The organism is Streptomyces sp. NPDC039424 (genome assembly GCF_055639495.1).
Window position 1 is genome coordinate 323,054 of record NZ_JBVKAI010000002.1, and the last position, 56,724, is coordinate 379,777.

The following is a 56,724-nucleotide window of genomic DNA, read 5'->3' on the forward strand; positions in this document are numbered from 1 at the left end:
CGGCCGGTACCGCGCGTTCCCGGCCCCAGGCGCGGATCTCCTCGATCTGCTCGGGGTTGCTCACGCTCAGCGGCCGTACGTTGGCGAACGTGTCGAGCAGGAAGGAGTCCTTGAGGTGCTGCGCCCCGCCCCGGCACAGGGCCTCCTCCCCCACGCTGTGCAGGGCGGCCTCGATGTCGGAGCCGGCGAAGCCCTCGGAGAGGTCGACGAGGCGGTCGAGCTGGCCCGAGTCGAGGTCGGACTGAAGGTAGCGGTGGTAGTAGATGCGGATGATCTCCTTGCGGTCCTGGGCGTCGGGCAGGTCGACGAAGAAGAGTTCGTCGAAGCGGCCCTTGCGCAGGAGTTCGGGCGGCAGGCTGCGGATGTCATTGGCGGTGGCCACGACGAAGGCACGGGACTGCGACTCCTGGAGCCAGTAGAGGAACTGCCCGATGATGCGCTGCGGGACTCCGGACATGTCGTCGCGGCCCGCCAGGCCCTTCTCGATCTCGTCGATCCACAGGACGCAGGGGGCCACCCGGTCGGCCATGGCGAGCGCCTCGCGGAACCGGCCCTCGGACTCGCCGAGGTACTTGCCGTGGATGCTGGCCATGTCGAGCCGGTACAGGGGCAGTTGCCACTCGCTGGCGATGGCCTTGGCGGACAGGGACTTGCCGCAGCCGGGGACGCCGACCAGCAGGACGCCCCGGGGCGGGCGCAGGGCCGTGTGCCGGAGGTCCATGGAGATCATCTCCTTCTTGCGCTGCAGCCAGGTCCGCAGTCCGCTCAGGCCGCCGATCGCGTAGTCGCCCTGCTTGAGCTGGACCCGCTCCAGGCCGGTGAGGTCGCTGAAGATGCGGTCCTTGGCCTGGGCGAGGCCGATGACGTCGTCGCGCAGGATGGAGCCCTTGGCGGCGATGGTCGCCATGAGATTGACGCACTCGGCCTCGGTGACGCCGCTGAGGAACTCGGCGGCGCGGCGGGCGTCCTCCTCGGTCCACTCGATGGGGATGTGGCCGTGGTGGTCGCCGAGGAAGCCGCTGAGGATGCCGTACATCTCCTCGGAGTCGGGCAGGTCCAGGCGCAGGCTCATGCCGAGCCGCTGCAGGCCGCTCCAGATGGGCGTGTCCGTGATCAGCACGATGCTGCCCATGTTGCTGTCGGCCAGGCGGGCCAGCTCGGCGAAGTGCCGGGTGACCGGGGTGTCGGACTCGAGTTCGTCGGGGTCGACGAAGACGACGGTGGCGTTGGCGCGGCTGCCGAACTGGCCGGCGGCGAAGTCCATGGCGCCGGTGAGCGAGCGGTCGTCCTGGACGGAGGCGTTGGTGCGCAGGTCGCGCAGGCCGGTGGCCCGGGTGTAGATCCAGAACGGCATGCTGCTGCGCCGCGACTGGGTGGCCGCCTCCCGCAGCAGCCGCAGGGCGCGCTGCTGCTCGATGGTGCGCATCGCGATGACCGGGACGCGGGCGGAGATGTAGCTGTCGAGGTGGCTCAGGCTCTCGGCGTAGTTCGACATTCGGGGTACGGGCCTTCTTCGAGGTCGGTTTCAGGCGGCGGGCGGGCGGGTGTCACCCGGGCAGGATCCGCCGCCTGGGCGGTGCCGCCGGGTCGTACGCCCAGCCGTCGTGGGCCCGCGTGGTGAGGGCTCCGGTCAGCGCGTTGTCCCGCAGGGTGCGGCGGCGGCGCTCGACGAGCCGGGGGTCGGTGCCGCGCCGGAGCTCGTTGTCCAGGTTCCGCTCCAGCTGGGCCTGGATCTGCGGGATCTGCCGGTCGACCAGGGCGGTGAGCTCGGTGCGCAGGGACTCCGGGAGGCCCGGGTGGGCGGCCAGGGCGCGGACGGTGTGCAGGCCGGTGCGGGCCTGGGCGAGTTCACGGCCGTACGAGAACTCGTCGCGGGCCCCCTCCAGCGCCCGCAGCAGAGCCTCGGCCCAGGCGACCAGGCGGGTGTCCAGGGCCGAGGTGAGGTGCCCGGTCAGGCGGGCCCAGGTGTCGGCGTCGTACTGCTCCTGCGCGAGCGCCGGCAGGGCGGCCGGGTCGGCGGGTTCGAGGGCGGCCCAGCGGCGCAGGAAGCCGACCCAGGCCTGGTAGGCGCCGCCGTCGCCCCACAGTCCGCTCACCCGGTGCTCCCGGGCCGTCGTACGAGGGTCTCGCCCGGCGGCAGCGGCTCCCAGTCGGGCAGCCCCCCCACCACCCGGCGGAGCCTGCTGGTGACCCGCTCCTGCCGCGGGCGGCCCTGAGCGGCCCACGGGGAGGCCTGAGCACGGCCCGCGTCACCGGACCCGGCCCAGGGGGACTCGGGGGCGCCGGGCCCGGGGGCGGGGTGGTGAACCGCGCCCTGGGCGGCCGGACTTGCCCCGGCCTGCCCGGAAGGGGCCGCGCTGGACCATGGGGACGGCAGGGGGCCCTGCCCCTGCTGGGGCGCCGCGGCCCACGGGGACTGGTCCGGGGGTCTGCGGGGCGGTGGTGGGGTGGGGGCGGGCTGGGGGGTGGGCGGGGTGCTCATCGGGCGGTGTCCCCTTCCTCGGACGGCTCGGGCTCGGTGGACTCCTTGCGCACGGTCCGGCCCTCGAACGGCGAGGGGCCCCCGCCCGCGGTCGGCAGTGTGGCGATCAGTTCGCGGACCTGGGCCTCTACCTGGTCGGCGGAGCGGAACTTCTCGTACCAGTCGGTCAGTTCGGCGGAGGCGGCGCGCAGGTGGTGCAGTGACTCGGTCTTGGCGCGGGCCAGGAGTTCGCGGGCCGCGTTCTGGTGGCGCTGGGCGGTCCGGGCGCCGCGCCGCAGGATCAGGCCCCAGACGAGGCCGACGACCGCGGCGGCGCCGAGGGCGAGGCCCGGCCACCGGCCGGCGAGGACCAGCAGGATGCCGGCGACGACCGCGGCCAGGGGCGCGGCCTTCTTCAGCCACGGGTAGGCGAGCGCGTCGATGAACGGGCCGGTGTAGTGGTCCCAGTGGTCGCCCAGTGACTTCTCCAGGGCGGCCAGCGGCTGGGTGAAGGAGCCGATCCAGGGCGGCAGGTGGAAGGTCTGCGCGCCGACCGTGTGCGCGGTGCCGAACTGGGCCTGGACGTCCTGCGGTACGGCGGCCCGGTAGTCGCGGGTGTGGGCGGCGTGCGCCTGCTGGAACCACTCGTGGCAGGCGGCCACCGCCAGCCGCTGGGTGGCCGGCGAGGTGCCGATGGCCTGCGGGTTGAGCGCGGCGGTGGTCTGCACGGTGAGGTAGTCGAGGGTCTCCTCGTACGAGGCCGCGTCCGCGTCGGCGGCCTTGCGGGCGGCGGTGAGGTCGCCTTCGTGGTCGACGACCGCCTGGTTGAAGGCGAGGTCGCGGCGGAGCGGCAGTTCGTCGTTGTCGTACTCGGAGACGAGGCGGTCGAGGATGTCGTCGACGGCGTCCTCGATGCGTTCGGAGGGCTGGAACTCGCGGTCCAGGATGGTCTGGTACTTGTCCAGCAGGGGCTGCTGGCCGCGGGCGGAGGAGAGCACGCCGTCGAGGGTGACCCACTGCGGGGAGACGGCGGCCAGGCGCGGGAACTCGGCCTGGCCGGAGGGGCCGCGCAGGGTCTCGATCTCGTCGCGCCAGCGGCGGACCTGCCGGGCCTGGGTGTCGGCGCTGTCCATCAGCTGGGCGCGCCACCCGGCGAGGGTGCGGTCCAGCAGGTCGCGGCCGACCAGCCCGAAGGCGCCCTGGGCGATGGCCTCCAGGATGACGGCGAACTCGCGGCCGAGGGCGGCCGGGTCCTGGGCGAGCAGGTAGTGCCGCAGCCAGCGCACCGCAGCCTCCGAGCGGCCCTGGCGGCGCAGGACGAGCGCGAAGAACAGCGAGGTGCGGTCGGGTGAGCGGCGGAAGGCCTCGTCGACGGCGCGGTCGCACAGCTCCCGGTCGTCGGCGGACCAGGAGGCGAGCGCGACCAGGGCGGGGGCGAGCCAGTAGCGGGGGGTCTGGAGCATCAGCTGGTCGCTGACGAGGCGGACGTTCTCCTCGGAGACCAGGCCGACGTCGAAGGCCTGGAGCATGCCGACCGCGGTGCGCCGGACCGTCTTGTGGTGGCCGAACTCGTGGTCGATCTTGTCCTCGATGGTCCCGATGCGGGTCTCGGCGCGCTGCACGTTCGCCGTGGCCCGGGCCTGCTGCACGAAGGCCAGGAACTCGTCGCGCAGTTCCTGGAGTTCGGTGCGGGTCTGCTGCTGGTTGGCCTCGACGGTGGAGACCTGGCCGGAGACCGAGCCGACCTGTTCGCTGAGTCTGATGACGACGTTGCTGACTTCCTGCACCTTGCGGTGCAGTGCGAGGTCGACCTCGGACATGCCGGAACTCCGTTCACCTGCAGAGGACTTGGGGACTGTGGGGGTTCAGGGCCGGACGACCGTGCCGTCTTCCAGGACGGGCAGGACCAGGCCGTCGCCGTACACCTCGACGTAGGCGTAGCCGCCGGAGCGGGCGAGCATCCGGGCCGCGGAGAACGGCTCGGGCATCTGCTCGGCCGGGGCGAAGTGCCGCACGATCACGTGGAAGAGGTTGAGCTGGTGGTCGACGTAGGGCGGGCCCAGGTGACAGCGGGCGACGAAGCCGAGCGGCACCGAGCCGTACGACGTCGTGTACTGCTCGCGCACCCACGCGGCGAGTGAGCGGCAGGCCTGTTCGTCGAGGCCCGCGTCGAGCCGGCCGACGGCGTCCAGGAGCTGCCGGGGGCGGGGCTGGTGGAGTTCGCGGCGCAGGGCTCCGGGTGCCGGGCCGGCGGGTGCCTGGGTGCCGGGCACGAGGGCCCGTCCGGTGTCCGGGCCGGGCCGGACGATGCGGCGCGGCCGTTCGATGTACCCCATGTGTCCCCCGAGAGTCATGGGTGGTGCCGGTGCTGACCGGTTGTGATTGCGCGGAAGGTGAAGAGTAGTGACGTCGCGTCAAGAGTGCGACTCCAAAGGTTCATTCCCCGTCGGGGAGGGCTGGCAGACTCTCGTCCGTGGGAAGGATCCGTGCGCTCCTGGTGGGTGTCGACGACTATCCGGCGTCCGTGGCGACACCCCTGGGGGGCTGCGCCAACGACGTCGAGGCGGCCCGTGGTCTGCTGGCCGACCTCGCGGGTGACCGCGCCGAGGTGCTGGTGCTGTCGGACGCCGAGGCGACCGTGGACGCCGTGACGGACGCGATCGCGGGGCATCTGGGTGCGGCGGGCGCCGGGGACACCGCGCTGCTGTGGTTCTCGGGGCACGGCACCGAGGAACTCGCCACCGGGGACGATCTGCTGATCGAGGCGACGGGACGCAACCAGGCGCTGGTGTGCGTGGACGGCCCGCTGCCCGACAAGCGGCTCGGCGCGCTGCTGGACCGGGTGGCGGCCGGCGGGGCGCAGGTCGCGGCGGTGCTGGACTGCTGCCACTCCGGGGGCGCCACCCGCGACACGGAGCTCACCGCGCGGTACGTGCCGCCCGCGCCGGGCTGGGACCTGGAAGCGGCGCACTTTGGGGGTCCGGCCCGGCATGTGCTGCTCGCCGCGAGCCGGCTGAACCAGCAGTCGTACGAGGGGTGGTTCGGCGGGCGGCGGCACGGCGCCTTCACGCACGCCCTGGTCGGCGCGGTGCGCGCGGCCGGTGCGGGCGCCACCTGCCGGGAGCTGCTGGCGGCTGCCGCCGCGCGGGTGCGGCGGGCGGGCAGCACGCAGCAGCCGGTGCTGTACCCGGACCTGCCGGGCGGCGCCGCGGACCGGCCGCTGCTCGGGGGCGCACGGACCCGGACGCCGAGTCCGCATCTGCTGCGGTACGGCGCCGAGGGCTGGGAGGTGGACTGCGGCAGCGTGCACGGGCTGCGGGACGTGGGCGAGGAGGTGCGCGGCACGGAGTTCACGGTGCTGGACGGGGAGGTGGGCGTGGGCGTCGTACGGGCGCTCGCTGTGGAAGCCGCCCGCACGCTCGTCGAGCCGGTGAGGTGGGAGCCGGTGTGCGGGCGGCTGTACCGGGCGGAACTGTCGGCGGTCGCGCTGCCGCCCGCGAGCGTGGCGGTGGACGGCTCCCCCGAGGCCGTACGGGAGGTGGCGCGGGCCCTCGCTCCGCTGCCGCTGCTGCGGCCGGTGGACGGACCGGAGGGCGCCCGTGATCTGCACTACCGGGTGCGGGTGCGGGACGGGGCGGCGCGGGTACTGCGGCGCGACGGTACGGAGTTCACGGCGCCGCTGCCCTACGGCGGCGGGGAGGCCGACGCACGGCGGGTCGCGGACTGCCTGACGCACCTCACCCGCTGGCACCAGTTGCGGGACCTCACCCCGCGGCCCTCGCCGCTCGACGGCATGGTCGAGCTGGAGATCACCCCGTGGGGCACGGACGAGCCGCTGCGCCCGGACGCGTCCGGCGACATCGTCTGCCCCTACGCCGACGGTCCTTCCGGCCCCCGGGCGCCGTGGGTGTCGATCCGGCTGCACAACCGCTCCCCCGACCGCACCCTGTGGTGCCTGCTGCTGGATCTGACCGACAGCTATGCCTGCCACTCCCTCCTGTTTCCCGGGCACTTCATCGGTCCGGGCCGTACGGGGTACGCCCTGGACGGCGAGCCCGTGCAGCTGTCGCTGCCCCGCACGCGTGACGTCGTGCCCGGGGCCGAGGGGCGCGACTGGCTGAAGCTGTTCGTGGCGGAGGGGGAGCTGAACACGCTGCCCTTCCAGCTTCCCGCCTGGGATCCGTGGAGCGGGCGCACCGGCAGCAGGGACCTCGGGCCGGCCGTCGGGGGCGGGGCGAGCCGCTGGACCTCGGTCACCGTGCCGTTGCGCACGCTGGTGCCGGGCGCGGTCACCTTCCCAGGTGGGTGAAGCCCGCCCAGGCGCTGAGGTCGTGCGGGTCGATGCGGCGGGCGCGGTCGGCGAGGGGGGCGGGGAGTTCGGCGGGCAGGTCGCGGTCGGGGTTGAGCATCCACAGCTGGGCCCGGCGCAGCGCCTTGGCCGGGGGTTCGCCGTGGTTGCGCAGGTAGTGGTGGGTGAGGAACATCAGCACCGAGGTCGCCTCGTCCGGGACCGGCCACAGTGACCCGAGGACCGAGTCGGCGCCGGCGACCAGGAAGGCGGTCGCCAGGCTGTAGGCCTCGTTGTGGCCGCGGCCCGAGACATGGCTGCGGCAGGCCGCGAGCAGCACCAGGCCCAGCCGTCCGCCGTCCGGGCCGACCGCGCCGGTGAGCTCCTCGGCCGCCAACTGGCCGCCGCTGAGGGCGAGGTAGGAGCTGCGGCGGGCGTTCTCGGCCACGGCGGCGTGGCAGGCGAGGTGCAGTACGCCGCCGCTGTCGTGGGACTCCTCGCCCAGCCAGTCCAGGATCTCGCGCGGGGTGCCGGGGCCGTCGGTAGGGCCGGTGGTGCGGCGGCCGAGGAAGCGGGCGTGCGGGTAGAAGACGCGCTGGACGGCGTCGGCCTCCTCGCCCGCGTAGTGCAGGTCGCCGGTGGGGTTGCCGACGATCAGGGCGGGGCCGGTGTGTCCGGCCGGGGGGCGGGCGGCGACCTGGCACAGGAGGCGGGCGGAGGCGGCGTAGGAGATCTCGGCGGCCTGGAGGGCGTACTGGCGGCCCCGGGGTCCGCCCGGCTGCCAGGCGGCGTGCCAGGGCACCAGGCCGAGGCTGCCCATGGGGACCAGCACCAGGCGCGGCAGGCGGCCCGGGGGCATCTCGAACGCCTCCAGCAGGGGGCGCATCGCCGCGTACCAGGCCCAGCCGCAGAGGCGGTCGAGCTGGTCGCGCAGCGGGGGCGGCGCGTCGGCGGGGGCGGCGCCGGGGACGGGGCCGAGGTCGCGGGAGCGGCGGCCCGCCGGGGCGTACTCCTTCAGGGGTGCCGTGTCCTGCGACAGGGTGGGCAGGGGGACGGCGTGCACGGTGCCCTTGGAGGTGACGACGACGGCGGTGCCGGGGGTGTCGTCGGTGGCGGGGACCAGGTAGACCAGGGCGTCCTTGGCGAGGGTGCGCAGGGCGTCGGCGATCTCTTCGGGGGCGGGCGGGTCCAGGAGCCGGGCCGCCTGGGGGGCGTCGGCGGTGGTGAGGGCGGCCAGGACGCGGCGGCGCAGGGAGCTGGGCACGGACAGGGGGGCGCGGACGGCTGTGAGCGGGTCGGTGGGCTGCTCGGTGGCGTCGGCGCCGGTGGCCCGCCATTCCTCCGCCAGGTCGGTGCGGCCGGCGGCGGTCAGCAGGCCGGGGACGCCGGTGGAGGTGAGCGCCGCGTGCAGGACCAGGCCCCGGCAGGCGTCGAGGGCCTGGAGCGCCTCCTCGGGGCGGTCGTCCTTCAGGCACCAGCCGGCCACCTCCAGCGCCGACCGGGTGGACTGGGCGGCGGCCTGGGCGGCGTGGGCGGTGCCGGACTGCAGCAGCGCGGCCCAGGCGTGGCCGCGCAGCGACTTCAGGCCCAGGGTGCGGGAGCCGGCGCGGTCGCGGCGGTGCAGGTCGTCGCGGGTGCGGTGGGCGCGGGCCAGGGCGAGGCCGATCTCGGCGTAGAGGCGGTGCTCGGGTCCGCCCGCCTCCGCGAAGACGTCCTCCAGGAGGGCGATGCCCCGGGCGAGCCGCTCCCGGCGGCGGACCCGGTCGAACTCCAGCTCGGACAGGCCGCAGTGGGCGACGCCGAGGCAGTGGCCGTAGCGCAGGCGGCTGTCGCTGCCCGGCTCGGACAGCTCGTGGGCCTCCTTGAGCAGGCCGATCGCCTCGGCGATGCCCGGCCCGTCCTGGGCGCTCGCCGCGCGGACGAAGCGGGTGATGCCGCCGTCGCCGAGCACCCAGGCCCGGTGGTCGCGGGGCAGCCGGCGGGCCTGGCGGCGCAGTTCGGTGGCGCCCGGGCGGCCGGGGAGCGGGGGCAGGGGTGGGGCGCCGAGGTGGCGGGCGATGTTGTCGCGGGCGGAGCGGGCGTTCTCCAGGGCGGTGAGGATCTCGATGCGGGAGGGGTCCTCCTCGCTCATCGCGGCGTGGCCCTCGGTGAGCGCGGAGATGTGCCGGTCGGCAGCGGGCAGGTCGCCGCGCTGGACGGCCGTGTGCGCGTCGAAGGCCGTCTGCTGGAGGTCCATCATGCGGCGCAGGTACGCGGGCACCGCGGGGTCGGTGCGCAGCCGGCGCCAGGTCTCGGCGCCCGCTTCCATGTCGTCGGCGCCGCCGCCGGTCTGGCCCCGCTGGGTCTGTGCCATGAACCGGGCCATGGCGAGTCCGTAGCCGTTGCCGGGAGCGCCGTCCGACTCGGCGCGGTCCAAGTGGGCCAGCGCCTCGTCCAGCCCGGCGCCGGAGCCGACGGTGGTCTCCTCGTACAGGCGGGCCATGCCGGCGATGGCGTGTGCCTGGCCGCGCCAGGCGGGGTCCCGTTCCGCGCGCTGCAGCACGGCCTCGGTCAGCTCGCGCCGGAGCTCGGCGGTGACGAAGGTGCCCTCCGGGTCGACCACGGTGAGGTTGGACAGCAGCATCGCGGCGAGCTGGGCCCGGCGCTCGCTGCCCGGCTCGGCGCCGCGCAGGAGGGCCAGCATCCGATCGAAGGTCTCTCGACGGCGGCGGGTTCCGGTCATGTCGCGTCCCATGCCGCGCAGGAACTCCTCCTCCCCGAAGTCGAGGAAGAGGCGGCCTTCGGAGAGGTCGTCGAGCATCGCCCGGACGGTCTCGGTGAGCCCGTCCATGTCCAGCCCCTCGGGGCACCCGTCGACCTCGGGCAGGACTCCGTGGTCGGCGAGGGTGAAGCGGGCCCAGCCGTCCAGCATGCGGGCCGTCTGCGCCAGGTCCGGGTCGGCCGGGGCGCCGGCCAGCAGCAGTCCGGCCGCTTCCAGTACGTCCCGGGCCCGGTCGGGGTCCTGGTCGCTGTGGTGGCGGGACTGCTGGAAGAGGGCGAGGGACAGCGCGGCGGGGGTGATGTCACCGTCGCGGGCCGGGTTCCATTCGGTCACCGCCCGCCGTACGAGGGCGATGCCCCGGTCCCGGCCGGTGTCGTCGTCGCGTTCGGCGGACCGCTCGTACAGCAGCCGCCCGAACGCGTCGAGGTACTGCGGCAGGAGCTGCTCCTCGGCGCCGGGCCGGTCGAGCAGGCGGCGCAGCTCGACCTCGGCCGCGAGTCCCTGGGCCGTGTCCTGCCAGGCGGACCAGATCAGCGTCCGGACGAACACGGTGTTCGCCTCCGCTTCGAACACCCAGTCCGGCTCCTCCCCGCCGGCCCGGCGGACCTCGGTGAGCGCGGTGTCGAAGGCGTCCCGGGCCGCCTCCAGCCCGTCCCGGTCGGACTTCGCCCGGCCGTGCAGCATGGTGGCCAGGCCCAGGCTGTAGCGGATGTGCGGCCGGTCGGCGGGCGGGGCGACGCCGAGGAGCACGCGGTAGTGGCGGGCCGCCTCGGTCGCCGCGTCCACGTCACCGTGCCGCACCGCCCGGTGCAGGTGCAGAAAGCCCAGCGCGGCCAGCAGCTCGGCCTCCTCCTCACCGCCCGGCTCCGCGTCCTCCAGCGCGTCCGCATGCCTGCGCAGGGCCTCGTCGAGCAACTCGACCGAGTCCGGGTCGGCGAGCAGCCGGGTCTTGGCGCAGAGGGCGAGGAGGTGGCGGCCCCAGATGAGTTCAGCGTCGTGGTCGTCGGCGGTCTCGGTGCCGGTCCCGCTGCCGCTCGCCGCGGCCGAGGCGGCGGCCCCGGCACCGCCCGGGGCCAGCCCGTCCACCCCCGCCCGCAGCGACTCCCAGCACTCGTCGAGAAGCCGCCTCCCGCCCTCCTCCTCGTACTGCACCGCCCGCACATGCCCGAACCGCACCCGCCACGCCGACCACATCGGTTCCGGGCCGGGGTTGCGGAAGGCGAGCTCGAAGGCCTCGGCGGCCAGGGCGAGATCCTCGCCCTGGCCGCCGTCGTCGCGCAGGAGGTACAGCCGGTGGCTCAGCTCGCCCGCGTAGCCGCACAGGGCGGGCGCGTCCGGGTCGTCGGAGGACAACCGGGCGAGCTCGGCGAGCACTTGGTCACGCTCGTCGGTCAACTCGTCGATGGGGTCACTGGACTGAGGCACCCGACCATCCTGCCCCCGTTGGCGGTCAGCCGAGTACGGCCAGCGCGTCGATCTCGACGAGGTGCCCGGCGGGCAGTCCGACGTACACGGTGGTACGGGCGGCGGGCGGCTGGGAGAGGCTCTGTGCCTCGAAGTACGCGTTGTAGATCTCGTTCATCTCGGCGAAGTGGCCGGTGTCCGTGAGGTAGACGCGGATCATCATCACGTCGTCCCACGAGGCACCGCCCTCGTCGAGGACGGCTTTGACGTTGTCCAGCGTCTGGAGGGTCTGCTCGCGCAGGCCGGGGCCGACGAGTGTGCGGGGCTCGCCCTCCTCCGCCGGACGGAAGGCGACCTGCCCGGCGACCTGGAGGATGTTCCCCTTGCGCACGCCGTGCGAGAACTTCGCCGGCGGCGCGGTGTGGGTCTTCGGGGTGAGCGCGGTCTTCTCGGTCATTCGGAGTCCCTGTCTGGGTCGGATACGGGGTCGGACGCGGGGTCGGAGACGGGTGTCCTGCCGGAGTACTCGGCGCTGATCGCGTCCGCCGTGCGGCGCACCAGCGGGAGCAGGGCGAGGAGTTCGTCGGCGGTGACGACGACGTTCGGCGCGGAGACGGACATCGCGGCGACCACCCGGCCGTCGGCGCCCCGCACGGGTGCGGCGACGCAGTTGATGGACTCCTCGTGGCCGCCGAGGTCGGTGGCCCAGCCCTGCTCGCGGGCCTTCTCCAACTCGCGGAGGAAGGCGGCGGGGCTGGGGGTGGAACGGGCCGTGTAGAGGGGGTAGTCGAGCTTCTCGGCGAGGGCGCGGCGCTCGGGTTCGGGCAGGTCGGCGAGGAGGAGTTTCGCCACGGCCGCGACGGTGATGGCCACGGGCTTGCCGATCCGGGAGTACATGCGCACCGGGTAGCGGCTGTCCACCTTGTCGATGTAGAGGACCTCGCCCTCCTCGTACACGGCGAGGTGGACGGTGTGTCCGCACTGTTCGTTCAGCCGGACCAGGTGGGGGTGGGCGATCTCGCGGACGTCGAGGTTCTCCATCGCCTCCTGGGCGAGGGCGAAGAGGCGGGCGCCGAGGCGGTAGCGCTGGTCGGACTGGCGGTAGACGAGGCCGTGCTCGTGGAGGGTGCGCAGCAGGCGCAGGGCGGTGGATTTGTGCACGCCGAGGCGGTCGGCGACCTGGCCGAGGTCGGCGGGGCCCTCGGCGAGCAGCGGCAGGATGCTCAGCGCGCGGTCGACGGTCTGGCTCATGGCGTACGTACCTCCTCGTAGGCCCGGTCGGCGGCGTGCGTCCAGCCGGGGCCGAGTCGAAGTCTCCCCCACGCCTGCTCGTCCAGGGCGGCCAGCCGGTCGGCGTGGTCCCTCCAGGAGGAGTGCGGCGCGGCCGCTTTATCGGGGGTGGTGGCCGGGCGGCGGGCGGGCGGGACGGCGAGGTCGCCGGGGACGGTGAGGGCGGCGGCGGCCATGAGGTGGCCGTGCCGGAGCCGGGCGCGGACGGGGAGTCCGCGCAGGGTGGCGGAGAGGAATCCGGCGGCGAAGGCGTCACCGGCGCCGGTCGTCGACACGACGTCGACGGCGAGGGCCGGGACGGAGGTGGCGCCGTGCGTGTGCAGGGCCGTCGCCCCGTGCGCGCCCCGCTTCACGACCAGCAGCCCGGGTTCGGGCAGGGCCTCGCGGATCGCCTCCGGTCCGCCGGTGACGCCCCACGCCTGCTCGGCCTCGTCCTCGCCCACGAACACGAGGTCCGCCTGCCGGGCCAGGGCGAGCAGCACCCGTGCCCCGGCGGCCTCGCGCCACAGCCCCGGACGGTGGTTGACGTCGAAGGAGAGCAGGGGGCGGCCGGGGCGGGCGCGGGTCAGCTCCCGCACCAGCTCCAGGCATTCCCCGGACAGGGCCGCCGTGATCCCGGACAGGTGCAGCACGCGGCCCGCGCGCACCGCGTCGGTGTCCACGGTGGTCACCGACATCGCGGAGGCGGCCGAACCGGCCCGGTAGTACGCCACCTCGTGGGCGTCGGTGCCCCGCTCGCCGGCGGTCCGGAAGTAGACGCCGGTCGGCCGGGCCGGGTCGCGGCGTACGGCCGTGACGTCGACGCCGTACGCCCCGATCGTCTCGACCAGGTGGTCGCCGAAGCCGTCGGCGCCGACCCGGCTGACCCAGCGCGTGGAGTGCCCGGCGGCGGCCAGCACACAGGCCACGTTGGACTCGGCGCCGCCGATCGCGCGGTCGAAGGACGGCACGTCGGCCAGGCGGCCGGGGCGGGTGGGCAGGAAGGTGACCATGGACTCGCCGAGCGCGACGACGTCCACGACGCCGGGGGCCTTGCGCGGTCCGGTGGTGGTCACGATCGTCGTAGCTCCTCGGTCCGGGCGGGGCGGCGGGCGTCGTTGACCCAGCGTTGGCCGAGATGTTAGACAGCGATGAGCGATATACGCAACGAACGTTGCACACAACGCAATACACCACTTCAGGAGGCCTTATGAGCACCGAGGCGCTCGCCCGTCTGGCCGAGGAACGCGTCGACCACCGCTTCAAGGGCCTCCCGCCGGACGCCGACGGCCTCACCGTCGGCGAGCTGGCCGCCCAGCGCCGCAACCTCTTCACCGACGGCTTCGCCACCCCGGTCCTCGCCCTGTCCGCCGAGCGCCTGGAGCACAACCTGCGGCTCATGGAGACGTACGCCGCCCGCCACGGCCTCGCCTTCGCCCCGCACGGCAAGACCTCCATGGCGCCCCGGCTCTTCCAGCGGCAGATCGAGCACGGCGCGTGGGGCATCACGCTCGCGATGCCCCACCAGGTCCGGGTGGCGCGGGCGTTCGGGATCCGGCGGGTGTTCCTCGCCAACGAGCTGGTCGACCCGGCGGCCCTGCACTGGATCGCCGCCGAGCTGGACGCCGACCCGTCCTTCCGGTTCGTCTGTTACGTCGACTCCGTGCGCGGGGTGGAGCTGATGGACGCGGCGCTGAAGGGGGCCGCCCGTCCGGTGGACGTGGTGGTCGAGCTGGCCGCCGGGGAGGGGGCCCGGACGGGGGTGCGCACGGAGGCGGAGTGCGCGGCGGTCGCGGACGCGGTGGCCGCCGTACCCACGCTGCGGCTGGTCGGGGTCGCCGGCTACGAGGGCGAGGTGCCGCGGGCGGATCCGGAGCGGGTGGACGCCTGGCTGCGGCGGCTGGTCGCGCTGGCCGCCGACTTCGACGAGGCGGGGCGGTTCGCCGGTGCCGGACGGGAGGAGATCGTGGTCAGCGCGGGCGGCAGCGCCTGGTTCGACGCGGTGGCCGAGGTCTTCGCCGGGATTCCCGAACTCTCCCTGCCGGTCCTGAAGCTGCTGCGCTCGGGCGCGTACATCTCGCACGACGACGGCCACTACCGCAAGCTCACGCCCTTCAACCGCGTCCCCGAGGAGGGCGCGCTGGAGCCGGCGTTCCGGCTGTGGACGCAGGTGGTGTCCCGCCCGTCCGCCGAGCAGGCCTTCGTGAACGCGGGCAAGCGGGACGCGGCCCACGACCTCGACCTGCCCTTCGCCCAGGTCATCCGACGGGACGGCGTCGAACGCCCCGCCACGGGCGTCTCGGTCACCGCCCTGTCCGACCAGCACGCCTGGCTGCGCACCACCCCCGAGGCGGATCTGGAGGTGGGCGACTGGCTGGGCCTGGGCCTGTCCCACCCGTGCACCTCCTTCGACAAGTGGCCGCTGATCCCGGTGGCCCAGGCGGACGGCACGGTCGTCGAATACGTCCGCACGTTCTTCTAGGAGGCCGCGCGTGGAAGACCTCGCCATCCGGGACGCCGACGTCGTGGACGGCAGCGGTGAGCCCTCGTACCGCGCCGACGTGGTGATCGACGGCGGCCGGATCACCGCCATCGTCAAGGAGGCCGCGGCGGCGGGCTGCCAGCGCCCGCGCGCGATGCGGGAGCTGGACGCGGAGGGCCTGGTCCTCTCCCCCGGCTTCATCGACATGCACGCCCACAGCGACCTCGCCCTGCTGCGCGACCCCGACCACAGCGCCAAGGCCGCGCAGGGCGTGACGCTGGAGGTCATCGGCCAGGACGGGCTGTCGTACGCGCCGGTCGACGACCGCACGCTCGACGGGGTGCGCCGGGCCGTCACCGGCTGGAACGGGTACGGCGAGGACATCGACTTCGACTGGCGCTCGGTGGGCGAGTACCTGGACCGGCTGGACGGGGGCATCGCGGTGAACGCGGCCTACCTGATCCCCCAGGGCACGGTCCGCGCGCTCGTCGTCGGGTGGGAGGACCGTCCGGCGACGGCAGAGGAGCTGGGCCGGATGCGGGAGCTGGTCGCGGAGGGGATGCGGCAGGGCGCGGTCGGCATGTCGTCCGGGCTCACCTACACGCCCGGCATGTACGCCGACGACGCCGAACTGACTGAGCTGTGCCGGGTGGTGGGGTCGTACGGCGGCTACTACTGCCCGCACCACCGCTCGTACGGGGCGGGCGCGCTGGCGGCGTACGCGGAGATGGTGGAGCTGACCCGGAAGGCGGGCTGCCCGCTCCACCTGGCCCACGCCACCATGAACTTCGGCGTGAACAAGGGCCGCGCGGCCGATCTGCTGGCGCTGCTGGACGACGCGCTGGCCGCCGGGGCCGACATCAGCCTCGACACCTACCCCTACACGCCCGGCTGCACGACGCTCGCCGCGCTGCTGCCGAGCTGGGCGAGCGCGGGCGGCCCTCAGGAGGTGCTCGCACGGCTCGGGGACGAGGCGGTGGCCGAGCGGATCCGGCACGACCTGGAGGTCACCGGCTCGGACGGCTGCCACGGCGTGCCGGTCGAGTGGGACACGATCGAGGTCTCCGGCGTGAGCGACCCGGCCCTCGCGGACCACGTGGGCCGTACGGTCCGGGAGTCGGCCCGGCTGCGCGGCGAGGCCCCCTGGGCCACCGCCCGGCGGCTGCTGGTCGAGGACCGGCTGGGGTCGACGATCCTGCAGCACGTCGGCCACGAGGAGAACGTGCGGGCGATCATGCGGCACCGCGTCCACACCGGCGGCTCGGACGGCATCCTTCAGGGCGCCAAGCCGCATCCGCGCGCCTACGGCACGTTCCCGCACTACCTCGGGCACTACGTACGGGAGGCGGGTGTGCTCTCGCTGGAGGAGTGCGTCACCCATCTCACCTCGCGTCCCGCGGCCCGGCTGCGGCTGCCGGACCGCGGGCTCGTTCGCGAGGGTCACCGCGCCGACCTGGTGCTGTTCGACCCGGCGACGGTCGCGGCGGGGTCCACCTTCGAGCAGCCGCGCGCGCTGCCCGTCGGGATCCCCTACGTCCTGGTCGACGGCCGGTTCGTGATCGAGGACGGCCGCCGGACGGACGTGCTGGCGGGCCGGGCGGTCCGCCGGACACCCCGGTGACCGCCCGCCCGTCATGCCCCTGTCACGGCTTGGGCAGGGTGCAGCCGCTGAGGGTGAGGTCCAGCTTGTTGCCGGTGGTGAAGCAGCCCGGGATGTTGTAGGTCTCCTGGGCGTAGTTGATGCCCTTGCGGACGGTCACCGTGCCGTTCGCGTCGACCTCGCAGGGGTTGTTGTCGGTGCAGCGCGCGCCGTCCTCGTTGCCCGTGTTGTTGACGGCGACGACCTTGCCGGTGGCGTTGTCGACGACCGGCGAGCCCGAGGTGCCGCCGATGGTCTGGCAGGCGGAGGTGTAGCGGACCGAGTCCTTCCAGGTCCAGTCGCCCTCCTTGAGGCGGTAGACGAAGCCGTCGACGTTGCAGGCGTAGGTCCTCTTCCAGTAGCCGGAGACGACCGTGATGGCGGTACCGGCGACCGGGTGCGTGTCCTGGAGCGTCAGCGCGCTGATCCCGTACGAGCTCTTGATCTGCGCGTACGTGGTGGTGAGCTGGTAGAGCGTGACGTCGGTGTCGGTCATCGTCGAGTACACGACCTTGCTCGCGCGCAGCGTCCCGACCCTGGTGGCCGAGGAGTTGAGCAGGCCGAAGGTCCGGCTGGACGACTGGCCGACGATCACCTCGCCGGGGTCCGGGAAGCCCGTCTCCAGGCAGTGGCCGTTGGTCATGACCAACGCCGGGTCGGTGTCCGCGGAGTTCGGGAGGCGGACGACCGAGCCGGAGCAGTTGCTGAGCGCCACCGTGCCGGCGAAGTTGACGGCCTTGATCGAGGGCGCCGCGCTCTTGGTCGCGGTGGCGCCCTCGGCCGCCGTGGCGGCAGCCGCCGGTGCCATGCCCGCCCCGGTGATCACCAGGGTCGCGAGCGCGGCAAGGAGAGGCTTGTTCATGTGGGGGTCCCCTCTGCAGACGTGAGCGACCGGAGATCTTCCGGCCGCCTACCGTCTTGTCATGTGCATTCTGATGTGAACGAGGGGTGACGGCAATAAGCCGCAGACAATGCACCGCGTGCCGCGCGCTGCTCAACCCACCACGAAACAGGCCTACTTGGGGCCCTTGGTGCTCCCCCTGCCGTGCCCCCTGGAGTTGCCCGGAACGGACGTGGCCGTCGCGGTGGGGGTCGTGGGCGTCGAGGTCGCCGACGCGGTGGGCGTGGCCCTGGAGGGGTCGGCGGACGTGGCGCCGGGGCTCGCGGACCCCTCCGACCCGGCCGGGTCGGCGCTGCCGGAGGCCGTGGCCCCCGCGCCCGCGGCGGCCGATCCGCTGGACTCCGGGGTGGACGCGGTCGCGGCGGAGGAGTCGGCCGGGGAGGGCGACCCCTCGGTGGGCGCCGTGTCCCCCGCCGTCGGCGCCGTACGGCCCTGCCGCCCGTCCGGCCCGTTCGACGACCCCGAGAACGAGAACCCGGCGATCACCGCCGCGAGGGACACGACGCCCACCGCCCCGGCGGTGACCGCCCTACGGCGCGCACGCCGCTCGCCCGCCCGCTTCCGGGAGCCCCGCCCGGCGGCGCGGCGCCGCCCCGCCCGGCCCTCGCCGGCCGGAGCCCCGCCGTCGATCACCGGCAGCTCACGTGTCGCGTCGTAGGCGTTCTGCCAGCCGTGGGCGGCCGCCGGATCGGTGTACTCCTCGTACACCGGAGCGGGCGCGGCCGACGGGTGGTACACGTTCGGCGGCGGCAGCGGCTCGTGATCCGGCTGAGGCAGGAGTGGACTCGACATGGCGGGCGATTCTAGGGATGATCGGGCCCGCTGGGACAGCTACCGGCGATAACGGATCAAAGCACCCCGTCTCACGTGTCGGAAAACACGACCCCGCGGGCGTTACCGGGCCGTAAGCTCACGGACATGCAGGTGATCCAGTCGACCAAGCTCGCCAACGTCTGTTACGAGATCCGGGGCCCGGTGCTCGAGGAGGCGATGCGGCTGGAAGCGGCCGGCCACCGCATCCTGAAGCTGAACACCGGCAACCCGGCGGCGTTCGGCTTCGAGTGCCCGCCCGAGATCCTGGAGGACATCCTCCGCAACGTCTCGACGGCGCACGGCTACGGCGACGCCAAGGGCCTGCTGGCCGCGCGCCGCGCCGTCGTCATGCACAACCAGACCATCGGCATCGAGACGGACGTCGAGCACGTCTTCATCGGCAACGGCGTCTCCGAGCTGATCGTGATGGCGATGCAGGGCCTGCTGGACGACGGCGACGAGGTCCTCGTACCGGCTCCGGACTACCCCCTGTGGACGGCGGCGGTCTCCCTCTCCGGCGGTACGGCGGTGCACTACCGCTGCGACGAGCAGTCCGACTGGATGCCCGACCTCGCCGACGTGGAGCGCAAGGTCACCGACCGCACCAAGGCGATCGTCATCATCAACCCGAACAACCCGACGGGCGCGGTGTACGACGAGGCGGTGCTGCGCGGGCTGACCGACATCGCCCGCCGCCACAACCTGCTGGTCTGCTCGGACGAGATCTACGACAAGATCCTGTACGACGGCGCGACCCACACGCCCACGGCCGCCGTGGCCCCGGACCTGATGACCCTCACCTTCAACGGCATGTCGAAGGCCTACCGGGTGGCCGGTTACCGGGTGGGCTGGATGTCGATCTCCGGGCCGCGCGCGCACGCCGACTCCTACATCGAGGGCCTGACGATCCTGGCCAACATGCGCCTGTGCGCGAACATGCCGGGCCAGCACGGGGTCGTGGCCGCGCTCAGCGGGCGCCAGACGATCAAGGACCTGGTGCTGCCGGGCGGGCGGCTGAAGGAGCAGGTGGACGTGGCCTACGACCTGCTCACGCAGATCCCGGGCGTGAGCTGCGTACGGCCGAAGGGGGCGCTGTACCTCTTCCCGCGCCTGGACCCGCAGGTCTTCAAGATCAAGGACGACCGGCGGATGGTCCTGGACCTGCTCCGCCAGGAGAAGATCATGGTCGTCCAGGGCACCGGCTTCAACTGGCCCGAGCCGGACCACTTCCGGGTGGTGACCCTGCCGTCGGTGGGCGACCTGCGGGACGCGGTGACCCGGATCGGCACCTTCCTGGACGGGTACAGCCAGCCGTAGCGTGATCGAGAGCAACTTTAGACGAAATCTAAGCTAGGATGGCTTCCTGTCAGAGCACAGGAGGCCATCTCCCATGTACGAGCCGATCCGCACCAAGTCGGTCCACAGCACGATGGCCGGCACCCCCTCGAACTTCCCCCACCGGTCGCGCGAGGAGGAGCTGGACATCCAGCTCGCCGGCCACCTCGCGGCACTCCTCGCCGTCACGGACGAACTGCGCGGGCTGACGCCGTCGGCCGACCTGGACACGGCCGCCGAGCGGCTCGCCGCACAGGTGGCACGACTGCGCGGCGGGCGGGCCCCGGTCCGCGCGTCCACGGCCGGCACCGGCGAGCCGTCGGCGCTCCACCGCCGTGCCCACGCCCTGGCCGGCCGGGCCCTGGTCGTCGCCGCCTCCCGGGCGGACACCTCGGCGGCGATCCTGTCCGCCGAGCGCATGGACGCCCACGCGGCGGCCCAGGAACCGATCAGCGCCGCCCACTGACCCCACGGGGTCCCCTCATCGGCCCCGGTCCGCGTGCACCCGCAGCGACGCGCGGACCGGGCGCCACACACCGCGCCGGAGGTGCCCGCTCCGGTTGCATACCGGGATCGGCCGGTCACCTCCCGTTCACCTCCCCCCTCGGGGAACGTCAAGTTCCGCGAGCACGCTCCCCGACGTGAGACGAATCGCTGGAATCGTCCTCGCGGTACTGCTGATCGGTGGCGTGGTGGCCGCCGTCGTCGCGGGCCGACAAGGTGAGGACAAGAGCACGGCAACGAAGACCGTGCGTGGAGTGATCGGATCGGAGAAGGCGGACTTCTTCGCCGATCCGGACGTGGTGAAGGCCCTCGCCGCCAAGGGCTACACCGTGAAGACCGAGGCGTCGGGGTCCTGGGCCATGGAGGACCTGGACCTCAAGGGGTACGACTTCGCCTTCCCGTCCAGCCAGGCGCCCGCCGACCAGCTGGCCGCGAAGTACCACACGCGAAAGCCCCTCCCCCGGCCCTTCTACTCGCCGCTCGTGGTGGTGGCCCACCGCAGCGCGGCCGACGTGCTCGCGGCGGGCGGCCTGGCCACGCTCGACGGGAAGAACCGCGGCACGCTGAAGATGGCCCGCTACCTGGACGCCGCCCGGCACGACCGCACCTGGCAGCAGCTCAAGGGCGCGGCGAGACACGGGGAGTTGACCGGCACCCTCTACATCGCGAGCACCGACCCGGAGACCTCCAACTCCGGTGCCCTCTACCTCGCCGCCGCCTCCTACGTCGCGAACGGCGGCAAGGTGGCCGCGAGCGACGCCGACGTCGACCGCACCGCACCCCTGCTGCACAAGCTGGTCAGCGTCCAGGGCGCCCAGCAGTCCAGCACGGACGCGGTCTTCCGGGACTTCGTCAGCGGCGCCGGAAACCCGCTCGTGCTCGGCTACGAGTCGCAGGTCGCCTCGCTCCTCGCCGAACAGCACGGCAAGGGCGGCGCCGCCGACGACCTGGTGGTCCTCTACCCGGACACCACGGTCAACAGCGACCACACGGTCGTACCGCTCACCGGGAACGGCCGCGCGCTCGGTCAACTGCTCGGCACCGACCCGGCCCTGCGGAAGCTCGCCGTCCGGCACGGATTCCGGCCGCAGGGCGACACCGCCGAGTTCGTCGCGGCCACCGCCGACCGCGCCGCACACCTCAACCAGAAGCTGACCGGCGTCCGGCAGGCGCCCGTGCCCACCTCCGCGGTGCTGCACGAGATGGCCCGCCGGGCGCGCGGATGACGGGGGACGACCAAATGACCGCGATCGACGAAGAGTTCACGCTGACACCACCGGAGGCCGTCGCGCCCGTACCCCGGGACAAGGCCGGCGGGCTCGTGCCCGTGGAGGACGGCGTCCGCGCCGACATGGCACGCAAGGCCGCCGCCTACGTCGAGGGGCTCGCCTCGCTCGACGCCCGCTCGCCCGAGTTCGCGGGCAAGGTCGGGGAGATCACCGCCCTGGGCGCCGGCGAGATGCGCACCGCCGCCGCGCAGTCCAACCGCATGCTGGAACGTGCCGTGCGGAGCCTGCCCGACAAGGGCGGGGACGCCCGGTCGAAGGTCGCCGGCTCGCTCGTGGAACTGCGCCGGGCCGTGGAGGACCTGGACCCGCGCGACCTGCCCACGAGCAAGGGCAGGAAGTTCCTCTCCCGGCTGCCCGGCGGGAACCGGCTGCGCGACCACGTCGCCAAGTACGCCTCCGCGCAGTCCACCCTGAACAGCATCGTGAGCTCACTGCGCGGCGGACAGGACGAACTGCGCCGGGACAGCGCCGCGCTGCAGACCGAACGGGTCCGCCTGTGGGAGACCATGGGCAAGCTCCAGGAGTACGTCGTCCTCACCGAGGCCCTGGACACCGCCGTGGAGGAGCACATCGCCGGCGTCGGGACCGCCGACCCGCAGGCCGCCGACTCCCTCCGCGCGGACGTGCTCTTCCCCGTCCGGCAGAAGCACCAGGACCTGCTCACCCAGCTCGCGGTGTGCGCGCAGGGCTACCTCGCCATGGACGTCGTACGCCGCAACAACGACGAACTGATCAAGGGCGTCGACCGGGCCGCCACGACCACCGTCTCGGCCCTGCGCATCTCCGTGATGCTGGCCTCCGCCCTCGACCACCAGAAGAAGGTGATCGAGCAGGTCGACGCCCTGCGCGGCACGACCGAGGACCTCGTCCGGGGCAACGCCGAGATGCTCGCCACGCAGAGCGGGGAGATCCAGCGCATCGCCGCCGACCCCGCCGTCGGCGCGGAGACGCTGCGCTCCGCCTTCCAGCAGATCTACCGCACCCTCGACGCCATCGACACCTACAAGGTCCAGGCGACCGAGGCGATGGCCTCCACGGTCCGGTCCCTGACGGACGAACTGCAGGGCGCGAGCGCCCACCTGGAGCGCAGCCGGTCCCAGGGCGCGCAGGAGAGCGGGCTCGTATGAGAAGACGCGCACTGGCCCTGCTCGCCACGACGGCCGCCCTCCTGACCGCCTGCACCTCGCAGCAGGAGCACGAGGACGACCCCACCGCCCCGAAACCCGGCACCCTGCGCGTCCTCGCCTCCAGCGAGCTCAGCGACATGACCGCCGTCTTCGACCGCGTCCGCGAGGACACCGGCGTCACCATCCGCCCCACCTACATGGGCACCCTGGACGCCGTGGACCTGCTCGCCGAGGGCAAGGCGGACAAGGCCTACGACGCGCTGTGGCTGTCCTCGGACGACTATCTGCGGCTGCGCCCCGAGGCGGCGAGGAAGGTGGTGTCCGAGACTCCGGTCATGTCCAGCCCGGTCGCCATCGGTGTCAGGCCGGCCACCGTGCGGACGCTCGGCTGGAAGCCCGGGCAGGTCACCTGGTCGCAGGTCGAGCAGGCCGTGCGGGACGGGAAGTTGACCTACGGCATGACCGACCCGGCCCGCTCCAACTCCGGCTTCTCCACCCTGATCTCCGTGGCCTCGGCCCTCTCCGGCGCCCAGTCCGCGCTCACGGACGCCGACGTCACCAAGGCCGCACCGCGGCTGAAGGAGTTCTTCAAGGGGCAGAAGCTCACCTCGGGTTCGTCGGGCTGGCTGGCGACGGCGTACCGGCGGCGCGGGAACGTCGACGCCCTGTTCAACTACGAGTCCGTCCTCAAGGGCATCCCGGGCCTGACCGTGATCCGCCCCCGCGACGGCGTCGTCACCGCCGACTACCCGCTCTCCTCGCTCACCGCGACCGACGCCCGCACCCGGGAGGACGTCCGCAAGGTGACGGAGGACCTGCGCACCGACGCCGTGCAGAAACTCATCACCGACACCACGCACCGCCGCCCGGTATCCGCCGCGGTGCCGCCCGCGCCCGGTCTGGACACCGGCCGACGGCGCGAACTGCCCTTCCCCGGCACCCGTTCCGTCGCCGACGGGCTGCTCGACTCCTACGAGAACGAGCTGCGCCGCCCGTCCCGCACCGTGTACGTCCTCGACACCTCCGGGTCGATGGAAGGCGACCGGCTGGCGGCGCTGAAGAAGGCGCTCACCGACCTCACCGGTGACTTCCGCGACCGCGAGGAGGTCACGCTGATGCCGTTCGGCTCGCAGGTGAAGAGCGTGCGGACGCATGTCGTGGACCCCGGGGACCCCAAGGCCGGGCTGAACGCCATCCGCCGCGACACCGACGGCCTCGACGCCGACGGGAACACCGCGATCTACACCTCGCTGGAGAAGGCCTACGACCATCTGGGCGCCGAGCGCGACACGTTCACGTCGATCGTGCTGATGACCGACGGCGAGAACACCACCGGCGCGAAGGCCGGGGAGTTCGACGGCTTCTACCGCCGGCTCACCGGTGCCCGGCGGGACATCCCCGTCTTCCCGATCCTCTTCGGCGACTCCGACCGCTCGGAGCTGGAGCACATCGCCGACCTGACCGGTGGCCGCCTCTTCGACGCCCGAAAGGGCTCGCTGGACGGCGCCTTCGAGGAGATTCGTGGCTACCAGTAAGGTCCTCGGCTACCTGGAGTCCCGCAAGAACCTCACCGGCGGCGCCTGCGGACTGGCCGGCCTCGTGCTGACCTTCACGGGGGTCGCGGGTCCGTACTGGCCGATCGTGGTCGGCGGACTGTACGGCGCGGGCGCGCTGATCGCCCCGCCGGAGCGGCCCGCGCCGCCCGACTTCCCCGATCCCCCGGCCCAGCTCGACGCGGTGCGCGACGACTTCGAGAAGCTCGGCGCCTATCTCGCGGACGTCGACCTGCCGCCCGCCGCCGCGGGCCGGCTCACCGAACTGACCGGGCTGCTCGCCGCGCTGCTGGAGCCGGGCTGGGTCGCGGAACTGCTCGCCCAGGACCCGGAGGGCGTGCACACCCTGTCCCGGGCCGTACGGCAGGACGTTCCCGAGGCCGTCGACACCTTCGTACGGACCCGGTGGTGGACCCGGCTGACGCCCGGCACCGAGCCTCCGGAGCGGCATCTGGAGCGGCAGCTGACCCTGCTGCACGAGGAGGCCGAGCGGCTCGCGTCGGCGCTGCGCGACACGGAGGCGCGGCGGCAGGAGTCGCACACGCGGTACCTGGAGGACCGCTCGCAGTAGGCGCCCCGGAACCGGGCGAGGGCCCCGCACGCCGTTGTGCGGGGCCCTCGGGGTCGTCACCGCGGCCGACCGGGACGACGTCGCAGGTCAGGGCAAGTCGTGGTCGACCGCGGAGCTCGGTTCAGCCCAGGCGGGACACCAGGGCGTGGTACTGGTCCCAGAGTTCCTTCGGGGTGTGGCCGCCGAAGGTGTTGAGGTGCTCGGGGATCAGGGACGCCTCCTCGCGCCAGACCTCCTTGTCGACCCTGAGCAGGAAGTCGAGGTCGGAGTCGGCCAGGTCCAGGCCATCCGTGTCGAGGGCCTCACGCGTCGGCAGCACGCCGATCGGGGTCTCGACGCCCTCCGCCTTGCCCTCCAGCCGCTCCACGATCCACTTCAGGACGCGGCTGTTCTCACCGAAGCCCGGCCAGACGAACTTGCCCTCGTCGTTCTTGCGGAACCAGTTGACGTAGTAGATCTTCGGCAGCTTGGACTGGTCCTTGTCCTTGGCCACGTCGACCCAGTGGGCCATGTAGTCGCCCATGTTGTAGCCGCAGAAGGGCAGCATCGCGAAGGGGTCGCGGCGCAGCTCGCCGACCTTGCCCTCGGCCGCGGCGGTCTTCTCGGAGGCCACGTTGGCGCCGAGGAAGACGCCGTGGTTCCAGTCGAAGGACTCCGTGACCAGCGGTACGGCGCTGGCGCGGCGTCCGCCGAAGAGGATCGCCGAGATCGGCACGCCCTTGGGGTCCTCCCACTCCGGCGCGATGATCGGGCACTGCGAGGCCGGGACGGTGAAGCGGGCGTTGGGGTGGGCGGCCGGGGTCTCGGACCGGGGCGTCCAGTCGTTGCCCTTCCAGTCGGTGAGGCGGGCGGGCGGCTCCTCGGTCATGCCCTCCCACCACACGTCGTTGTCCTCGGTGAGGGCGACGTTGGTGAAGACCGCGTTGCCCCACAGCGTCTTCATCGCGTTGGCGTTGGTGTGCTCACCGGTGCCGGGCGCGACGCCGAAGAACCCGGCCTCGGGGTTGATCGCGTAGAGGCGGCCGTCCTCGCCGAACCGCATCCAGGCGATGTCGTCGCCGATCGTCTCCACCGACCAGCCGGAGATCGTCGGCTCCAGCATGGCGAGGTTGGTCTTGCCGCAGGCGGACGGGAAGGCCGCGGCCACGTACTTCGCCTCGCCCTGCGGCGGGGTCAGCTTCAGGATCAGCATGTGCTCGGCCAGCCAGCCCTCGTCGCGCGCCATGACGGAGGCGATGCGCAGGGCGTAGCACTTCTTGCCGAGCAGCGCGTTGCCGCCGTACCCGGAGCCGTAGGACCAGATCTCGCGGCTCTCGGGGAAGTGCGAGATGTACTTGGTCGAGTTGCAGGGCCAGGGCACGTCCTCCTGGCCCGGCTCCAGCGGGGCGCCGAGGGTGTGCACGGCCTTGACGAAGAAGCCCTCGTCACCGAGCTCGTCCAGCACGGCCTGGCCCATGCGCGTCATCGTGCGCATCGACACCGCCACGTACGCCGAGTCCGTGATCTCCACGCCGAGCGCGGAGAGCGGGGAGCCCAGCGGGCCCATGCAGAAGGGCACGACGTACATCGTGCGGCCCCGCATCGAGCCGCGGAACAGGCCCTTCTCACCCTGGAAGATCTCCCGCATCTCCGCGGGCGCCTTCCAGTGGTTGGTGGGGCCCGCGTCCTTCTCCTGCTCGGAGCAGATGAAGGTCCGGTCCTCGACGCGGGCGACGTCGGTCGGGTCGGAGGCGGCGTAGTAGGAGTGGGGGCGCTTGATCGGGTCGAGTTTCTTGAAGGTGCCCTTGGCTACGAGCTCCTCGCTCAGTCGCTCGTACTCGGCCTCGGATCCGTCACACCAGACCACGTTGTCCGGCTGCGTCAGTTCGGCGATCTCGTTCACCCACGAGATCAGTTCCTGATGGTTGGTGGGGATGACGGGGGGAGCCGCGATGTCGCGCGCCACGATCGCTCCTAAATGAGGGATTTTTTTGCCTTTTGGGCCCCGTGGGGGCTGCGACCCGGATGCTTCGTAGCCGCTCATCCGGTGCCGACCGCACTCATTTGATCATCCGATGGTAGTGCGCATCTGTCCAGAGGGCATCACAGGTGAGCGACGTGAGGAAGACCACGGTTATCGGCACCCTCCCGGGATAACCCCGGGTTTCTTTGCGTGCACGTTGGGTTCGCCTGGGAGATTTTCTGCGTTCCGACCCCGGGTTCCCCATGAGAGGATGGACACTCTCCACCGGTCATCGACCCGCATTCGCCCGTAACTTACGGTTCCGTAGGTACGATGCCGGTCATGACTGCGTCCGCCCCCGACGCGCACGCGGAGACGCCGGCCTCCGGCCGCCGCCCCGCCGCGCTCTCCCTGCCGCACCCGGTCAAGCCCAAGCTCCGGGGCTGGCTGCATCTCGGTATGTTTCCGGCCGCGCTCATCGCCGGACTGGTACTCACCGCCCTCGCCGACTCCACCCGCGGCCGGGTCGCCTGCGGGATCTACGCCCTGACGGCCTGCCTGCTGTTCGGCGTCAGCGCGCTGTACCACCGGGGCGACTGGAGCCCCCGCATGGACGGCGTCCTGCGCAGACTCGACCACGCGAACATCTTCCTGATCATCGCGGGCACCTACACCCCACTGACGCTGCTGCTCCTGCCGGAGTCCAAGGGGCAGTGGCTGCTGTGGAGCATCTGGGCGGCGGCGGCCGCCGGCATCATCTTCCGGGTCTTCTGGGTCGGCGCCCCGCGCTGGCTCTACACGCCGTGCTACATCGCGATGGGCTGGGCGGCCGTCTTCTTCCTGCCGGACTTCCTGCGCACCGGGGGCATCGCCGTCCTGGTCCTGGTGATCGTCGGCGGTCTGCTCTACAGCGCGGGCGGCGTGATTTACGGGATCAAGCGGCCCAACCCGTCACCGCGCTGGTTCGGCTTCCACGAGGTGTTCCACTCCCTCACCCTCGCCGCCTTCGTCGTCCACTACGTGGGCATCTCCCTGGTGGCGTACAAACACAGCTGAAGCATCCCCGCACCAATGGCCACGGCTCGCGAGCCGTGGCCATTTTTCATGCCTTGAAACTCCCTGCCGATTGACAGTCCCTAGATTTTGAGAGCTACTCTCATTTCATGGCTACTGTCATCAACGCTGAAGAGACGGGGCGCGACCCGCGCCGCTGGTGGGCCCTCGGGGCCCTGGTCGCGAGCATGCTGGTGCTCGGCTTCGACATGACGATCCTCAACGTGGCCCTGCCGACCATGGCGGAGCAGCTCGGCGCCACCACCGGCGAACAGCAGTGGATGGCGGACGCGTACGTCGTCGTCTTCGCGGCGCTGATGCTCCCCGCCGGACTCCTCGGCGACCGGTTCGGACGGCGCAGGATGCTGGTCACCGGTCTCGCGATCTTCCTCGCCGGCTCGGTCATGGGCGCCCTGGCCGGCGACGTGAACTGGATCGTCGCCGCCCGCGCGGTGATGGGCGTCGGCGCGGCGCTCGTCACCCCGCTCGCGCTGTCGGTCCTACCCTCGCTCTTCGCCCCCGAGGAGCGCACCAAAGCCGTCGGCATCGTCTCGGCCGGCTCGACGCTCGGCCTGCCGCTCGGCCCGATCGTCGGCGGCTGGCTGCTCAACCACTTCTGGTGGGGCTCGGTCTTCCTCATCAACCTCCCGATGGCCGCGATCGGCATCGCCGCCTGCGTCTTCCTGCTGCCCGAGACCAGCGACCCGGCCTCCCCCAAGGTCGACGCCGTCTCCACCGCGCTCACCGCGACCGGGCTCGGCGCCCTGATCTACGCGATCATCGAGGCTCCCGGCCGAGGCTGGGGCGACCCGCTGGTGCTGGGCATGCTCGGCGCGGCGGCCGTACTGATCACCGCGCTGGTACTGCGCGAGCGGCGGGCCGTGCGGCCCATGCTCGACATGGCGCTGCTCGCCCACCGCGGATTCCTGTTCAACACGCTCGCGGCGACACTGGTGATGTTCGTCCTGTCCGGCCTGCTGTTCGTGCTGCCGCCGTACCTCCAGGCCGTCCTCGGCCACGACGCCCTCGGCACCGGTGTCCGGCTGCTGCCGATGATGGGCGGACTGATGATCGCCGCACGGGCCGCACAGCCGGTCGTCGCCCGGTTCGGGGCGCGCGCGGTGGTCAGCGCCGGCCTGGTGGTCCTCGCCTTCGCCGGCCTGCTCGGCAGCCGTACGACGGTCGACTCCGGCTACGGCTTCACCGCGCTGTGGCTGTCGGTCGCCGGTGTCGGCTTCGGCTTCTCGGTCGTCCCGGCGATGGCCGGCGCCCTCGGCACCCTGCCCACCGACCGGGCCGGCAGCGGCTCCGGACTGCTGATGACCCTGCGCCAAGTCGGCGGCGCGATCGGCATCGCCCTGCTGGGCAGCCTGCTCGCGAGCGCCTACCGCGACCGGCTCGACGTCACCGGACTGCCCGCACAGGTCGCCGACACCGCCGGTGACTCCGTGGTCGCCGCGCACGTCGTCGCCCAGCAGTCGGGACCCGAGGGCGCCGCCCACCTGACGGCCGTCGCGAACAGCGCCTACGTCCACGGCATGAGCCTGGCCCTGCTGGTGTGCGGCATCGCGGCCCTCGTCGCCGCCCTGCTGGCCGCCGCCCTCCTGCCGGGCGCACCGGAGGTGACCCGCACCGACGGGGCGGCCACCCCGGCCATGGCCACCCCCCGGGCGGATGCCGGACAATGACCCCCATGACGGCCGCACACCCCGCCGACCGCCCCCAGCTGGGGCTGCGCGAGCGGAAGAAGATCAAGACCCGCGAGGCGATCCGCACGGCGACCTACGAACTGGTCAGGGAACAGGGGTACGACGCCACGACGATCGAGCAGATCGCCGACCGCGCCGAGGTGTCACCGTCGACCGTCTTCCGCTACTTCCCGACCAAGGAGGACATCGTCCTCACGGACGAGTACGACCCGATCCTGCTGGAGGAGCTGCGTGCCCGGCCCGCGGACGAGCCATGGCCGGACTCCATTCGGCACGTGATGCGCGAGGCGATCCGCACGGGTGTCGAGGAGGACGCGGAAGTGGCACGGCTGCGCACCCGGCTGATGGTCGAGGTGCCCGCGGTGCGCTCCCGGATGATGGAGAGCATGTCGGTCAGCGGCCGCATGCTCTGCACCGCCATCGGCGAGCGCACCGGCCGGGACCCGGACAGCCTGGAGGTGCGGGTGTACGCGATGTCCCTCGTCGGCGGCCTGATGGAGACCTCCCTCTACTGGGCCGAGAACGGCCACCGGGACGACTTCACCGCCCTCGTCGACCGCACCCTGGGCGTCCTGCAACACGGCCTCCCCAGGGAAAACCACTGAGACCCGACCCCGGCCGCCGTGGCATCCTGACCCGGTGAGCACACCGGAGATCCACGTCGAATTCGCCCCCGAACTGGCCGTCTTCGTCCCGCACGGGCGGCGTACCGGAGCCAGCGTGCTCGCCACCGACGGCCTCTCCTCCCTCGGCCATGTCGTCGAGTCGACCGGCGTCCCGCTGACCGAGGTCGGCACGCTCGTCGTCGACGGCCGCGAGGTGCCGGTCTCGTACGTCCCCACAGGCGGCGAGTCCGTGCGGGTACGGGCGGTCGAGCGCCCCCAGCGGGTGCCCGGCGCCCCCCTGCGCTTCCTCCTCGACGTCCATCTCGGCACCCTGGCCCGCCGGCTGCGTCTGCTCGGCGTGGACACGGCGTACGAGTCGACGGACATCGGCGACCCGGCGCTCGCCGCCCGCTCGGCGGCCGAACAGCGGGTCATGCTCAGCCGCGACCGGGGCCTGCTGCGCCGCCGCGAACTGTGGGCGGGCGCCTACGTCTACAGCACCCGCCCCGCCGACCAACTCCACGACGTCCTCGACCGCTTCCACCCCGAACTGCGCCCCTGGACCCGCTGCACCGCGTGCAACGGCCTGCTGAGGGACGCCACCAAGGACGAGGTCGCGGACCAGCTGAAGCACGGCACCCAGCGCTCCTACGACGTCTTCGCCCAGTGCGCGCACTGCGGCCGCGCCTACTGGAAGGGCGCCCACCACGACCAGTTGGAGGCCATCGTGGAGCGGGCCTTGAGTATGCGTACCCAGGGGGGTTGAGTAGACGGGCCGATCACCCGGGACCGGCCGGGCCGGTTGGCTGGGGCCATGACGACAGCACCGCACACGGCCGCCACCGACCGACGCCTCACCCGGTGGTCGGCATGGGGACTGGTCCTGCTGATCCCCAGCGTGATCTTGCCGGCGCTCGCCGTGCTCTCGACCGAAGGCGGCACGCGCTGCGTCGAGTACAACGAGTGCCCCCAGGTGCCGGGGACACTCGTGTACGGCTGCTTCATCACGGCGATCGCCGCGGGCGTCCTCGCCGGGCTGTGGCCCAGGGGACGGGCGACCGGAGGGCGGACCCTGGCCGTGGTGCTCCAGTGGAGCGCCCAGGTACTGCTGGCCCTCCTGATCCTCAGCTACGGCGCTTGACGTCCCCCTTCCCGCAGGCCGCCTTGTCCCGGTCGCGGTCCAGGCCCAGCGGATCGTCGCCGCCGTTGACCTTCAGCCGGCCGTAGTGGTTCTGCTTCAGCCAGGCGCAGCGGGCCGCGGCCGTCTTCTTCACCTTGGGCGGGAAGACCGTCGGCACGCACACGTTGACCGAGCCGTAGTGCCGGTCGCAGCCGGAGATCGTCGGGCTGACCTTCTGCGAGGCGCGCTTCCCGCCGGGGCCGGAGACCTTGCCGTCCGGGGAGTCGGCGAAGGAGTGGACGTGCGCGGAGGGCGCGGAGGCGCTGAGCGCGGCCGGGCCCTGGAGGTGCACCCACCTGGCCACCGACGGCACGCCGCCCGCATCGACCGCGAAGAGCATGTACCAGCCGGGCGGGGCCAGGTTGGGGTTGCTCGTCACATTGAGGTCGACGTTGTTGCCGTCCACCGACAGGGGCAGGTCGACGAAGCGCTGGTTGGGGTCGGAGGAGTGGGTGACGGCGGCCGGGCGGATCAGTTCCGCCTTGACGATCGGGCGGTCGACCGTGATCCGCTGGGTGTCGCCGTACTTCCACTCGGTGTTGATCATCGAGGTGATCGCCGGGCGGGTGCCCTTGTAGAGGTAGGGCGGGCTGTAGATCGACACGTTGTGGTTCCAGGTGCCGTTGCCCGGGTTGTCACCGGTGGCCATCACCCGGCCGTCGGGCAGCAGGAACGCCGAGGAGTGGTAGCCGCGCGCCTCGGGATCGGCGGCCACCGGGTCGAAGGCGGCGGTCGCCGGGTCGTAGAGCGACGACTCGTACACCGGGTCGGCCCGGTTGTGCAGCGCGCCGCCCGTCTCCAGCACCTTGCCGTCGGGCAGCAGCACGGCGGAGACGTACATCTTGCCCTGGTTGCCGGTCTCGGCGACCTTGGCGCCGCCGAGGTTCACCGTGCCCTGCGGGAGCGGCGGCCCGGCCACGTACGAGGGGTTGGCCTGCTTGAGGTCGATGACGTCGGTCAGCCGGTTCGCGTCCGGATTGGAGTCGATGTTGCCGCCGCCGAGGGTGAGGACCTTCTGGTCCTGCGCCGGAGGCAGCAGCACGCTCGCCGACTGGTCGCGCTCGTCCTTCTTCTGCAGCCCCGGGATCTGCGTGACCGTGTTCGCGTTGTAGTCGTAGATCGCGCTGCCCGTGCCCGGGATGTTGTTGCCGAAGACATGGCTGCCCGAGTAGAAGAGCCGCCCGTCCTGCATCAGGATCATCGACGGGTACAGCCCCCAGTACGACCAGGTCTGGTTGACCTGCCACAGCGCCAGCCACTTCTGCTGGGCGTCCGACCAGTACTCGGCGGTCACCGAACCGGTCGAGTCCTCCCGCAGCCCGCCGAAGGAGATCACGTCACCGTTGCCGAGCTCGGTCGCCGACGGGTACCAGTGGCCGTCGTTGAGGTCGTTGGTCTTGCTGTAGGTCTCGGTCTTCGGGTCGAAGACGTACGAGTCCTTGAACCCCTCGTAGCCGTGCCCGCCCGCGACCGGATAGGCCTTGTTGCCGCTCATCACGAGCACCCGGCCGTCCTGGAGCTGGACATGGCCCGAGCAGAACATGTCCTTCGGCGTCGGGATCACCTTGTAGGTGCCCTTCGCCGGGTCGTACACCGCGCTGGTGAAGGTGCCCGCGTTGAACTGCTCCTCGCTGTTGCCGGAGCCCGCGATCAGCAGCACCTTGCCGTTGCTGAGGACGACGGAGTGCATGGAGCGGACCGGGTTCTGCGTGGGCAGCACCGACCAACCGCCGTTCGCGCACTGGTCGGTGCTCCCCGTGCACTGGGCGGGCGGAACGGTGCCCGGCACCTGCTCCATCGTGTAGTCGTCGGTGGTCGCCGACCCGGTGCCGTACACCGACACGCCCCAGGTGATCCGGTCGGTGCCGGCCGGGACCTCGGGCGTGCGGACCGTGGCCCGGGTCCAGGCCGAGGCCATGTCCAGGGTCTTGAGATCGGTCCAGTACTGCCAGCCCGCGGTCGTGTCGTGCCGGAAGAGCGTGACGGCGGTGTCCGGGGTCGTCGACTTGTACCAGAGCGACAGGTCGTACTGCTTGCCCGTGCTCACCACCGGCGCGCACTGCGTCGACTCGGTGATCAGCGCCTTGCGGTCGCCGGAGACGCGGCGGGTGAGCGAGACCTTCATGGCCTTGGTGCCGGAGTGGGCGTCGCTCACCGTCGAGAAGGTGAAGTCGTTGTCGCCCCAGCCGGACTTCTCCCAGCAGTACGGCATGCCGTCCGTGCCCGCCGTCTCGAAGCCCGGATTCTTGATGAGGTTGGCCGCCTCGGCGGACTGGGGTGAGGTGAGGAGGAGACCGGCGGTCAAGGCCCCCACCCCGACCAGTGCCGTCCTTCTTCGGTGCATGTTCACACGGCTCCCTTTGGTTCGATACCACTCCCACGGCGTCGGCGCGGGAGATAGACCAGCGCTTCGGTCCCGGCGAAGCGCAGGACGAACGTCGTCACCAGCGCGAGTGCGGTGGCGGGCAGCGCACCCATCCCGAACCGGTCGACGAACAACGCGATCAGCGGGATGCGCAGCACAAGATCGGCGTTGGCGAGCAGCGCGAACCGGCCCACGCGGTCCCACCAGTGCCGGTGCGCGCGCCGGTCGCGGAACAGCAGATGCTCGATGAGCAGGAAGTTCCAGGCGACACCGAGCTGGTTGGCGAGGATCTCGGCGGGCACGTAGTGCATCCCGAGCGCGGTCAGCGCCCACAGCCCGACCAGGTTCGGGAGGAAGCCGGTGGCGCCGATCAGACCGAAGCCGACCATGCGGGCGACGGGCGAGGCGGTGCGCAGACCGGCCAGGTGGCGCAGGAAGCGCAGCCCCTCCCGCGCGGACGACTTGGACTCGCCGGCGAACCGGTCCTGGAAGACGAACGGCACCTCGGCGACCCGGCGCGGGCGGCTGCGCACGGCCAGTTCGAGCAGGATCTTGTAGCCGAGCGGCTTGAGGACGTCGGCGGTGACGGCGCTGCGCCGGATGGCGAAGAAGCCGCTCATCGGGTCGCTGATGCCGTGCAGTCTGCGCGGGAAGAGGGCCTTGGTCAGCCAGGTCGCCCCGCGCGAGACGGCCACCCGGTAGCTGCCGGCGAGCCCGGCCCGGCTGCCGCCCTTGATGTACCGGGAGGCGACGACGAGCCCGGCGCCCGCCCGCTCGCCGGTGGCCACCAGCTCCGGAACCAGGGACGGCGGGTGCTGGCAGTCGCCGTCCATGACGACGATCCACTCCGAGGAGGCGGCCTTCAGCCCCTCGACGACCGCCCCGCCGAGCCCGCCCACGGGTTCCTCGCGGTGCAGCACGGTCACCGGGAAGGGGCAGTCCTGGGCGGCCTGCCGGATGACTTGGGGGGTGTCGTCGGTGGAGTCGTCCACGAAGACCACCTCGCAGGGCAGCCGGGACGGCACCGACTCGGTGATCAGGTGCAGCAGCCGGCGGATGTTCGCGGACTCGTTGAAAGTCGGTACGACGACGGTGACCGCGCCCGGTTCGGCGACCTCTGCGGCCTGTACGGCCGGATCACCCAGCTCGCCGGGGGCGGTGTACTCGTGGCTGGTCATCGGGTGCCTCCCGCGCGGGCGGTCTGGATCCGCCGGATCTCGATGCGGTCCGGGCCGGCGCCGAAGGTGGCGACCGGGGTGGAGTGCTGGATGGCGGCGCGCACGTTGGGCAGGTCGCGGGCGTCGCGCCGGACCGTCGGCGAGGCGACCACGTAGTCGAGGTCCCGCCAGCCGTGCGGCATGGTCTTGGTGACGGCCGGGTCGAGGTCCGCCTTGTAGAACCAGATCGCCCCGCGCCCGGGCCGGTACCCCGAGTGCACCAGGTCCAGCCAGAGCGCGTCGTCGACCAGGACCCGGGTGTCCTTCGGGTCCCGGACCTCCGTGCCGAGCCACTTGGCGGCCTGCCGGTAGGGGGCATTGGCGTCGGCGGTGACGGCGGTGCGGTCGCCGCCGTACCAGTGCGGGACGACGTACGCCCCGGCGGCGACGGCGAGGACGGCCGCGAGCGCGTACCGGCCCCCGGTGACGTACCGCTTCTCGCCCTCCGCCCGCCACCGGCGCAGCACCGCGTGGGCCGCGGACGCGGTGCCCCCGGCGAGGACGAGGGCGAGGAAGGGCAGCGCGCCGATGATGTACATGGCGGGCAGATAGCCGCTCGGGCGCATGGCCACCGCGGCCAGGATCGCCACGGTCAGGGCCGGTCCGGCGAAGGCGCGGGCGGTGACCGACCAACGCCAGGCGGCCAGCAGCAGCAGCGCGGCGGCGAGGCCCCCGAGGGGCAGCACGCGGTCGTAGTACAGCCAGGAGTGCAGGACCCCGTGCGAGCCCGAGGCCCGGTCGAGAATGAAACCCGAACCGGCCCTGGACATCTGGTACTTGATCCCGTCCCAGAGCGAGACGTGCCCGCTGCCCGGGAACAGTTCGCCCTTGAGCAGCGCGAAGAGCGGGTAAGAGAAGCCGATCAGGGCGCAGGCCGTGACGGCGCCGGTGACGGCGAACTTGCGGGTGTCGCGGTGGCTGTGGCGCCACATGGTGACGAACAGGGCGGGCAGGACGACGAGCATCGTCTCCTTGGTGAGCACCCCGGCCGCCGCCGCGAGCCCGGCGCCGAAGTGGTGCCAGAGGTGGCGGCTGGGCGAGGCGGCGAGGCAGAACGCCAGCAGCAGCCACATCACGGCGATGTTGTCGAGGAAGATCTCGCGCTGGAGGACGACCGACAGCGGGGAGAGCCCGAAGAGCGCCATGCCGAGGCCGGCCGCCCAGCGGGGCAGGGACAGCCGCCGCCCGAGGACGTAGACCAGGACCGCGCTGACGGCGGTGACCAGCAGCATGGCGATCCGCATGGTGCCGACGGTCATCGAGCCGGGGCTGAGCGCGGACGGTATCCAGGTGAGCAGGGCGATCTGGATCCAGCCCAGCGGCGGGTGGTCGTACCAGTAGGTGTAGTGGGCCAGGCCCTTGCCCTGCTGGACGGCCCAGGCCTGGGCGAGGTAGGTGCCCTCGTCGTCGCTGAGGGTCGGATAGGCGGTGATGTTCCAGCCCTGGACGACGAGGATCGCGGCGAGCAGGACACCGCACAGAAGCAGGTCGGGGCGGGAGGAGCGGAGTCGGACCGGCGGGGTCGTTCGGCCGGTCGAACGCGCCTCAGGCGCAGGTCGGCGTTGCGCGGGGACCTTGGGAGCGGTCACCGCGGGAAGGGTGGAGGTCACGCGGTAGCGTCCTCTCGGATCGTCTCGGCCGCGGTGAGGTGCGCGCCGACGTGAGTGGTCAACTCCCAGTCGTTACGGCCGCGCTGCTCGCGCCATACGGCGCGGACGGCGGCCCCGGCGAGGAGGACCTGGTAGAAGGGCCCGCCCACGATGAGCTTCACGTAGTGGACGAAGCGGACGCGCAGGCCGTACTGGATGCCGAAGTCGTGCAGTCCGACCACCTCGAAGACGAAGGTGACGGCGGCGGTGACCAGGGGCAGGAAGGTGAGGAAGGCGATCCCGACGGGCACGTCGAGGAAGAGCGCGACGGCCGCGTTGAGCGGGATGACGACACCGGAGAAGGCTTGCAGGAACGGCGTCATCAGCGTGTACCGGGCGAGCAACCGCTGCCCGAAGCCCGGGAGTTGCTTCCAGTCGTTCTTGCGGTAGACCTGCAGGAAGCCCTGGTTCCAGCGGGTGCGCTGCTTCAGCAGCGACATCAGCGAGCCCGGGGTCTCCTCGCGGGTGACCATGTCGGAGTCGTAGGCGACGACGACCTTCTTGCCGACGCTGGACAGGCGCACGCCGAGGTCGCAGTCCTCGGCGAGGCAGTTGGGGTCCCAGCCGTCCGCCTCCCTGAGCACGTCCGTGCGGACGAAGACGGTGTTGCCGCCGAGCGGGATGAACCCCTTCTGCGCGTGCAGGTGCAGGCGGGAGCGGAACCAGAAGAAGTACTCCAGGCAGTTGCGCAGGCTGTACCAGCTGGAGTGGAAGTTGATGAGCTGGACGCCGCCCTGCACCACGTCCGCCCGGGTCGTCCGGAAGGCGTGGTCGACGTGGGCGAGCAGTTCGGGATGGACCTGGTCCTCGGCGTCGAAGACCCCGACGACGTCACCGCGGCAGTGCGGCAGCGCCGTGTTCATGGCCTTCGGCTTGTTCTTCTTCTCGTGGGTGTCGACGACGACCCGGACGCGCGGGTCACGCTCGGCGGCCCGGTCGGCCACCTCCGTGGTCTCCGGGTCGTCGTGCCCGACGATCACGATGATCTCGAAGTCGGTGTGCGTGGACTCCAGCAGCCGCTGGATGGTGTGGTCCAGCACGGCCTGTTCGTGCCGGGCCGGAAGCAGCAGTGAGAACGACAGGTGTTCGTCGCCGTCCGGTCTGCTGAAACGGGTGGAGGCCAGCACCTCGGGCGTACGCCACGCGTGCATCTGCCACCACAAGGTGAAGGCCGCCATCCAGAACAAGGCCAGTGAGACGGCGGCGATGAAGACAGACGTCAGCAAACAGATCCCCCCAGATCCCCAAGTCCCCCTGACGCGACGGTGCGTGACACCTGTCGCGTCGCTGTGGAGAGACTAGGGGGGATCTGTGAAGCGGGGGCACTCTTCCGATAAATAGCATGTTTCGGAACGGTGGCACAGGAAGCGGTATCTATCCGAACACCTGCCCAAATCCGACAGGTTGAACATCCCGCTTTCCAGTCGTTTCAGCCGCTCAGGGCCGTACGCAGCCGCTCCGGGTCGGTCGTCGGGGCGTCGCACGTGAAGTTACGGCAGACGTATGCGGCGGGCCGGCCATCCACCAGGGGGCGGTCGGCCAGGAGCGGGAACTCGTCACTCTCCGGGGTGCCGACGGCGACGACCGCGCCGGGGGCGGTGCCCAGAAGTGCCGTACGGTGCAGGGTCCTTGTCTCCGGATCGTCGAGGGCCGGTCCGACGACCGCCACCTCCCTGGGCCCGTCGAGGAGGGCCTCCGCGGCGGCCAGCCCCCATCCGATGAACCGCGGGACGCGCGGTCCGAGCGCCTTCACGACCCCCAGCGCCTTTTCGGCGGCGGTGCGGTGGGGCTCGGAGCCGGTGTGGGCGGCATAGCCGAGCAGGGCGCCCGCGGCGGCCGTCCAGCCGGAGGGGGTGGCGTTGTCGGTGGGGTCCTGCGGGCGGCGGATGAGCCGCTCGGCGTCGGCGGCGGTGTCGTACAGGGCGCCGGTCCCGGCGTCGGTGAAGCGGGCGCGCACATGGTCCAGGAGCAGCCCGGCGAACTCCAGCCACACCCCCTCGCCCGTCACGGACGCCAGCGCCAGGAAGCCCTCGGCGACGTCCGCGTAGTCCTCCAGCACCCCCGCGTTGGCACCGGCCCGGCCGTCGCGGCTGGTGCGGGCCAGGTGGGCGTGCTCGTCCAGATTCAGCCGTACGAGGAGATCGGCGGCGCCGACCGCGGCCTCGACCAGGTCGGGGCGGTCGAAATAGGCGCCGGTCTCGGCGAGGGCGGCGATGGCGAGGCCGTTCCAGGCGGCGACCACCTTGTCGTCGCGGCCCGGGGCGGGGCGGTTCGCCCGGGCGTCCAGGAGACGCCGCTTGACGGAGCCGATCCGCTCGGCGTCGAGGAAGTTGTCCTGCTGCGGGAGTTGCAGGACCGACTGCCCGTGCTCGAAGGTGCCCTCCTCGGTCACCCCGAAGTACCGGGCGGCGAGTTCGGCGTCCTCGGCCCCGAGGACCTCCGCCAGCTGCCGCGGCGTCCACACGTAGTACGCGCCCTCGACATGGCCGCCCGTACCGTCGTCGCTGTCGGCGTCCAGCGCGGAGGCGAACCCGCCCTCGTTCGTCCGCAGTTCGCGGACCATGAAGTCGGCGGTCTCCAGGGCGACACGGCGGGCGAGCTCGGATCCCGTGGCCCGCCACAGGTGGGCGTACACCCGGCACAGCAGGGCGTTGTCGTACAGCATCTTCTCGAAGTGGGGCACGATCCAGTCGCGGTCCACGGAGTACCGGGCGAAGCCGCCGCCGAGCTGGTCGTAGATCCCGCCGCGCGCCATCCGCTCACAGGTGTCCCGCGCCATCTGCAGAGCGCCCTCGGCACCGGTGCGGGCGTGGTGGCGCAGCAGGAACTCCAGCACCATGGAGGGCGGGAACTTGGGCGCACCACCGAAGCCGCCGCGCTGCGCGTCGTACTCACGGGTCAGCCCGAGAAGGGCCTGGGCGAGCTCCTGCTCACCGGGCAGCTGCGCGGTCTGGTAGCCGATCTCCCGCTGCGACAGATCCCGCACGATCTTCCCGGCGACCTCCGTGACCTCCTCCCGCCGGTCCGTCCAGGCATGCCGGACCCCCTCCAGCACCTGCCGGAAGGAGGGCATCCCGTGCCGGGGGGCGGGCGGGAAGTACGTACCGAAGTAGAACGGCTCGGCATCCGGAGTGAGAAAGACCGTCATGGGCCAGCCGCCCTGCCCGGTGGCCGCCTGGACGGCCTCCATGTAGACGGCGTCGACGTCGGGGCGTTCCTCGCGGTCGACCTTGATGTTGACGAAGTGCTCGTTGAGGTAGTCGGCGGTTACCTGGTCCTCGAAGGACTCGTGAGCCATCACATGGCACCAGTGACAGCTGCTGTACCCGACGCTCAGCAGCACGGGCTTGGCGGTCTCGCGGGCCTCCTCGAAGGCCTCGTCCGACCAGGGCCACCAGTCGACCGGGTTCTCGGCGTGCTGGAGCAGGTACGGGGACGTTTCATGGGCCAGTCGGTTCACCTTTCCACTCTCCCACGGCGTCCGGCACGGCGTAGAAACGGAAGCTCACCGGGCGCGCCCCCTCGGGGGCCTCCTCGCGGGTGTGGCTGTGGCGGGCGAGGAGTTGGTGGTACTCGCGCATGAAGGCGAGCACTTCGTCCCTGGTCATCCAGGAGCCGTGGCGCTGGACCTGGGCCCAGCCCTCCGGGCCGCGGTACTCCTGGTGGGCGCGGCGGAACAGTTCGGTGTCGACCTCGATCTTCAGCAGGGCGAGGTGTTCGGCGGCGGCGTACTCCTCGGGGGACATGGAGGCGGGGTCGGGTGTCGTGTGACTGAAGGGCAGGGCCCGCCACCAGCGCTCGCGGCCGCCGGACTTCTCCGGGATCTCCTCGATGAGCCGCTGCTCGGCGAGTTTGCGCAGGTGGTAGCTGGTGGTGCCGGAGCTCTCGCCGAGTTCGCGGGCGAGCACGGTGGAGTTGGCCTCGCCGTGCCGGCCGAGGTAGTCGAGGATGCGGCGGCGCAGGGGGTTGCCGAGGGACTTGTAGAGAGCGGTGCGCTCCAGGCTGGTCAGCTCGGGCGCGGTGGTGGGGTCGGGGACGGGCATGGGAACACGGTAGCCGGGCGGTGTCGCTCCGCAGAGTGATGTCTGCAGAATTTTCTTTGCAGAATTTTCTCTGTGGTCTAGGGTGGGGGTATGCGATCGAAACGTGGAGGCATGCGAACGAAACGGATCCTGGTGCTGCTCGGCGCGGCCGCGGTCCTGCTCGTGCCGTGGATGGTGGTGCTCGGCCTGACCCTCCCGGCGAACACGGAGGTCCGGCACTGGTCCCTCGCCTGGATCGGCCTCGACGTCTTCATGGCCACGGGGTGCGCCGCCACCGCGTTCCTGGGCCTGCGCGGCGACCCCCGCGCCCGCCTCACCGCCTCCGCGACCGCCGCCGTCGCGGTCCTCGACGCCTGGTTCGACATCACCACGGCCCCCTCGGACCAGGCCCTGCTCCAGGCCGCCGCCTGCGCGGTGGCGGAGGCGGCGCTCGCCTGCGCCTGTGTACTCCTGGCACTCCGTGATCGTCGCCCCTCTCGCGCTCCCGGCTCCCCCGAAGGACACTCATAGTCAAAGGAGTTGCCGCCGGAGGGGGACGGGACATGCGGGACGGCCATCGGGCGGAGGCGGAGCGGCTGGTGGTGCGGGCCGTGGAGGAGGAGGTACGGCGCTCGGGCGGGCGCGTCGACGGACAGGTGCTGCTGTCGCGGGCGCGTGGCGCGCTCGACACGATGGCCCAGAAGGCCGCCGAGGAGTACGAGGCCTACACCCACGCCCTCGACGAGGCGGAGGCCGGCCGGCTCACCTTCGGCCAGCGGTACGCGCGCGAGGGTGCCGGTACTCCCCTGCTGGTGGCGGGAGTCGCGGCGGTGGCGGCCACCGTGGCCGACCTCTCCCTCGGCACCGGCGCGGGCATCGCGTTCGGCGCGGGCGTCACCGTCGGCGTCGTGGGCGCGGCGGCCACCGTGGTGAAGGTGGCCGGCTCCCATCTGCCCGCCGCCCACCACCGGGCCGGCGCGGTCGGTCAGCCCGGCGGCCCCGAGCAACTGCGCCTGCAGTGGCTGACGGCGCTGGAGGTGCGGGGCATCCGTCCCTTCCTCGACCAGCAGCGGGTGCTCAGCGCCTCCACGGGTCCCAAGAAATCAGGGCCCCAGCTGCGCGGTTCGGACAAGAGCGCGGCGGCCCGCAGGCGTACGGTGCTGGAGCAGTCCTTCGGTCAACTCCCCGATCCCGAAGGCCCGTTCGCGGGGCGGCGGCAGGAGATGGCCCGGATCCGGCAGTGGGTGCAGGCGGCCCGCGCGACCACCGAGACCCGGCCGACGGTGGTCGTCCTGTACGGGGCGCCCGGCTCCGGCCGTACGACGCTCGCGGTGCGTGCCACGCACGATCTGAAGGACCACTTCCGCGGCGCGGTCGTCGTCGACCTGCGCGGTGACAGCCAGGAGCCGCCGCTGCCCACCCGGGACGCGCTGCTGCATCTGCTCAACCGGCTGGGCGCGCCCCGGGAGCAGCTGCTGTTCCGCGAGCGCTCCTCCCCCGACCAGCAGGTCAAGCGGCTGAGCGAGCTGTACCACCAGCATCTGACGGGCCTGCCGGTGACGATCGTGCTGGACGACGCCTCGGACGCCGAGCAGGTCCGCGCCCTCGTCCCCGACCGCTCCGACAGCCTGGTGGTGGTCACCGCCCGCGCCCCCCTCGACCTGCCCGCGGACCTCCGGGCCTGGGTGCACCAGCTCCCGGTCGAGGCCCTGGACGCGGCGGGCGCGGACGAACTGCTGGGCGCCGCCGCCGCGCAGGACGCCTCGGGGCCCTACGACGCCCAGTCCGGCGACCGGGTCCGGGAGCTGTGCGGCGGGCTGCCGCTGGCGCTGCGCATCGCGGGCTCCTCCCTCGGCCCGCGCTCGCCCCGCCAACTGGCCACGGACCTGGCCGCGTACGGACCGGTGGAGCCGGTCGAGCGGGTGCTGTGGCTGCGGTACACCGATCAGTCGGAGCCGGCGCGGCGGCTGCTGAGACGGCTGGCGCTGGCCGGCCGCGCCTCCCTCGGCGCCGCCGCTGCCGCCGCGCTGCTCGCCACCGACGAGGCGGAGGCCACCCGTCATCTGGCGGCGCTCGCACGGGCCGGCCTGATCGACCACGTCCGCGGCAACCGCTACCGGCTGCACGACCTGGTGCGGGTCTTCGCCCACGCCCGTCTGCTGGACGAGGAGGACCCGGCCGAACGGACGGCGGCGCAGGAACGCCTGATCGTGAACTACGGGGAGCTCGCCGACTCCGTCCTGCGCCTGGTCGACGGCAACATGTCCACCCGCTCGGACCGCTTCGGCCCGCACGGTTTCACCTCCCTCGACGAGGCGCTGCGCTGGCTGGACGACGAGTCGAGCTTCATCACGGCGGCCCTGCGCCAGGCGGAGGGCGTGAACCAGTCGGCCGTGCTGAACCTGCTCGGCGCCCTGTGCGACTACTGCCTGCTGCGCGGCGACCTCTACCGCCTCGGCGAGATCAGCGAGCTGGCCCAGGCGGTCGACCAGGGCCTGCTGGTCCGTTCCGTGCAGTGGCGCACCGGCATCGCGGCCCGCCAGCTCGGCGAACTGGACAAGGCGCGCACCACCCTGACGTCCGTGGTCGACCTCTACCTGGAGGCCCACCACGACGCGGGTGCCGCCCGCGCCCTGTGCTCGCTCGGCATCACCCTGCACCATCAGGGCAACCTCACGGAGGCGGCGGCCAAGCTCCAGGAGGCCCTGGACCTTCAGGCGGCCCCCGAGCTGGCCACGGACCGCGCCTGGACGATGCACGCGCTGGCCGCCGTCCAGCGTGACCGCGCGCGTCTCGTGGAGGCTGTGGACCTGCTCGCCCGCTCGCTGGTGCTGCACCGCGAGGGCGGCTCGGTGCACGGGGAGGCCTGGGCCCACTTCCAGCTCGGCCAGCTGGCGCTGCGCATGGGTGACGTGCCGCGCGCGGATACGGAGCTGCGGGCCGCCCTCGACCGGTACGGCCGCACCCGCGACGCCCGCGGCGAGGCCTGGGCCCTGACCCAGCTGGCCCGGGCCCGGCTGGTCGACGGTGACGCGTCCCCGGCGGTGGAGGGCCTGCGGCAGGCGTCCGCCCGGCACCGGGAGAACGAGGACGCGCGCGGCGAGGCCTGGACGGTGTACTACCTGGGCCAGGCGCTGGAGGAGACCGGCAACCTGGACCAGGCGGTCCGCGAGCTGGAGCGCTCCCGCACGATGTTCTCCCGGATACGGGATGTGTACGGATTGGCCTGCGCCCGCCACCACTCGGCCCGTGTCACCCGCGACCAGCGTGCCGCCCAGACCGGTTCCCTGCGCAACTCCGGGTTCGCCCGCCAGCTGCTGGTCGACGCCCGCGCCGACTTCCAGCGCATCGGCGTGTCCCATGGCGAGGCCTGGACCTGCCTGGAACTGGCGGTCGTCGACGCGGGCAACGCCCGCACCCAGCAGGCCCTGGCCCTGTGCGACGAGGCGCTCGGGCTGTTCACCTCCTACGGCGACCGCCGCGGCGAGGACTGGGCCCGTTTCCTGCGCTGCACCCTGCTGCCGTACGCGGCGCCCGGCGGTGTGGAGGTGGGCACGGCGGTGGCCCAGGAGGAGCTGGTCCAGCTCGCCCGGGCCGGCCATCCGGCCCGGGACGAGAAGCTGGACGACTACGCCGGGGCGTACCAGCTGCTCCTCGAACGCGGGGTCGACCTGGAGGCGGGCTGGCAGGCATGGCGGCTGGGCATGGTGCCGGACCGGCACGCCCGTGAGGTGATGGGCGTCCCGGTGCCGGCCGGCCACCCGGCCCGGGAGTGAACCCCGGTCAGCCCCGCTGCGGCTTCGGGTCGGCGGGGGCGGGGGCGGACTCCGCCTCCGGGTCCGCCGCCTCCTTGAAGTCGACCTTCTGCATGTGCTTGTTCATGGACTTCATCAGGCCCCACACCGCGACGGCCATCACCGCGAAGACGATGAAGCCGAGGACGCCGGGGGTGACCTTGTTCTGGTCGACCTCCTTGGCGAGGGGGACGAGGTTCGTCAGTGCCAGGCTCGCGCTCATGTCAGGCATTGTCGCGGATGCCCGCAAAGAGGTCGTCCTCGGGGAGGGAGGTATCGACGAGGGATTTCGCCAGCTCGTACTCCTCCGTCGGCCAGACCTCCTTCTGCACGTCCATCGGCACCCGGAACCAGCCGCCGTCGGGGTCGATCTGCGTGGCGTGGGCGATCAGCGCCTTGTCGCGGATCTCGAAGAAGTCGGCGCACGGGATGTGGGTGGTGAGCACGCGTTCCTTGCGCTGGATCTCGTTCCAGCGCTTGAGCCACTCGCCGTAGGGGGACTCCAGGCCACGGTCGAGCATCGCCTTGTGCAGGGCCTCGGTGCGCGGGCGGTTGAAGCCCTGGTTGTAGTACAGCTTCTGCGGCTGGTACGCCGGGCCGAACTCGGCCTCCGGGTATTTCTCGGTGTCCGCCGCGCCCTCGAACGCCACCATCGAGATCTTGTGGGTCATGATGTGGTCGGGGTGCGGGTAGCCGCCGTTCTCGTCGTAGGTGGTGATCACCTGGGGACGGAAGGAGCGGATCTGCTTCACCAGCTCGCCGGCCGCCTTGTCGACGTCCTCGAGGGCGAAGCAGCCCTCGGGCAGCGGGGGCAGCGGGTCGCCCTCGGGCAGGCCGGAGTCGACGAAACCGAGCCACTCCTGCTTGACGCCGAGGATCTCGCGGGCCTCGTCCATCTCCTTCTTGCGTACCTCGTGGATGTGCTCCTCGATGTACTTGTCGCCCTGCAGCTTCGGGTTGAGGATGGAGCCCCGCTCCCCGCCGGTGCAGGTCACCACCAGCACGTCCACCCCCTCCGAGACGTACTTCGCCATGGTGGCCGCGCCCTTGCTCGACTCGTCGTCGGGGTGCGCGTGGACGGCCATCAGTCGCAGTTGGTCAGTCAAGACTCGATCCTCGGTTAAGTCGGCGCCCGGTGTGTGTCGGCGCGATCGGCGGCTTCTATAGTGACCGAATCGGGAGGCGAATAATTCCGGGGCCCCGCCCTGGGAGCCCCTTTCGGGACCCCTGTCCCTCCCCTGCCGAGAGGACGATCATGAGCACGGCGAGCACGCGGCTGCCCGAGGGGCGCTACGGCCGTTCCTCGGACGAGCGTGCCGACCGCAGGCTCAAGGCCGCAGCGGTGGTCCTCGGCACGGTCCTGCTGGCGCTGGTCGGCTACTTCGCCTACCACTACGTCGGCCAGAACGAGATCAGCGCCCAGGTGGTCGCCTTCGAGGCCTCGGACCACGCGGTCAAGGCCCATCTGGAGGTCCACAAGGACTCCGGCGCCTCCGGCTACTGCACCCTGCGTTCCCAGGCCGCCGACGGCGACGAGGTGGGCCGGGCGGACTTCCGCTTCTCCGGTTCCGCCACGAGCATCGACACGGTCGTCACGCTGCGTACGATGTCCAAGGGCACCACGGCCGAGCTGCTCGGCTGCCACGCCGACTGACCTCAGCCGGAATACGTAGTCGCTGACCTGCGTTGATGTGATTCTGATGGCTTATGTCCTCCCCCTTCAGCCGTTGAATTGTTAGGCTCGTGGTTTCGCCCATCCATGGAGGATCCATCTTCTGGGTAGGGCGATGCTTTGTATTCCCAGTACCGACGAGGAGCACCTGTGACCCAGACCAGCGAGAACGTCACCTGGCTGACCCAGGAGGCGTACAACAAGCTCAAGGATGAGCTTGAGTACCTTACTGGTCCTGCGCGCACCGAGATCGCCGCCAAGATCGCGGCCGCGCGCGAGGAGGGCGACCTGCGGGAGAACGGCGGGTACCACGCGGCCAAGGAGGAGCAGGGCAAGCAGGAGCTCCGTGTGCGCCAGCTGACCCAGCTCCTGGAGAACGCCAAGGTCGGCGAGGCTCCGGTCTCGACCGACGGTGCGGTCGCGCCCGGCATGGTCGTGACGATCGCCTTCGACGGTGACGAGGACGACACCATGACGTTCCTGCTCGCCTCGCGCGAGTACGCGAGCGCCGACATCGAGACCTACTCACCGCAGTCCCCGCTGGGCACCGGCGTCATCGGCCACAAGGTCGGCGAGGACGCGGAGTACGAGCTGCCCAACGGCAAGAAGGCCTCGGTGCGGATCCTGAAGGCCGAGCCGTACTCGGGCTGAGAGGCTTCAGCCCGGCCCGCCCCGCAGTCCCTGACCGGCCCCCGGCGTCCATGCGACGCCGGGGGCTTCGTCATGCCGTCGCCGAGCGGTACTTGCGGACCGCCAGCGTCCGGAACAGCAGGATGATCAGGACCGAGTAGATCAGCGAGGCCCACACCGGGTGCTGCATGGGCCAGGCGTCCGACGCCGACTTGGGCGCGTTGGCGAACAGGACCCGGGCCGCCTGGACGGTGGCGCTGAACGGGTTCCACTCCGCGACATGGCGCAGCCACGGGGTCATGTTGCCGGTGTCGACGAACGCGTTGGATATGAAGGTCACCGGGAAGAGCCAGATCAGCCCGCCGGAGGTGGCCGCCTCGGGGGTACGCACGGACAGGCCGATCAGGGCGCCGATCCAGGTGAACGCGTACCCGAGCAGAAGCAGCAGGCCGAAGGCGGCCAGGACCTTGAGGGCGTTGGTGTCCCCCACCGTTCCGACGCGCCAGCCGACCAGCAGGGCGACGACCGCGAGGACGAACAGGGTCAGCGCCGTCTGGACCAGGTCGGCGAGCGTGCGCCCGGTCAGCACCGCGCCGCGCGCCATGGGCAGCGAGCGGAAGCGGTCGATGAGCCCCTTGTGCATGTCGTCGGCGATGCCCGCACCGGAGCTGGCGGTGGCGAAGGTGACGGCCTGCGCGAAGATGCCGGCCATCAGGAAGTTCTTGTAGGCGGTCGCGCTGGTGCTGCCGCCGATCTGCATGGAGCCGCCGAAGACGTAGGTGAACAGCACCACGAACATGATCGGCTGGATCAGCCCGAAAATGACCATCTCGGGGATTCTGGACATGCGGATCAGGTTCCGCTGGGCGACGATCAGCGAGTCGCGTATGGACTGGCTGACGGGGTTGCCCGGAGCCGTGACCCGCGGTGCGTCGGTGGCGGCACTCATTTCACGACCTCCTCGGTCTCCTCGGCGGCGTGTCCCGTCAGGGACAGGAAGACGTCGTCGAGGGTGGGGCGGCGCAGCCCGATGTCGTCGATCTCGATGCCGCGGGTGTCCAGTTCTCGGATGACCTCGGCGAGCAGCTTGGCACCGCCGGTGACGGGCACGGTGAGCTTGCGGGTGTGCTCCTCGACCGTGGTGTCGCCCTTGCCGAAGCCGCTCAGCACCTCGGCCGCGGCCGGTATGCGCTCGCGCTCGTGCACCACGACCTCGACGCGCTCGCCGCCGGTGCGGGCCTTGAGCTGGTCGGAGGTGCCCTTGGCGATGACGCGGCCCTGGTCGACGACCGCGATCTCGTGGGCGAGGTGGTCGGCCTCTTCCAGGTACTGGGTGGTGAGCAGCAGGGTCGTCCCTCCGGAGACCAGCTGTTTGATGACCTCCCAGAGCTGCTGCCGGTTGCGCGGGTCGAGTCCGGTCGTCGGCTCGTCCATGAACATCACGGGCGGTGAGACGACGAGGGCCGCCGCGAGGTCGAGTCGGCGGCGCATGCCCCCGGAGTAGGTCTTGGCGGACCGGTCGGCGGCGTCCGTGAGGTTGAACTGCTCCAGCAGTTCCTCCGCGCGGACCTTCGCCGCCTTGGCCCTCATCTGGTAGAGCCGGCCGACCATCTGCAGGTTCTCGCGGCCGGTGAGGTATTCGTCGACCGCCGCGAACTGCCCCGAGAGGCCGATGGAGCGGCGTACGGCGTCGGGATGCTTGAGGACGTCGATACCTGCGACGACCGCCCGGCCGCGGTCGGGGCGGAGCAGGGTGGTCAGACAGCGGACGGTCGTCGTCTTGCCCGCGCCGTTCGGCCCGAGCAGGCCGAGGACCGTGCCTTGGGGCACGTCGAGGTCGACGCCGTCCAGTGCCTTTACGTCGCCGAAGGTCTTCACCAGGCCTTCGGCATGGATGGCACCTGGCATATGAGTCTCCACGTCGTCGGGGGTTCTTCGGAAAGGCTAGGTAGGTGCGCCGGTTTCCGCCTGTGATTTCCGTGCCCACGACAGGACGCGGCGTCGACCGGCGGACACACAGTAACGCGATGTATCGCGTCTCACAATGCAGTTACCCGAACGAGTGACCCCTGGTTCAGGACCGGTCGGCGCCTCAGTCGATGACCGTGTAGCCCGCCTCGCGCAACGCCTGGCCGACCTCGACGCAGTGCGCCGGGCCCTTCGTCTCGAGGTGCAGCTCCACCTCCGCCTCCGTGAGCCCGAGCCGCGGGTCGGTCCGTACATGGCTCACGTCGAGGACGTTAGCGTCCACCACTGACAACGCCCCGAGGAGCGTGGCGAGGGCGCCGGGACGGTCGGTCAGGCGAAGACGAACGGCCAGGTAGCGGCCCTGCGCGGCCATGCCGTGCCGCAGGACGCGCTGCATCAGCACCGGGTCGACGTTGCCGCCGGAGAGCACCGCGACGACCGGCCCCTCGAAACCGCCCGGCTCGCTCAGCAGCGCGGCGACCGGGCTGGCGCCCGCCGGCTCCACCACCAGCTTGGCCCGCTCCAGGCACAGCAGCAGCGCGGCGGACAGCTCGTCCTCGCTGACCGTGCGGACCTCGTCGACCAGGTCGCCGATGATCCCGAACGGCACGTCGCCGGGCCGCCCGACCTTGATGCCGTCGGCCATCGTCGCCGGGTTCTCGATCGCCACCGGGCGGCCGGCCGCCAGCGAGGGCGGGTACGCCGCCGAGCCCTCCGCCTGCACGCCGACGATCCGCACGTCCGGCCGCAGCGCCTTCACCGCCACCGCGATACCGGCCGCGAGCCCGCCGCCGCCGATCCCGACGACGATCGTGCGCACCTCCGGGCACTGCTCCAGGATCTCCAGGCCGACCGTGCCCTGCCCCGCGATGATGTCCGGGTGGTCGAAGGGGTGGATGAACACCGCGCCGGTCTCGGCCGCGTACTCCTGGGCGGCGGCCAGGGTCTCGTCGACCACCTGGCCGTGCAGGCGCACCTCGGCGCCGTAGTCCCGGGTGGCGCTGATCTTGGGCAGCGGGGCGCCCTTCGGCATGAACACGGTGGCGTGCACCCCGAGCAGCGCGGAGGCCAGCGCCACGCCCTGCGCGTGGTTCCCGGCGCTCGCCGCCACCACTCCGGCGGCCCGCTCCTCGGGCAGCAGGCCGGCGATCCGGACGTACGCGCCGCGCAGCTTGAACGAACCCGTCCGCTGGAGGTTCTCGCACTTCAGGTGCACCGGAGCGGAGACCAGCTGGGAGAGGTGCCGGCTGCCCTCCATCGCGGTCACCCGCGCCACCCCCGAGAGCATCTTCTGGGCACCGCGCACGTCGTCGAGGGTTACGGGCAGCAAGTGGTCAGCCGCGCTGTAGCTCATGACTCCAGTCTCGCAGTTCACAGTCGTATGCGACTGGTGTGACCAAGCTCCGAGACCGGTTTGCTCAGCGCCCGTACGGCCTGCCCCCCAGCCGCGTACCCTGTCCCCCATCCTGGCACCCCTTTCATGAAGTGAGCCCCCGGCCATGCCCACAACACCTGAAATGTCGATGGACATGACGACCGTCGGTGAACCCGGTCTTCTCGACACCCTCCAGCACGAGGTCGCGGTGTTCGCCCGCCGTGCCGAACAGACCCGGCTCGGCGGCGTCGGGCAGGTGCGCAACTCCATGGACCGCGCCGCGTACCTGCTGCTCAACCGCCTCGACAAAGAGGGACCGATGGGTGTCAAGGCGCTCGCCGCGAGCATGGGGATCGACTCCTCGACGGTCACCCGGCAGGTTGCTCCACTCGTGGACACCGGGCTCGTCAAGCGCACCTCGCACCCCGAGGACGGGCGTGCGGTGGTGCTCCAGCTGTCCCCGCGCGGTCTGTCCCGGCTGGAGGAAGTCCGCTCGTCCAGGCGCCAGTTGATGGCCGAGCTGACCCACGACTGGGCGCCGGAGGAGCGCGAGGCGTTCTGCACGCTCCTCACGCGCTTCAACGGCGCGCTCTCCGCGCGCATGACCGTCCAGGGTGTGCCGGCGCCGGAGACGCCGACGGCCTCCTGAGACCTCCCGCCGCCCCCCATGGCGGCACATCCGCACACGCGCGTGCCGCACGGCTCTTGACCGCGGGCCGCCACTGGCCTGATATGAGACCGGGTCCCCGTCGCACACGGTCGCCGCAATCCGTGGACCGGCAGGGCCCCGCAGGCGGGGGGAGGCGCGGTGCGAGCACGGCAGATGCTCCGACATGCCCGCCGGGCCCGGGAGTTCGAGGCGTTCGTCGCGGGCGCGGGCGGGCGGCTGCTGCATGCCGCGACGCTGCTCACCGGGGAGGCTCCGGACGACAACCCCCGCGCGCGGCGCCTGCTGACACTGGCGCTCGCCCACACGTACGCGTGCTGGGACCGGCTGCGCGGCGAGGACCCGTACGACCGCGCCCGCCAGTACCTCGCCACCCGCTTCGCCCGCGGTGCCTGGCACGAGTACGGCGGCTTCGCCCGCCCGCGCCCGCACCCCCGCAGCCCGCTGGCCGTCCTCACGCCCCAGGAGCGTCTGATCCTCGTCCTGCGGCTGTACGAGGGGGTGGCCGAGGAGCAGGTGGCGGCCCTGCTCGGGCTGCCTCTGGAGCGGGTCCACACCATCTGCGACCGCGCGACGGCGACCGTGCTGCACCCGCCCCGGGGACCGTCACCGACGGTGGTGGGGGCGGAGGTGGCGCCGTCGTGACCGTCATACGCGATGGAGTGACGGGAGGCCCGCGTGAACCGGTACGAGCGTGAGGCGACCGTGCGGCGGATCATGGAGCGGACCCCGCCGCGGGTGCCGCCGGAGCTGTACGGGGAGGCCGTGCGGCGCGGCGGGCGCCTGCTGCGCCGCAGGACCGCGGCCCGCCGCCTGCTGTGGCTGCTGCTGTGCGCCGCGTGCCTGGCCTTCACCGTCTGGGCGCTGACTGCCCGCCCCTGGGTGGAGCCGCCGTCCCGGACGACTCCACCGCTGACAGGCTGGTGACCCGGGGGTCCGGCTAGCCCAGGGCCTGCTGGAGGTCCTCCAGGAGGTCCTCGATGTTCTCGATGCCCACGGAGAGGCGCACCAGGTCGGCGGGGACCTCCAGGGCGGAGCCGGCCACGGACGCGTGGGTCATGCGCCCGGGGTGCTCGATCAGCGACTCGACGCCGCCCAGGGACTCGCCCAGGGTGAACACCTTGGCGCGGTTGCACACCTCGACGGCCGCCTCCTCGCCGCCCGTGACCCGGAAGGAGACCATGCCGCCGAAGGTCCTCATCTGCTTGGCGGCGACCTCGTGACCGGGGTGCTCGGGCAGGCCCGGGTACAGGACGCTCGTCACGCGCGCGTGCCGGGTCAGCATGTCGGCGATCTTCGTGGCGTTCTCGCTGTGCCGGTCCATGCGCACCGACAGCGTCTTGGTGCCGCGCAGCACCAGCCAGGAGTCGAAGGGCCCGGCGACCGCGCCCATCGCGTTCTGGTGGTACGCCAGCTCCTCGCCCAGCTCCTGGTCCGCCGTGATCAGCGCGCCGCCGACCACGTCCGAGTGGCCGCCCATGTACTTGGTGAGGGAGTGCACGACGACGTCCGCGCCGAGCGAGAGCGGCTGCTGGAGGTAGGGCGTGGCGAAGGTGTTGTCCACCACGAGCCTGGCGCCCGCGTCATGGGCGACCTGGGCGACGGCGGCGATGTCGGTGATGCCGAGCAGCGGGTTGGAGGGGGTCTCCACCCAGACGGCCTTGGTCTTCGGGGTGATGGCGGCCCGCACGGCCGCCGGGTCGCTGGTGTCGGCGACCGACCACTCCACCCCCCACCGGGAGACGACCTTCGCGAACAGGCGGAACGTGCCGCCGTACGCGTCGTTGGGGATGACCACGTGGTCGCCGGGGCTGAGCAGCGTACGCAACAGGGTGTCCTCGGCCGCCAGCCCGGACGCGAACGCCAGGCCCCGGCGACCGCCCTCCAGCGCGGCGAGATTCTCCTCCAGGGCCGTCCTGGTCGGGTTGGCGCTGCGGCTGTACTCGTAGCCGCCGCGCAGGCCCCCGACGCCGTCCTGCTTGTAGGTCGAGACCTGGTAGATCGGCGGGACGACCGCGCCGGTCAGGGGGTCGGCGGTGTTGCCCGCGTGGATCGCGAGGGTCTCGAAGTGCTGACTGATGTGCCTGTCGCTCATGGGGACCGAGCGTAGTGCGCTCGCGCGGTCGATGACGGACGGCGGAGCCCGGGGCGCCGGACGGGAGGGTTTTCCCTGTACGCCCGGCGCGGGCCGGCCCCGGTTTTCCACAGGGGTGCCGGACGGTTTTTCCACAGGTACGCCCCATGGGTTGGCCAATTGTCGGCGGCGTCTGGTTCGCTTGACTCATGGCAATTCTTTGGGTCCTGATGGCACTGCTCATGCTGGGCTTCGTCCTGCTCCCGACGCTGCGGCGCAGGCGCGGGATGATCGAGCTGGTGCCCCCGGAGCACCCGGACGCCGCCGACCCGGCGGACTACGGCTTCGTGCGCCAGGAGGACCTGGACATCCGGATGCCCGGCCCCGACCAGGACCTGCTGGACGTCCTGGACCTGGTGCAGCGCACCCAGGACTACCACGCGGCGGCGCAGCTGCTGGCCGGCACCGAGACGGAGGGCGAGTCGCGCTGGCAGCGCGTGCAGGCCTTCGCGGGCGCGGCGGCGCTGGAGCTGCAGCAGCGGCCCGGCGGGGTGCACGAGACGCCCGGCGGGCAGTGGCTGCGGGTGTGGCGGGCAGAGCAGCCCAAGGACGCGGGCGGCGCGGCGGTGCACGCCGAGTTCCTGGTGCAGCAGGCGTGGCGTACGTCGACGCCGGGCACGGACGACTTCCGGATCATCATGGAGGAGGCCAGGGAGGCCTGCGCCCAGGCGGCGCTGCTGGCCCCCGGCGACCCGGTCCCGCACATCGTCGAACTGTCGGTGGCCCGCGGGCTCGCCTACTCGCAGCCGGAGTTCGAGAAGCTCTGGCTGAAGATCCTGGACCGCGCCCCCACCCACATGGGCGCCCACCTCGCGGCCCTGCACTACTGGTGCGAGAAGTGGCACGGCTCGCGCGAGCTGGCGTACTCCTTCGCCGAGGCCGCCGCGGCCCGCGCCCCGCAGGGCTCCCTGCTGGCCGCGCTGCCGCTGTTCGCGGTCTTCGAGCACCTCCCCGAGGTGAACCTGGTCAGCAGCTTCTACCAGAGCGAGGTCGTGACCAGGGCGATCCACGGCGCGCTCCACGCGGTGCACGCGGCGCGCCCCGACGAGCCGATGCAGGCGCACGTCCGCCACCTGCTGGTCTTCTTCCTGGTACGCGCCGAGCGCTGGGCGGAGGCCATGAATGAGCTGATACACGTCGACGGCCACGTCGGCGCCCTCCCCTGGATCCTGTCCGCCGACCCGGCCGCCGAGTTCGCCCTGCACCGCGCCCTGGCGGTGGCGGGCTACGAGGCGAACGGGGGCACCCCGGCGACGCTGCTCAGCTGACCGCGACCGGACCGGAATTGCCGCCCTGACCTGCGGTACGGCATACTCCGCATCCCCCCACGCACGTACCGCCCGTTCGTCTTCCGTGTCCGTTTTCCTGGGTCCTGTGGGGGGATCTGCCCAATGGGTGCAGCTCTGCGCGCGCTGCGCGCCGTCGTCCTGCTGTGCGGCTTCTATCTGCTGAGCCTCGTCCTGCTCGGAGCGCTGGCCGCCCTCGGCACGGCGGCCTTCGCCTGGGCGCCGACCGCGGTCGCCGGCAAGGTCGTGATCGTCTCCGTCGTACTGGCGGTCCCCGTCGTGCGCGGCATGTTCATGCTGCGCACGCCGAAGAGCGAGCGCATGCCGGGCCTCGGGGTGACCGAGGCCGACGAACCGCGCCTGTGGGCGCTGGTCCGGGAGCTCGCGGACGCCACGGGCACCCGCGCCCCCGACGAGATCGTGCTCACCGGCGACGTCAACGCGGCCGTCAGCGAGCAGCCCCGGCTGCTCGGCCTGCGCCCCGGCCCGCGCCGGCTCTACCTCGGCGTACCGCTGCTGACCGGGCTGAGCGAGGCTCAGCTGCGCGCCGTGCTGGCCCACGAGTACGGGCACTTCACCGGCGGCGACACCCGGCTGTCCGCGCTGGTCGTGCGCGGCCGGGTGCAGATCGGCCGGGTGGTGGGGCAGTTCCACGCCAAGGCGGACGACAAGGCCGCCGACGAGCGCGCCCGCCAGGAGCGGGCCGCCGCCCAGCGGATCGCGAAGGGCAAGAAGGCCAAGGAGGTCGACACCTCCGGCTCCGGGATCACGTACCGGCTGATGGCGGCGGTCTACACCCGCTACGCCCGGTTCTACCTGCGGGCCACGCTGTCCACGGCCCGCGCCCAGGAGTACGCGGCCGACCTGGCCGCCGCCCGGATCGCCGGGCGCGACGCCACCGCCTCGGCGCTGCGCGAGATACCGGTGCTCGCCGCCGCCTACGACTTCTACCTGGAGTCGTACGCCACCCTGGGCCTCACCACCCGGCTGCTGCCGCCGCGCGGCGAGTTCTTCGGCGGCTTCGGGCGGATGCTGACCGCCCGTGAACTGGAGCTGGTACGGATGCGGACCCGGCTGCCGACCGAGCCCGCCTCGCCGTACGACTCCCATCCGCCCATCGCCGACCGGGTCCGCCGGATCGAGGAACTGCCCGCCGACGGCCGCGCCGGGGAGGCCAAGGGCTCCGCGCTCGACCTTCTCGCCGACCCGGAGCGCACCCTGGTCGGGCTGGAGGAGACGGTCCTGACGGACGAGGTGCGGGCGTTCCGGCACACCGGCGCGTGGCAGGAGCTGCTGGACGCCTCGATGGCGGAGGGGCTCACGCGTCTCGACACCCCGCTGCACCGGGCGCTGGCGTTCTACACCAAGGACCGGCCGACGCTGCCCGCGCTGCTGAGGGTGATCGACGACGGGCAGCTGTGGCAGCTGGCCCAGCGGCTGCCGCTGTCCGACGAAGCGGCGGCGGCGAAGGGCCGGGCATTCCGCGAGTTCGTACGCCCCGTGCTGGTGGAGTCGCTGCGGCGGATGGTGCTGGCCGAGTTCAGCGCCCGCTCGCTGCTGCGCTGGGAGTTCTCCTGGGCGCGGGCGGCGTCCGTCCGGCTGCCCGGCGCGGTGGCGGACGAAGGGGGCGAGGGGGAGGCCGGTGGTGCCGAGGCCGTGCTCGACGCCGCCGTGGCCGCCGCGCTCGCCGACCGCCCCGACACCGCCGCCCTGCGGGCACTGCTGCCGCCGGCACCGCAGAACGCCTGACGTACCCCTTCTCTCCCTGTCCCCCCGCGCTCCTTCGACAACCGAGAAACGGACCGACCCCCGATGACCGTCCTGCTGTGGATCCTGGGCATCCTGGCCGTCCCCACACTGCTCTTCGCGCTGTGGCTGGCCTGGGTGTTCCTCAAGGAGTTCTTCTCTCCGAGCCCCGACGACGACACCGAGGCCGCTGAGGCCGCCGAGAAGCTCGGACTGCTGCCCGCCGAGCGGCAGAACACCACGTACGCGGCGCCGCTGCCCGCCGACTGGGAGACCACGCTGAGCGCGGTGCGCGGCGGTGCCTGGCAGCCGGCCGCCGAGCTGATGAAGGGCATCGGCCGGGACTGGGAACGCCGGTCGGCGGTCGCGTACCTGCTGGCCGAGCGGGCCGCGGAGGAGGACGGCTGGCTGCTCGCCTGGGAGGCCGCGCGGCCCGAGGACCCGGACGCCGCCGTCGTCCGGGCCCGCAGCACGGTGATCCTCGCCTGGGAGCTGCGGGGCGCCAAGCGGGCCAAGTACACGACCGGGGAACAGTTCGAGGGCTTCCACCGGACGCTGGCGCGCTCCCGCGAGGAGATAGCGCGGGCCGCCGCCCTGAACCCCGACGACCCGACGCCGTACATCACGGAGATCTGGGTCGCGCTCGGCCTCGGCTACCCGAACTCCCAGATGGACCGGTTGTGGGCGGAGGTCACCGCGCGCGCCCCGCACCACTACGAGGCCCACTTCTCGGCGCTGCAGTACTGGTGTGCGAAGTGGCGGGGTTCCGAGCGGCTGGCCACCGAGTTCGCCGCTCGGGCGGCGGCCGAGGCGCCCCTGGGGAGTCTGCTGACGGCCCTGCCGCTGATCGTCCACTTCGAGCACGACGAGTCGGAGGACAACACCGCCGACCGCACGCCCGAGATGCTGGCCCGGGTGGACGCCGGCCTCGCCGACGCCGCCGCGGCCGACCCCGCGCATCCGCGCCTGCCCGAGCTGCGCCACCTGCTGGCGTACTACCTGCACCTGCAAGAGCGCAACGAGGCCGCGCTGGAGCAGTTCAAGCTGGTCGACGGCCATGTGAACGCGCTGCCTTGGCGTTACCGGGGCGACGGGATGGCCGCGCACTTCTGCCGCGTCCGGAACGCCGCGGCACAGGCGGTGGAGGCCGGGACGGCGGCCTGACGGTCCTCCCGCGCGCGGGAGGCGGAGGAATTCGGGCGGCACCCAAAACGTTGTGCGGGGTGCCGCCCGCGCACCATGCGGACGGCTCACCTCAGACCGACAGGGAGACCCCATGCTCTTCGGCCGTACGCCCCAGCTGCCCACCCCCG

Annotated in this window: 49 protein-coding genes (2 of these 49 only partly in view); 25 read left to right on the top strand and 24 right to left on the bottom strand. The window is 72.2% G+C overall.

All coding sequences use genetic code 11. From position 1 onward, the window contains the following. The 5 genes in view from ACZ7L0_RS06330 to ACZ7L0_RS06350 are tightly spaced (at most 52 nt apart) and all read right to left on the bottom strand, a layout consistent with a single transcriptional unit that may run on beyond the window. Positions 1-1,495, bottom strand: partial view of an AAA family ATPase gene (locus tag ACZ7L0_RS06330; RefSeq protein WP_471241259.1) — the 5' portion only. Its footprint begins 71 nt before the window's first position; 1,495 of the gene's 1,566 nt are visible here — the first part of the coding sequence; the start codon lies at positions 1,493-1,495; the stop codon falls past the left edge of the window. 52 nt (positions 1,496-1,547) lie between these two features. Next, positions 1,548-2,096, bottom strand: coding sequence for a hypothetical protein (locus ACZ7L0_RS06335; protein ID WP_471241260.1), 549 nt, complete (start codon positions 2,094-2,096; stop codon positions 1,548-1,550). Beyond that, positions 2,093-2,482, bottom strand: coding sequence for a hypothetical protein (locus ACZ7L0_RS06340; protein WP_471241261.1), 390 nt, complete (start codon positions 2,480-2,482; stop codon positions 2,093-2,095). The genes ACZ7L0_RS06335 and ACZ7L0_RS06340 overlap by 4 nt, the downstream gene beginning before the upstream one ends. Next, positions 2,479-4,281, bottom strand: a complete 1,803-nt coding sequence (locus ACZ7L0_RS06345) for a hypothetical protein (protein ID WP_471241262.1) — start codon at positions 4,279-4,281, stop codon at positions 2,479-2,481. Before ACZ7L0_RS06345 ends, ACZ7L0_RS06340 begins: the two co-directional genes overlap by 4 nt. Positions 4,282-4,326: 45 nt before the next feature. Then, a complete protein-coding gene (locus tag ACZ7L0_RS06350) occupies positions 4,327-4,797 on the bottom strand; it encodes a hypothetical protein (RefSeq protein WP_471241263.1) in 471 nt (156 codons plus the stop codon). A 137-nt stretch (positions 4,798-4,934) separates the two neighbouring features. Here ACZ7L0_RS06350 and ACZ7L0_RS06355 point away from each other — a divergent pair, with 137 nt between their 5' ends. Continuing rightward, positions 4,935-6,770 (top strand): caspase family protein, encoded by a 1,836-nt coding sequence (locus ACZ7L0_RS06355; protein ID WP_471241264.1) that lies wholly within the window; start codon positions 4,935-4,937, stop codon positions 6,768-6,770. On the opposite strand, the gene ACZ7L0_RS06360 is transcribed toward ACZ7L0_RS06355, so the two are convergent. The 4 genes from ACZ7L0_RS06360 to ACZ7L0_RS06375 are packed head-to-tail and all read right to left on the bottom strand — an operon-like array spanning position 6,751 to position 13,259. Next, on the bottom strand, positions 6,751-10,935 hold the full coding sequence (locus ACZ7L0_RS06360; RefSeq protein WP_471241265.1) for a CHAT domain-containing protein: 4,185 nt from the start codon (positions 10,933-10,935) through the stop codon (positions 6,751-6,753). The two genes, ACZ7L0_RS06355 and ACZ7L0_RS06360, sit on opposite strands and share 20 nt — an antisense overlap. 25 nt (positions 10,936-10,960) lie before the next feature. Continuing rightward, positions 10,961-11,371 carry a RidA family protein gene (locus ACZ7L0_RS06365; protein ID WP_471241266.1) on the bottom strand — a complete coding sequence of 137 codons (411 nt, stop codon included), beginning with the start codon at positions 11,369-11,371 and terminating at the stop codon, positions 10,961-10,963. Next, positions 11,368-12,165, bottom strand: coding sequence for an IclR family transcriptional regulator (locus ACZ7L0_RS06370; protein ID WP_471241267.1), 798 nt, complete (start codon positions 12,163-12,165; stop codon positions 11,368-11,370). The genes ACZ7L0_RS06365 and ACZ7L0_RS06370 overlap by 4 nt, the downstream gene beginning before the upstream one ends. Continuing rightward, complete coding sequence (locus tag ACZ7L0_RS06375) at positions 12,162-13,259, bottom strand: sugar kinase (protein ID WP_471241268.1); 1,098 nt, start codon at positions 13,257-13,259, stop codon at positions 12,162-12,164. The genes ACZ7L0_RS06370 and ACZ7L0_RS06375 overlap by 4 nt, the downstream gene beginning before the upstream one ends. A 134-nt stretch (positions 13,260-13,393) precedes the next feature. Between ACZ7L0_RS06375 and ACZ7L0_RS06380 the strand changes: the two genes are divergently transcribed. Beyond that, positions 13,394-14,665, top strand: a complete 1,272-nt coding sequence (locus tag ACZ7L0_RS06380; RefSeq protein WP_471241269.1) for an amino acid deaminase — start codon at positions 13,394-13,396, stop codon at positions 14,663-14,665. A gap of 10 nt (positions 14,666-14,675) precedes the next feature. After that, complete coding sequence (locus ACZ7L0_RS06385; protein WP_471241270.1) at positions 14,676-16,286, top strand: N-acyl-D-amino-acid deacylase family protein; 1,611 nt, start codon at positions 14,676-14,678, stop codon at positions 16,284-16,286. Positions 16,287-16,308: 22 nt separating this feature from the next. Here ACZ7L0_RS06385 and ACZ7L0_RS06390 read toward each other — a convergent pair whose 3' ends face one another. Together ACZ7L0_RS06390 and ACZ7L0_RS06395 are read right to left on the bottom strand one after the other, a co-directional pair. Next, a complete protein-coding gene (locus tag ACZ7L0_RS06390) occupies positions 16,309-17,166 on the bottom strand; it encodes a S1 family peptidase (protein ID WP_471241271.1) in 858 nt (285 codons plus the stop codon). Positions 17,167-17,319: 153 nt separating this feature from the next. Then, complete coding sequence (locus ACZ7L0_RS06395) at positions 17,320-17,997, bottom strand: hypothetical protein (protein WP_471241272.1); 678 nt, start codon at positions 17,995-17,997, stop codon at positions 17,320-17,322. A 126-nt stretch (positions 17,998-18,123) separates the two neighbouring features. Between ACZ7L0_RS06395 and ACZ7L0_RS06400 the strand changes: the two genes are divergently transcribed. The 6 genes from ACZ7L0_RS06400 to ACZ7L0_RS06425 all read left to right on the top strand — a co-directional run bounded on the left by ACZ7L0_RS06400 (position 18,124) and on the right by ACZ7L0_RS06425 (position 24,397). Further along, positions 18,124-19,335 carry a pyridoxal phosphate-dependent aminotransferase gene (locus tag ACZ7L0_RS06400; RefSeq protein ID WP_471241273.1) on the top strand — a complete coding sequence of 404 codons (1,212 nt, stop codon included), beginning with the start codon at positions 18,124-18,126 and terminating at the stop codon, positions 19,333-19,335. A gap of 73 nt (positions 19,336-19,408) precedes the next feature. Continuing rightward, positions 19,409-19,819, top strand: a complete 411-nt coding sequence (locus tag ACZ7L0_RS06405) for an SCO4983 family protein (RefSeq protein WP_471241274.1) — start codon at positions 19,409-19,411, stop codon at positions 19,817-19,819. A 175-nt stretch (positions 19,820-19,994) separates the two neighbouring features. Next, a complete protein-coding gene (locus ACZ7L0_RS06410; RefSeq protein WP_471241275.1) occupies positions 19,995-21,083 on the top strand; it encodes a hypothetical protein in 1,089 nt (362 codons plus the stop codon). 14 nt (positions 21,084-21,097) lie between these two features. Then, entirely contained in the window at positions 21,098-22,273 is a 1,176-nt protein-coding gene (locus ACZ7L0_RS06415; RefSeq protein WP_471241276.1) for a toxic anion resistance protein, read from the top strand. Beyond that, positions 22,270-23,808: a substrate-binding and vWA domain-containing protein gene (locus ACZ7L0_RS06420; protein ID WP_471241277.1), complete on the top strand. Its 1,539-nt coding sequence runs from the start codon at positions 22,270-22,272 to the stop codon at positions 23,806-23,808. The genes ACZ7L0_RS06415 and ACZ7L0_RS06420 overlap by 4 nt, the downstream gene beginning before the upstream one ends. After that, positions 23,795-24,397, top strand: a complete 603-nt coding sequence (locus ACZ7L0_RS06425) for a hypothetical protein (RefSeq protein ID WP_471241278.1) — start codon at positions 23,795-23,797, stop codon at positions 24,395-24,397. The genes ACZ7L0_RS06420 and ACZ7L0_RS06425 overlap by 14 nt, the downstream gene beginning before the upstream one ends. 121 nt (positions 24,398-24,518) lie before the next feature. On the opposite strand, the gene ACZ7L0_RS06430 is transcribed toward ACZ7L0_RS06425, so the two are convergent. Beyond that, positions 24,519-26,342 (bottom strand): phosphoenolpyruvate carboxykinase (GTP), encoded by a 1,824-nt coding sequence (locus ACZ7L0_RS06430; RefSeq protein WP_471241279.1) that lies wholly within the window; start codon positions 26,340-26,342, stop codon positions 24,519-24,521. A 339-nt stretch (positions 26,343-26,681) separates the two neighbouring features. Here ACZ7L0_RS06430 and trhA point away from each other — a divergent pair, with 339 nt between their 5' ends. The 5 genes from trhA (at position 26,682) to ACZ7L0_RS06455 (ending at position 30,847) form a co-directional block, all read left to right on the top strand. Continuing rightward, the gene (trhA, locus tag ACZ7L0_RS06435; protein ID WP_471241280.1) at positions 26,682-27,395 is read left to right on the top strand and encodes a PAQR family membrane homeostasis protein TrhA; all 714 of its coding nucleotides are present in this window, start codon (positions 26,682-26,684) and stop codon (positions 27,393-27,395) included. A gap of 107 nt (positions 27,396-27,502) precedes the next feature. Next, the gene (locus ACZ7L0_RS06440; protein ID WP_471241281.1) at positions 27,503-29,080 is read left to right on the top strand and encodes a DHA2 family efflux MFS transporter permease subunit; all 1,578 of its coding nucleotides are present in this window, start codon (positions 27,503-27,505) and stop codon (positions 29,078-29,080) included. Next, on the top strand, positions 29,077-29,706 hold the full coding sequence (locus tag ACZ7L0_RS06445) for a TetR/AcrR family transcriptional regulator (protein WP_471241282.1): 630 nt from the start codon (positions 29,077-29,079) through the stop codon (positions 29,704-29,706). Before ACZ7L0_RS06440 ends, ACZ7L0_RS06445 begins: the two co-directional genes overlap by 4 nt. Before the next feature lie 34 nt (positions 29,707-29,740). Then, the gene (locus ACZ7L0_RS06450; RefSeq protein WP_471241283.1) at positions 29,741-30,472 is read left to right on the top strand and encodes a Mut7-C RNAse domain-containing protein; all 732 of its coding nucleotides are present in this window, start codon (positions 29,741-29,743) and stop codon (positions 30,470-30,472) included. A 48-nt stretch (positions 30,473-30,520) separates the two neighbouring features. After that, positions 30,521-30,847 carry a hypothetical protein gene (locus ACZ7L0_RS06455; RefSeq protein ID WP_471241284.1) on the top strand — a complete coding sequence of 109 codons (327 nt, stop codon included), beginning with the start codon at positions 30,521-30,523 and terminating at the stop codon, positions 30,845-30,847. Here the strand turns inward: ACZ7L0_RS06455 and ACZ7L0_RS06460 are convergent. From ACZ7L0_RS06460 to ACZ7L0_RS06485, 6 genes are all read right to left on the bottom strand, one after another. Next, positions 30,831-33,230 carry a galactose oxidase-like domain-containing protein gene (locus tag ACZ7L0_RS06460; RefSeq protein WP_471241285.1) on the bottom strand — a complete coding sequence of 800 codons (2,400 nt, stop codon included), beginning with the start codon at positions 33,228-33,230 and terminating at the stop codon, positions 30,831-30,833. The two genes, ACZ7L0_RS06455 and ACZ7L0_RS06460, sit on opposite strands and share 17 nt — an antisense overlap. A gap of 2 nt (positions 33,231-33,232) precedes the next feature. Beyond that, positions 33,233-34,429, bottom strand: a complete 1,197-nt coding sequence (locus ACZ7L0_RS06465; RefSeq protein WP_471241286.1) for a glycosyltransferase — start codon at positions 34,427-34,429, stop codon at positions 33,233-33,235. Beyond that, on the bottom strand, positions 34,426-36,078 hold the full coding sequence (locus ACZ7L0_RS06470; RefSeq protein ID WP_471241287.1) for an ArnT family glycosyltransferase: 1,653 nt from the start codon (positions 36,076-36,078) through the stop codon (positions 34,426-34,428). Before ACZ7L0_RS06470 ends, ACZ7L0_RS06465 begins: the two co-directional genes overlap by 4 nt. Beyond that, positions 36,075-37,343, bottom strand: coding sequence for a glycosyltransferase (locus ACZ7L0_RS06475; protein ID WP_471241288.1), 1,269 nt, complete (start codon positions 37,341-37,343; stop codon positions 36,075-36,077). The genes ACZ7L0_RS06470 and ACZ7L0_RS06475 overlap by 4 nt, the downstream gene beginning before the upstream one ends. Positions 37,344-37,546: 203 nt before the next feature. Next, complete coding sequence (locus tag ACZ7L0_RS06480; RefSeq protein WP_471241289.1) at positions 37,547-39,577, bottom strand: thioredoxin domain-containing protein; 2,031 nt, start codon at positions 39,575-39,577, stop codon at positions 37,547-37,549. Further along, positions 39,558-40,160, bottom strand: a complete 603-nt coding sequence (locus ACZ7L0_RS06485; protein WP_471241290.1) for an ArsR/SmtB family transcription factor — start codon at positions 40,158-40,160, stop codon at positions 39,558-39,560. The genes ACZ7L0_RS06480 and ACZ7L0_RS06485 overlap by 20 nt, the downstream gene beginning before the upstream one ends. Before the next feature lie 111 nt (positions 40,161-40,271). On the opposite strand from ACZ7L0_RS06485, the gene ACZ7L0_RS06490 reads away from it, so the two are divergent. Further along, positions 40,272-40,670, top strand: a complete 399-nt coding sequence (locus ACZ7L0_RS06490) for a hypothetical protein (protein ID WP_471241291.1) — start codon at positions 40,272-40,274, stop codon at positions 40,668-40,670. Positions 40,671-40,702: 32 nt separating this feature from the next. Continuing rightward, positions 40,703-43,915 (top strand): tetratricopeptide repeat protein, encoded by a 3,213-nt coding sequence (locus tag ACZ7L0_RS06495; protein WP_471241292.1) that lies wholly within the window; start codon positions 40,703-40,705, stop codon positions 43,913-43,915. Positions 43,916-43,922: 7 nt separating this feature from the next. On the opposite strand, the gene ACZ7L0_RS06500 is transcribed toward ACZ7L0_RS06495, so the two are convergent. Together ACZ7L0_RS06500 and mca are read right to left on the bottom strand one after the other, a co-directional pair. Beyond that, positions 43,923-44,156, bottom strand: coding sequence for a hypothetical protein (locus tag ACZ7L0_RS06500; protein WP_471241293.1), 234 nt, complete (start codon positions 44,154-44,156; stop codon positions 43,923-43,925). Between the two features lies 1 nt (position 44,157). Next, positions 44,158-45,039, bottom strand: coding sequence for a mycothiol conjugate amidase Mca (gene mca, locus ACZ7L0_RS06505; RefSeq protein WP_471241294.1), 882 nt, complete (start codon positions 45,037-45,039; stop codon positions 44,158-44,160). A 149-nt stretch (positions 45,040-45,188) separates the two neighbouring features. Between mca and ACZ7L0_RS06510 the strand changes: the two genes are divergently transcribed. Together ACZ7L0_RS06510 and greA are read left to right on the top strand one after the other, a co-directional pair. Then, on the top strand, positions 45,189-45,587 hold the full coding sequence (locus tag ACZ7L0_RS06510; protein ID WP_471241295.1) for a DUF4307 domain-containing protein: 399 nt from the start codon (positions 45,189-45,191) through the stop codon (positions 45,585-45,587). Between the two features lie 168 nt (positions 45,588-45,755). Then, a complete protein-coding gene (gene greA, locus ACZ7L0_RS06515; RefSeq protein ID WP_471241296.1) occupies positions 45,756-46,256 on the top strand; it encodes a transcription elongation factor GreA in 501 nt (166 codons plus the stop codon). 70 nt (positions 46,257-46,326) lie between these two features. On the opposite strand, the gene ACZ7L0_RS06520 is transcribed toward greA, so the two are convergent. The 3 genes from ACZ7L0_RS06520 to ilvA all read right to left on the bottom strand — a co-directional run bounded on the left by ACZ7L0_RS06520 (position 46,327) and on the right by ilvA (position 49,557). Next, the gene (locus ACZ7L0_RS06520) at positions 46,327-47,184 is read right to left on the bottom strand and encodes an ABC transporter permease (RefSeq protein ID WP_471241297.1); all 858 of its coding nucleotides are present in this window, start codon (positions 47,182-47,184) and stop codon (positions 46,327-46,329) included. Continuing rightward, the gene (locus ACZ7L0_RS06525) at positions 47,181-48,143 is read right to left on the bottom strand and encodes an ATP-binding cassette domain-containing protein (protein WP_471241298.1); all 963 of its coding nucleotides are present in this window, start codon (positions 48,141-48,143) and stop codon (positions 47,181-47,183) included. Before ACZ7L0_RS06525 ends, ACZ7L0_RS06520 begins: the two co-directional genes overlap by 4 nt. 184 nt (positions 48,144-48,327) lie before the next feature. Continuing rightward, entirely contained in the window at positions 48,328-49,557 is a 1,230-nt protein-coding gene (gene ilvA, locus ACZ7L0_RS06530) for a threonine ammonia-lyase (RefSeq protein ID WP_471241299.1), read from the bottom strand. A gap of 163 nt (positions 49,558-49,720) precedes the next feature. On the opposite strand from ilvA, the gene ACZ7L0_RS06535 reads away from it, so the two are divergent. The 3 genes from ACZ7L0_RS06535 to ACZ7L0_RS06545 all read left to right on the top strand — a co-directional run bounded on the left by ACZ7L0_RS06535 (position 49,721) and on the right by ACZ7L0_RS06545 (position 51,172). Then, positions 49,721-50,227 (top strand): MarR family winged helix-turn-helix transcriptional regulator, encoded by a 507-nt coding sequence (locus ACZ7L0_RS06535; protein ID WP_471241300.1) that lies wholly within the window; start codon positions 49,721-49,723, stop codon positions 50,225-50,227. A 174-nt stretch (positions 50,228-50,401) separates the two neighbouring features. Then, positions 50,402-50,890, top strand: a complete 489-nt coding sequence (locus ACZ7L0_RS06540) for a sigma factor-like helix-turn-helix DNA-binding protein (protein ID WP_471241301.1) — start codon at positions 50,402-50,404, stop codon at positions 50,888-50,890. 33 nt (positions 50,891-50,923) lie between these two features. Further along, a complete protein-coding gene (locus ACZ7L0_RS06545) occupies positions 50,924-51,172 on the top strand; it encodes a hypothetical protein (protein WP_471241302.1) in 249 nt (82 codons plus the stop codon). A 13-nt stretch (positions 51,173-51,185) separates the two neighbouring features. On the opposite strand, the gene ACZ7L0_RS06550 is transcribed toward ACZ7L0_RS06545, so the two are convergent. After that, positions 51,186-52,340 (bottom strand): cystathionine gamma-synthase, encoded by a 1,155-nt coding sequence (locus tag ACZ7L0_RS06550; RefSeq protein ID WP_471241303.1) that lies wholly within the window; start codon positions 52,338-52,340, stop codon positions 51,186-51,188. Positions 52,341-52,528: 188 nt separating this feature from the next. Here ACZ7L0_RS06550 and ACZ7L0_RS06555 point away from each other — a divergent pair, with 188 nt between their 5' ends. The 4 genes from ACZ7L0_RS06555 to msrA all read left to right on the top strand — a co-directional run. Continuing rightward, positions 52,529-53,647: a hypothetical protein gene (locus tag ACZ7L0_RS06555; protein WP_471241304.1), complete on the top strand. Its 1,119-nt coding sequence runs from the start codon at positions 52,529-52,531 to the stop codon at positions 53,645-53,647. Between the two features lie 123 nt (positions 53,648-53,770). Beyond that, entirely contained in the window at positions 53,771-55,414 is a 1,644-nt protein-coding gene (locus tag ACZ7L0_RS06560) for a M48 family metalloprotease (RefSeq protein WP_471241305.1), read from the top strand. 63 nt (positions 55,415-55,477) lie between these two features. Continuing rightward, positions 55,478-56,575, top strand: a complete 1,098-nt coding sequence (locus ACZ7L0_RS06565; protein ID WP_471241306.1) for a hypothetical protein — start codon at positions 55,478-55,480, stop codon at positions 56,573-56,575. A 112-nt stretch (positions 56,576-56,687) separates the two neighbouring features. Next, positions 56,688-56,724 carry the start of a peptide-methionine (S)-S-oxide reductase MsrA gene (gene msrA / locus ACZ7L0_RS06570; protein ID WP_471241307.1) on the top strand. Its footprint extends 635 nt past the window's final position, so only the first 37 of its 672 coding nucleotides appear in the window; its start codon is at positions 56,688-56,690; its stop codon lies off the right edge, out of view.

Coding starts and splice junctions, on each gene's coding strand:
- ACZ7L0_RS06390 (WP_471241271.1), bottom strand. CDS start 17,166: ATGAACAAGCCTCTCCTTGCCGCGCTCGCGACCCTGGTGATCACCGGG.
- ACZ7L0_RS06350 (WP_471241263.1), bottom strand. CDS start 4,797: ATGGGGTACATCGAACGGCCGCGCCGCATCGTCCGGCCCGGCCCGGAC.
- ACZ7L0_RS06460 (WP_471241285.1), bottom strand. CDS start 33,230: ATGCACCGAAGAAGGACGGCACTGGTCGGGGTGGGGGCCTTGACCGCC.
- ACZ7L0_RS06420 (WP_471241277.1), top strand. CDS start 22,270: ATGAGAAGACGCGCACTGGCCCTGCTCGCCACGACGGCCGCCCTCCTG.
- ilvA (WP_471241299.1), bottom strand. CDS start 49,557: ATGAGCTACAGCGCGGCTGACCACTTGCTGCCCGTAACCCTCGACGAC.
- ACZ7L0_RS06560 (WP_471241305.1), top strand. CDS start 53,771: ATGGGTGCAGCTCTGCGCGCGCTGCGCGCCGTCGTCCTGCTGTGCGGC.
- ACZ7L0_RS06345 (WP_471241262.1), bottom strand. CDS start 4,281: ATGTCCGAGGTCGACCTCGCACTGCACCGCAAGGTGCAGGAAGTCAGC.
- ACZ7L0_RS06550 (WP_471241303.1), bottom strand. CDS start 52,340: ATGAGCGACAGGCACATCAGTCAGCACTTCGAGACCCTCGCGATCCAC.
- ACZ7L0_RS06440 (WP_471241281.1), top strand. CDS start 27,503: ATGGCTACTGTCATCAACGCTGAAGAGACGGGGCGCGACCCGCGCCGC.
- ACZ7L0_RS06535 (WP_471241300.1), top strand. CDS start 49,721: ATGTCGATGGACATGACGACCGTCGGTGAACCCGGTCTTCTCGACACC.
- ACZ7L0_RS06445 (WP_471241282.1), top strand. CDS start 29,077: ATGACCCCCATGACGGCCGCACACCCCGCCGACCGCCCCCAGCTGGGG.
- ACZ7L0_RS06340 (WP_471241261.1), bottom strand. CDS start 2,482: ATGAGCACCCCGCCCACCCCCCAGCCCGCCCCCACCCCACCACCGCCC.
- ACZ7L0_RS06465 (WP_471241286.1), bottom strand. CDS start 34,429: ATGACCAGCCACGAGTACACCGCCCCCGGCGAGCTGGGTGATCCGGCC.
- ACZ7L0_RS06485 (WP_471241290.1), bottom strand. CDS start 40,160: ATGCCCGTCCCCGACCCCACCACCGCGCCCGAGCTGACCAGCCTGGAG.
- ACZ7L0_RS06495 (WP_471241292.1), top strand. CDS start 40,703: ATGCGGGACGGCCATCGGGCGGAGGCGGAGCGGCTGGTGGTGCGGGCC.
- ACZ7L0_RS06395 (WP_471241272.1), bottom strand. CDS start 17,997: ATGTCGAGTCCACTCCTGCCTCAGCCGGATCACGAGCCGCTGCCGCCG.
- ACZ7L0_RS06415 (WP_471241276.1), top strand. CDS start 21,098: ATGACCGCGATCGACGAAGAGTTCACGCTGACACCACCGGAGGCCGTC.
- ACZ7L0_RS06405 (WP_471241274.1), top strand. CDS start 19,409: ATGTACGAGCCGATCCGCACCAAGTCGGTCCACAGCACGATGGCCGGC.
- ACZ7L0_RS06525 (WP_471241298.1), bottom strand. CDS start 48,143: ATGCCAGGTGCCATCCATGCCGAAGGCCTGGTGAAGACCTTCGGCGAC.
- ACZ7L0_RS06520 (WP_471241297.1), bottom strand. CDS start 47,184: ATGAGTGCCGCCACCGACGCACCGCGGGTCACGGCTCCGGGCAACCCC.
- ACZ7L0_RS06380 (WP_471241269.1), top strand. CDS start 13,394: ATGAGCACCGAGGCGCTCGCCCGTCTGGCCGAGGAACGCGTCGACCAC.
- ACZ7L0_RS06455 (WP_471241284.1), top strand. CDS start 30,521: ATGACGACAGCACCGCACACGGCCGCCACCGACCGACGCCTCACCCGG.
- ACZ7L0_RS06540 (WP_471241301.1), top strand. CDS start 50,402: ATGCTCCGACATGCCCGCCGGGCCCGGGAGTTCGAGGCGTTCGTCGCG.
- ACZ7L0_RS06555 (WP_471241304.1), top strand. CDS start 52,529: ATGGCAATTCTTTGGGTCCTGATGGCACTGCTCATGCTGGGCTTCGTC.
- trhA (WP_471241280.1), top strand. CDS start 26,682: ATGACTGCGTCCGCCCCCGACGCGCACGCGGAGACGCCGGCCTCCGGC.
- ACZ7L0_RS06400 (WP_471241273.1), top strand. CDS start 18,124: ATGCAGGTGATCCAGTCGACCAAGCTCGCCAACGTCTGTTACGAGATC.
- ACZ7L0_RS06365 (WP_471241266.1), bottom strand. CDS start 11,371: ATGACCGAGAAGACCGCGCTCACCCCGAAGACCCACACCGCGCCGCCG.
- ACZ7L0_RS06565 (WP_471241306.1), top strand. CDS start 55,478: ATGACCGTCCTGCTGTGGATCCTGGGCATCCTGGCCGTCCCCACACTG.
- ACZ7L0_RS06490 (WP_471241291.1), top strand. CDS start 40,272: ATGCGAACGAAACGGATCCTGGTGCTGCTCGGCGCGGCCGCGGTCCTG.
- ACZ7L0_RS06510 (WP_471241295.1), top strand. CDS start 45,189: ATGAGCACGGCGAGCACGCGGCTGCCCGAGGGGCGCTACGGCCGTTCC.
- ACZ7L0_RS06370 (WP_471241267.1), bottom strand. CDS start 12,165: ATGAGCCAGACCGTCGACCGCGCGCTGAGCATCCTGCCGCTGCTCGCC.
- ACZ7L0_RS06500 (WP_471241293.1), bottom strand. CDS start 44,156: ATGAGCGCGAGCCTGGCACTGACGAACCTCGTCCCCCTCGCCAAGGAG.